The organism is Sphingobacterium mizutaii (assembly GCF_900187125.1).
Lineage (GTDB): Bacteria > Bacteroidota > Bacteroidia > Sphingobacteriales > Sphingobacteriaceae > Sphingobacterium > Sphingobacterium mizutaii.
Genome location: NZ_LT906468.1, coordinates 2,768,231 through 2,825,901, shown reverse-complemented (window position 1 = coordinate 2,825,901; position 57,671 = coordinate 2,768,231). Strand labels below are relative to the sequence as shown.

Here is a 57,671-nt window from a genome sequence, read left to right as displayed (position 1 = left end):
CAGAAAGAATTAACTAATTATATGAAAACCTCTTATTTCCTATTTATAGCGTCGCTATTTATCCAAGTATTTCTAAGTTTCCATTTAGGCTTTAGTCAAGTTGAAAAGCCTTCTCCGGAAATAGGTCTGTCTTGGGCAGCAATTTCAACCCGCAATATTGGTCCATTTGAAAATCTACAAGGAGCAGGGAGTTTTTCGAGTAAAAAGTATTTTGGAATGGATGTTTCTTTCCTATATCCTATTAACAATCGTTTTTCATTTGAAACAGGATTAGGTTTTTCAAAACAGGAGGTTGCTTATCAAGGCGCAATAGTTGATCCCATGATAGAACGTTTTAAAGATACTTTAAGCCTAAAAATCTTTGAAATCCCTATTCTTGCCAACATGAACATGGGGAAGTATTTTTATGCAAATTTGGGACCTATATTGCATTTTGATGTATCTGGACAGTACCAAAATTTAGATAGGCAGAATGGGGTTGGAGCACAATTAGGAATTGGTGCTAAATATAATTTTTCAAGAGTCTGGACTCTTTATTTAGAACCTGCTTTCAAATCTTATAATTTAATACCTTTCGAATCAGATAACCATGTTGATCGTATTAGCCAGTTTGCGGTTAAGGTAGGAGTGAGATATGGGATAAGGTAATTAGATTTGGTTAATTTTTATGTATCTTGAATCTTAATATTCTGAATGTTCAGATTGTAGAGCTACTATGAATAAACCTAAATTTTCCTTTTCCAAAATGTCAAAAAGAAATCACCTTACCACCACTTCGATTTTAATCGTTTTATTATTAATTTCTAACCCTTTTTTCCACTCTTTAGCTCAAAGTTCCTTAAAAAAGCACGAGACCCAAAATCCTTTTTTGGACTTGCCTAATGAAAACCTAAAAAGGTCAATGGCCTTAGTTGATAAAACCATTTTAGCTTATTTCAACCCAAATACTTTTGAAATGAGCCGATATTACAATCCTTTTACTCAAGTGAAGTCTGAAGAAACAGCTAGTGTATGGATGTATACAGCGGGAATAGAAGCAGTAAATGCTATACTTTCTGCATTAAAGTCAAATAAAGAAAATGCTGACCAGAACCTTTATAAATTGAATTATCCTAAATATGAAAAGCTATTGGCTAAATTATATGAAAACCTTGATTATTATTTAGGAACTTTTGAATTGGTTTCATTTACTCAAACGAAAACTTGGTCAGTATATGCGGTTGACCGGGTAAAAGAAAAAGGAAAAGCCAATGTAACTGGGGTTTTGAATGTTTATGATGACCAAATGTGGTTGTTGAGGGAGCTTATACACTCTTATAAACTTACAGGGAACAAGGAATATCTGAAAAAGGCAGAATATCTTACAGCTTATGTTTTGGATGGATGGGATCCAAGTATAGATGAAAATGGAAAAGAAATTGGCGGAATTCCTTGGGGACCTGGTTATACAACCAAGCATGCCTGTAGTAATTCTCCATTGATTAGTTCATTGGTTTGGCTCCATGATATTTATAAAAACAACAATGAGCAGATTGAACATCGCTATATAGATCCAAAAGACGGGAAAACCAGGATGTCAAAAATGGAACCTAAGCAGGAATATTATTTAAGTTTTGCAAAAGCTATTTACAAATGGCAAAAGGATAAGTTATTAACCCATAATGGAGTTTATGCTGATATGATGGGGGGATGCGATCCTGATTGTAGGATTAGATACGAAGAAATTGATGGGAAAAACTATCGCGCAAATACCAAATTGACTAAGGCAGTCGGAGAGGCTTACTCCTATAATTCAGGTACGATGCTGTCTGCTGCGGTTGATTTATACCTTGCTACGGAGGATCTCCAGTTTGATAATGATGCCAAGGAATTGGCAAAGAATAGTTTTTCTCACTTTGCTGTAAAAGGAAAGGAGATTCCCGAATATTATTCCTTTGGCACAGAAGGTTTCAAGAATTGGTTCAATGGAATATTGCTTAGGGGATTTAAGGATTTGGCTATGATTAATAGCAATTATGGACAATATATTCATCCGTTTCAAAAGAACCTTGATTATGGATATAAGCACGCCAACAAAGATGGATTCTTGGCAACCAATCTTCTAAAAGGTTGGGAGGGAAGTAAGGAGCCTAAAGGTTTAGAAGGAATGTTCATGTTTACTTATGCGGCAGAATATGCTTTATTGGCTGAATATTATTATGGATTATAAGAGTTTTACATTCTATTTATTTATCAACTAAATCTCACATTTAATCCCTCAAACACATTATTTCTTCAAAATCCTTAACTTTATATACAAATCTTAAAGCCATGAAAAAATTAGCAGTTATTGCTTCCACAGTCCTAGTCACTGTAATCATCATGACCATGGGCTTTTCGGAGGGAAATCAAAAAGAAGAAAAATCAGAAACAAATAGCACAATGAGTTTAACAGGAAAAGAAAAAGAGATATATTTTGCCGGTGGATGTTTTTGGGGAACCGAACATTTTTTCAAGTTGGTGAGAGGTGTGGTAGGAACTGAAGTTGGTTATGCCAATGGAAATAAAACAAATCCTACTTATGAGGAAGTTTGCACAGGCAGTACAGGAGCAACGGAAACTGTAAAAGTCATATACGATCCTGAAGTTATCGATCTTGGACTATTGATAGACCTTTATCTAGAAAGTGTCGACCCGACCACTTTAAACAGACAAGGAAACGACAGAGGGACCCAGTATCGTACCGGGATCTATTATACCGATAAGAACGATGAGCCTTTGATCAAAGATAAATTGCATGCTTTATCTTTATCCATTCAAAGCCCAGTTGTGGTAGAAAACGAACCATTGAGAAATTTCTATGATGCTGAAACCTATCACCAAGATTATTTAGATAAGAATCCAGGAGGATATTGCCATATCGGTCCTGAACTTTTTGAAATCGCTAAAAAAGCAAATCCTAAAAAGTAATAGGTAACACATTAGAATAAAGGGAAGTAAGATTTATTTTTTACTTCCCTTTTTAATTGATTAAACCAAAATATAGCTGTTTTCAGTGGTTATTTCATCAATATTTTTCGCTAATTTGAAGTTTTAGAATTGTAATGAGGGTTAACATATTTATTAAGGAACTTTCCAAGTATTTATTTTTCCTTTCCATTACTTTTTGAATAATAAAACATCGTTAATAAGAGTTAATAAATTAATTGAATTTCAATAGCTGAAGCCTGATTATTAATGAACGAACTGCTGGAAAACACATTTAATTTCGTGCTCTCGAAATGGTACTACACAAGTGCTTTTTTCTTTGTGTTTTTTAGTATCCTCTACTTTCTTGGGACCTTTATTACAGAAACTATAGTACAGTACAAGACCAAAAACGCAAGTTTAAGGCAGATTGTATTTGCTCAAAAACCTGGACAGCGAGCAAAGGAAATTAAAAATTCATTAGTATCCATTTTTGTTTTTTCCCTTCAAGCTATCTTTTTTCAATACCTGTTTTCCATTGGCGTCTTTAAGGTCCGTTTTGACAATAACTGGAACTGCCTATGGGAAATCCCGCTGTTGTTCCTTTGGAATGAGATACATTTTTATGCAGTACATTGGCTTTTGCATAGACCTTGGTTCTTTAGAAATGTCCACAAAGTCCATCATTGGTCGAAGGAACCAACGGCATACTCCATATTTAGTTTTCATTGGATCGAATCATTTCTGCTAGGCACCGTGATTTTCTTTCCATTATTCTTCCATGATTTTCAGGTCTATTCCATTTTGAGTTTACCAGTGATGAGTTTGGTAATCAATTTGCTTGGACATTGTAACCATGAGATCCCAAGTGATAAGCCAAGTACATCCTTTTCAAAATATACGTTTAGACATAGCATGCATCATAAGTGGGGCAGAGGCAATTTTGGCTTTATGCTCGGCATTTTTGATAAGATATTTAATACCCAAGTTTCAGATAATAAACACTAATGAAAAAAGAAAATAGACCAGTTTATATAAATGCCATTGGGATGCATCTTCCCAATTCTCCAGTTTCTAATGAGGAAATGGAAGAATATTTAGGATTGATAGGAGGTAAACCTTCAAGAGCTAAGGAAAGGATGCTGAAGCAAAATGGCATTAAAACAAGATTTTATGCACTTGATAAAAGCCAGCAATCCACCGATTCAGTGGCGGGCATGGCGAACAAGGCCATTAAAAGTTGTTTAGATAAGGCAAATGTCAATAAAGATGAAATTGAGTTGCTGACTGCTGGTACTACACAAGGTGATGTGCCTATTCCTGGCTTTGCTAGTATGGTCCACGCAGAAGCAAAGCTACCTGTATGTAATATTGTTTCGCATCAGAGTGTTTGCTCATCAGGAATTATGGCCTTAAAAAGCGCTTACCTGCATATATTGACTGGTGAAAATGATAATGCTATATCTTGTGCTGCGGATATGCCTAGCCGCATGTTTAAGGCTTCACGATTTGAAAAACAGCCTGAAATCCAAGAGAAAGGCTTGCCATTGGATACCGATTTTTTAAGATGGATGTTGTCTGATGGAGCAGGAGCCATGTTTCTTTCCGATAAACCTAATCCTAAAGGATTGAGCCTTGAAATTGAATGGATAGATGTAAAATCCTATGCCAATAGTTTTGAAGTCTGCATGTATACTGGTGCAAATAAAAAGAAAGATGGAACTATTGATCAATATTGGTTAGATTATCCAAGTTTTTCTGATGCCGATGCTGATGCAGCTATTAATCTGAAGCAAGATATCAAACTGGTAAACAATACAGTAAGCTTAGGGGTCCAACATCTTTTTCAATTGATTGAAGAAGGCAAGGTAGATCCAAAAAGAATAGATTGGTTGGTCTGCCATTACTCCTCAGAATATTTCAAACAACCCATTGTAGACCTTTTGAAAAAAGGAGGATTGACCATTGAGGAAGACAAATGGTTCACCAATTTACACGATAAGGGAAATACTGGAGCAGCTTCAATTTACATAATGTTGGAGGAGTTGCTTTATAGCGGGAAATTAAAACCCAATCAGGAAATCCTTTGCATGGTTCCGGAGAGCGGACGTTTCATCACTACTTTTATGAAACTTAAAGTAGTAGGTAATGTGCAGACTGAAAAGAAACCATTGATTTCTAAAGAAGATGAAATCTTAGCTCCAGAGATACACATAGATAATAAGCCTATCCAAGAAAAGCTAGTTCGTGATCTGACGCAGATTTGGGTGGATTTTGAATTATCCTTGCGGAATACAGCAATTATTGAGCGTATTTACAATGGGACGATCAGTTTAGAGGATTATAAACTCCTTTTGTTGAACTTAAGGCAACAGGTCATTGATGGTTCACAATGGATTGCTCGAGCAGCATCCAACGTAAGCATGGATTATTTTGATATCCGATCATCCTTTATTTCCCATTCTCGCGATGAACATAAGGATTACCAGATCCTGGAGAAAAACTTTATTAATTGTAGCGGAAGTAAAGAGGCACTTTACCAAGGTGAAAAAAATATTGGTTCGGAGGCTTTAAGTGCCTACATGTTCCATAAAGCAAGCCAACCGAATCCATTCGATTTATTAGGTGGAATGTTTATTATTGAAGGCTTAGGTAATCGATTGGCGGGCAAATGGGGTCGTGCTATCCAGCATCAATTGGATCTCAAGGATGATCAGGTTTCATTTTTTATCTATCATGAAACTTCTGACTCCAACGATAACCATTTTGAACGCTTCGAAAAGGCTCTAAATTCAGAATTGTTAACTGAAGAAATGGCAAAAAGAGTAGCCAAGACCGCAAAGGTGGTGGCTAAATTATATCAAATGCAATTGGCAGAAATCGGAAATTATTAATCAGCTCCTATGTTACATACCAGCGAATATTTCGAACATAAAAAGAACAACCCAAGAGACCCAAGTCATTGGCATGCCTTGTTCTTAGACAATAGTGTTCCTTTTAATAAGGATGCAAAGGCCGCTTTTTTATTTGATTCCAATAGAAAGAGCAAACAGTTTATGCTGCCTTTTTTGAGGGTATTTGGAAGATTGACCATTATCATCTTGCAGATTTTTAAGGCAATTGCTCCAAATCTCATCAATGCACCAAAGACCTTACACCGTTTTCTTTATTGGGGAATGAAATATTGGGTTTCTCCGGAAGCCAACTTTTTGATTTTAAGGCATTTTTACCTAGGATCTGAGGTCTTAAGATTTATCAAGGATAATGTAAAAGGAGCAGAGGATATTCCGATGAATCCATTAAAGCCCTTGTCTTTGGAGGTGGTCAAGGATAACCTGTTCTTGGAGCATGATCTTAACCTCTACAATTTCATTATCAACTTAAATACGGCGATCCAGGAGAAGGGACTGAAAATTGAACCTGTTTCCAATCCAGATTTCACTGCTGTTTCTGCAGGTCCAATCCCCTTTGAGGAATTTCCAAATCGTTGGACCAATATGATGGATCTATCTTCTGCGATTGAAGTATTTACTCCAGTTTATCAATTCTTTTTAACGGATAATGACTTTTGGAGGGCATCAAACTCGTTACAGCTGGATGAGGTAATTGGCGTATATGCAGCGACAATAATGAGTTGTCCGGAAAAATTGATCGCATTAAATAACAAACACCCTATGATTCCTTTGCCAACCTATGGAGCTGGATTTAGGTTGACACTTCATGGTTTATCCACGGAAGTATTACATCATTTGATCTCACAACAGAAATTACATTCCGAAGAAACTCCAGTAGTGGTTTAATATGAGGAATCTATTAAAAAACAAAGGGTTAGCATATTGTATGTTAACCCTTTGTTTTTATGTCGATTAGTTCTATTTCTCTATTTCTTTCAAACTATTCATTTTCTTGTATTCCAAGAATCCTTTAATGTCTTCAAAATGCTCACGAACGCGTTTATTTCCGAATTCGAAAACCTTAGTAGCCAATCCATCAAGGAAATCACGATCGTGGGATACCAAAATCAGTGTGCCATCAAAATCTTGAAGGGCATCTTTGATAATATCCTTGGTTTTCATGTCCAAGTGGTTGGTAGGCTCATCCAGGATCAATACATTCACTGGTTCCAGCAGTAACTTAATCATGGCTAGCCTTGTTTTTTCACCACCTGAAAGAACCTTTACCTTTTTGGTTGTATCATCACCACTGAACATAAATGCTCCCAAAAGATCTTTGATCTTTACACGGACATCCCCAACAGCAATCTGGTCTATTGTTTCAAAAACCGTAAGTTCTTCATCTAATAAAGCAGCTTGGTTTTGCGCAAAATATCCGATTTTCGCATTGTGCCCAACTTTTAGCGTTCCTTCAATATCAATTTCCCCCATGATAGCTTTGATCATGGTCGATTTGCCCTCACCGTTTTTACCTACAAAGGCTACTTTCTGTCCACGTTCAATGACCATATTCGCATTTTGGAATACCAAATGGTCACCATAAGACTTGGTTAAATCTTCTACAATGACAGGATAAGTTCCGGATCTTGGTGAAGGTGGGAATTTCAGACGCAATGCTGAATTGTCGACTTCATCGATTTCAATGATCTCCAATTTCTCAAGCATCTTAACCCTTGACTGAACTTGCAAAGTTTTTGAATAGGTGCCTTTGAAACGGTCGATGAATTCTTGGTTATCTGCAATAAAACGCTGTTGTTCTTCATAAGCCTTTAATTGGTGCAATCTGCGTTCCTTACGAAGTTCCAAGTAATGGCTGTATTTAGCTTTGTAATCATAGATCTTACCCATGGTCACCTCAATAGTCCTGTTGGTAATATTATCTACGAAAGCACGGTCATGGGAGATCACGATTACGGCCTTGGCTTGATTGATCAAGAAGTCCTCTAACCATTCGATACTTTCGATATCCATATGGTTGGTAGGCTCATCCAATAAAATCAAGTCAGGTTTCTTTAAAAGGATTTTTGCTAATTCGATTCGCATACGCCATCCTCCAGAAAATTCAGAGGTTTGACGGTTAAAATCTGAACGCTCGAATCCCAATCCTTTCAATACCTTCTCCACTTCAGCATCGTAATTAGTCTCTTCGATGGAATAGAATTTTTCACTCAGCTCTGAAACACGTTCGATTAACTTCATGTAATCATCCGTTTCATAATCGGTGCGAATGTTCAATTGTTCATTCAGTTCCTCAAGTTCATCGCGCATCTGATAGACTTCTTCAAATGCTTTTGAAGTTTCTTCAAACACGGTCATATTATCCTTTGTCAACAAATGCTGCGGTAAATAGGCAATTACTGCATCCTTAGGTCCAGATACATTGCCAGTTGTAGGTTTTCCAACCCCAGCAATAATCTTTAATAAAGTGGATTTACCTGCACCATTCTTACCCATTAAGGCGATTTTGTCATTCTCGTTGATAGAGAAAGTCACATCGGAAAAAAGAGTTGTTCCTCCAAAGGAAACAGAGATGTTATTTACATTGATCACGATTCGCTCGATTTTATTTTGAGCTGCAAAGATAGAGGAAAAATTTGTTCTTTCGACTGACTTGTTAATTTTAGGATTTCTAATTGGTAAGGGTTTTGTTTAAAATGCTTATCTTACTCTAACCTAATCCATTCACCATGAAAAAACTAACTTTACTGATCTTTTCGACCTTGCTGAGCTTTGGGCTATTTGCCTCTGAAATCACTTTAAAAATCAATAAGAAATACCTCAATTTTCCAATTTCCAACAAGCAAGATCGGAAGAAGATGGAATTTATGCCCAATGGTCAAGAGGCTTGGTCTGTTGTCGTTAGGTTAGCCCCAGATAATGCAGATTATTGGGTGTTTTATGATGTTTCACATCTAAAGGGAAAAAACCTAAAGATTACCTATGAAGGAGATGAGAAAGCACTGAAGCAAATTTATCAGGCTGATGAGATAAAAGGGCAGGAAAGTTTGTACCAAGAACAAAATCGCCCCCAATTTCATTTTTCTACGAAAAGGGGATGGATCAATGACCCTAATGGTTTAGTCTATTATGATGGTGAATATCATTTGTTCTACCAACATAATCCTATGGAGAGAGAATGGGAAAATATGCATTGGGGACATGCTGTGAGCCAGGACCTGATTCATTGGAAGGAATTGCCAACGGCATTGTATCCTGATAAATTAGGGACCATGTTTTCCGGCTCCGCGATCATTGATTATCAGAATACAGCTGGCTACAATAAAGGGAATGAACCTGCAATGATTGCATTTTATACGGCTGCTAGTGCCGACAGGCAGGTACAGTGCATGGCCTATAGTCTGGACAAAGGTAGGACCTGGACAAAATACGACAAGAATCCCTTAATTGACTCCAAGGAAAAGTGGAATAGTCAGGACACCCGTGACCCCAAGGTTTTTTGGTTTGAGCCAGCAAAACATTGGGTAATGGTGCTGAACGAAAGAGATGGCCATTCCATCTATAATTCAAATAACTTAAAAGATTGGACCTACAAAAGTCATGTCTCAGGCTTCTGGGAATGTCCCGAATTATTTGAACTTCCTATTGATGGCGATGCCAACAATAAAAAATGGGTTATGTACGGTGCTACAGGAACCTATATGATCGGCTCATTTGATGGCAAGAAATTTACTCCCGAGGCTGGAAAATACTTTTATAGTGCAGGGCACCTCTATGCTGCACAAACCTACAGCAATATTCCTGAAGCTGACGGAAGAAGGATCCAGATCGGCTGGGGGAGAATCCCGCAGGGGGATATGCCTTTCAATGGCATGATGATGCTTCCAACGGAGTTGACTTTACGAGCAACCAAAGACGGACCAAGGTTATTTAGTGTTCCGATTAAAGAAACAGAGAAATTATTTACAAAAGTAGATTCATGGAAGAACTTAACTGCAGCGAAAGCGAATGAGTTATTGCATCAGTACAGTGATAAAGACAAATTACGCATAAAAACAAAAATCAAACTTTCCCATGCTACAGAAGCAGGATTCAATCTTTATGCGCAAAGAATGATCAGTTACGATATGAATTCAAATATGTTGAATGGCATGTTCTATTCCCCAGAAGACCCTACGAGCATGGAACTGTCTGCCGACATCTTTATCGACAGAACCTCCATCGAAGTGTTCTTTGATAATGGAATCTATACCAGTTACCTAGATCGAAAACCGGACAAAAACAATACAGAAGGTTATCATTTCTGGGGAAATAATATCGAGGTATTAGAACTTGAAGTCTATGTTGTAAAAGGGATTTGGTAAAGGATAAAAACTGGCTCTTGAATTTTCAAATATAGAACCCTCGGCAATGTCAATAAGTTAAGGAATTTTTTTGTGTCATGCTGAGAAGGAAAAATTTGAATAATATTTATTGGAAGGTGATGACAGAAATGTGCAAGGCAAAAAAAAGTTTTTTTAATTTTAGAGATATAACCCCTTTTTGGGTTCCATTATTTTAGCAGACATGGCATGTTAGCCTGGAAGTCGCGCAAAAACGATGTTCGATTAATCGAACATCGTTTTTGCATTAGCCCTATATTGTTAGATACCATTGCTAAAATAATTCTGCCCTTCCAGGGCAGTATGTCGCAAAAAAATATCCTTTTCCAGTGTCATCCTGACGCAGGAAGGATCTCGGAACCTTACAAAGTGGGGTATTGTGGTACAGGTTATCCATCGAAGATGGATGATGACAAGAACGTTCGGGACATTTACGTACAGATTCTTCACTAATCGTTCAGAATTGGAAATGCCCCAGAGAGGGATTCAGAGCATAGTGAAGAATCTGTACGGTTCTTCTCCCTAAGATCTTGTCATCCTTAACCGAAGGTTAAGGAGCTGTAAGCCAGAGTAAACCATGATGTTTTTTATTTTGAAGTTTCGCATGATGAGATAATCGGATGAAGTTCAGTACTACACAAAAAAGCTTAACTTAATGACATTGCCCGTTAGGGGTTTAGCAACGCAAAGATTCCAACTCCATTAGATAAATACTTAATTACAGGGATGTTCAGAAAAACGATACATCTCTAAATTTGATTAATAATTATTCACACGGATTAACAACCCTAAGAGGATTCTTATTCCCCGTATCTTGCTTTGGATCTATAATTGGGGAGTAGTAGGCCCTGCACTATGGTGGTTTGCAGAAAAAAATGAAGTCAAAGATGAGACTCCCGCGGATCAAACTTCCCAGCCCTAAGGAAGTAAAAAAGCAAGAGTCAGCATAAAGGATTTTGGAAGAATTTCGACCTCCTTTTTTACTCGTTGCCTAGATAAGAAAATCCTAGAGATTTAACCTACATTTTCAGGTTGTCCTTATTCGAGACACATTCCGAATTTTCGCAACATGTCCCGAACATGCCTCGAATAAGTCTCGAATAAAACCCTCCTTTTTTTCTCGAATTTTTATCAATTGTCAAGCTAAATTTATCTGAAAAAATCATCCTTATTTGGATCTCCTCTTCACCAATTGAAAAGTTCTATAACGAACAATTTTATGATCTTGACCAATGCCAATCCAAAATATTCGTTTAGAGGAATAAGCCAAAGCGATATCATTTCTAATGGCGGAGAGATGGATAGAATGCCGATGACTTGTGCGATAAGATTGCTAAAATAATAATGCCCTTCCAGGTCAGTATAGCTCAAAAAAAATATCCTTCCCTGGGGTCAACCTGAGAAGTAAAAATTTGGACTAAATTTATCGGAAGGTGATGACAGCATGTTGGCAATGAAAATCTATTAGCTCTTTTGTTTTTTTAATATAGAACCCCATTTGGGGTTCCATTATTTTAGCAGACATGGCACGTTAGCCTGGAAGTCGCGCAAAAACGATGTTCGATTTATCGAACATCGTTTTTGCATTAGCCCTATATTGTTTACCATCCATGCTAAAATAATTCATCCCCGCTGGGGATGTATGGCAGATAAAAAATATTCTTCTGGAGAGGAAATATTGGTCTAAATACCTAGAAACACAGATTTAACAAACGTGTCATTGGTACGCAGGAAGGATTTCAGAACCTTACAAAGTGGGGTATTGGCGAACAGGTCATCCATCGAAGATGGATGATGACAGGAAATTTTAGGACATTTACGTACAGATTCTTCACTAATTGTTCAGAATTGGAAATGCCCCAGAGAGGGATTCAGAACACAGTGAAGAATCTATTTTTGTTTTTTAGGAAAATGGGGTCATTCCGTAATCGTAAGATGAGGAAACTATTTTCTTTGTTCATGAAGATTTTGTTGAAAAATATTCCACCTCCGCTGGGGGGTGACTACCTCATTCTTTTCTCCTTCAAAAACTCAATATTTTCGTGACAATTAACACCTAATATTCCTATATTTAAATACACTAATTAATGAAAAATGAACAAAAAAACCATTTTATTAGGTATACTGCCGGCATTCCTGACCGTGATGTCCTGTAATAATTCGGCAAATAAAGATGCTGAAACCGATCAAGATAGTATTTCTGCTACAAGTGCTGACACAACGGTTAGTACTTCGGCAGTTCCAGCCTCAACTAATTTCAATCCCGAAACTTTACCAGAAGCAACTGCAGATATGGGCCAGTTCCCATATTATTCTATTCCAGAATGGGTGGATGCAAAGAGCAGCTATGGATATGATCGGGAATCCGATTTTGGAAAGATTGAGTTTTATACAGGCAATTCATTTTATCCTTTAGAGGGTAGGGTCAAAGTCAAAGGCTATGGCATGAATGGAAGTTGGGACGAATTCAAGTTTGTTCAATCTTTTGCAAAACATTTTGAAAGTTTTGGTGCCAAGAAATTGTTTGAGGGACAGATTCCTCAAGACCAAATTGATGCCTTAAATAAATCAAAAAATAAGGACAGCTATTTTTTCGATTTTGCAACCTCAAATATGGAAAATATAGTGACCTATGGTCTTAAAAAGGAAGGAAAATTAGTCCTGTTTGCTATTGCAAGCAATTCTGCTTACGGTGCCATTTATACCGGTGAGAGTGAAGCCTTCAAACAGACTATTGGGATTATCAAGGCAGAGAAAATAGAAAAGGACTTGAATGAAAAAGGAAAATCTGTTTTGCACATTAATTTTGATACCGATAAAGCCACATTAAAAACAGATGGTAAAGAAGTAGTGGCGGAAATAAGCAAGGTGTTAAAGTCAAATGAAAGCTTGAAATTGGATATCAATGGATATACAGACAATGTTGGCAATGCTGACCATAACCTGAAATTATCTAAAGATCGTGCTAATACCGTTTTAACTACCCTAGTACAAGCTGGAATCGATAAATCTAGGTTAAGCGCAAATGGATTTGGTGCCAATGATTTTATTGCTGATAATAATACCGATGCGGGTAAGGAGCAAAATAGAAGGGTAGAGCTCGTGAAAAAGTAAATCTTATTTACTCATTTTATCGAATACTGAAACGATCAACATAATCAATCCTCCAACGAGATAAATGCACATTGGAACCACGAAGAACCATTTGAAAGCCCAATATTGATATTTGGACATTTTATTGAACATTTTTGGACGTTTCATATTAAAAGAACAATTCTAAAACAAAAAGGGTCTGCATAATTTTATGCAGACCCTTTTTGCTTCTAAATGTTAAAATTATTTCAATACGAACTTAAATCCTAAAGAGAATCTAGAGGCTTCAAAATGGGAGCCATGAGATAGATTCCACCAAGGTTTCCAGTCTACGTGCATCGCTAAAGGAGTTGAAGGAATTCTAAACTCCATACCTAAAGCTGGACGGATTGCAAAGTCTGTATGGGTGTCACCATCCCAGTGTTTGTCATCATCATACCAATCATCATCCCATTTTCCATGGTCGATAAATGATAATTGAGGACCTACACCTACATACCAAGTTAAACCTCTAGTTCCAGAGATACGTTGGTTGTAAGAGTAATCAACACCAATTACTGTAATGTGGTCTCCAAATAAAACCTGTGCATTTCCTGCATCACGGCCACTGAAACTGTGTTTAATTTGTGGTCCAAATAATGATTCTCCATCACCCACATCTACGCCTAAACCGATTGCAGTACGGTAAGGGGTTTGCGCATTTGCCTGCTCATTCGCGGCAAACATTAAAATAAAAAGGGTTAGAATAGGTAAAAATACTTTCTTCATGATAATAAATAATTGTTTCAAATTTCAAACTTTCGATATGATAGTTTCCGCTGTTATAACAAATAGTTTGCCAAAAGGCTATCCAATCTGCTTTTAAACGCTTAGATGACAGATTTTGAACAAAATAAAAACCTCAGGTGAATCTTCCTGAGGTTCCCAATTGTTCCTGATTTATTGATTTAGAATAACCGAGTTGAAAAATCACCTGGATTATCGTCCTCATCATCACCTTCATCATCGTTGAATAGATCATCAGCATCCTCTTCTTCCTCTTCCTCTTCCTCTTCTTCCTCTGGCTCGATGTTCTCTTTTAAAGGGTAATCTTCTCCAATGGGTTCATTATCATCTTTCAATGGATCCTCTTTCGGGTCATATTCCTGTGAGCCCTGATCTGAATCTGGATCATAAAAAGGATTTTGATAATCCGGCTCATTATTTTTATTGTTTTTGTTTTCTTCAGGATCCTGCATTATACTAATCGCAATAATAAGTCCTTGCTTATTTATTGCTTGGTTGTTTGTTGAGTTCATTATGTTTTTTTATTAAGTGAACAGGTTGATAATGATTTAGTTGAAAAAAAATATACTTGATGTCAAGTATAAATACCCTTTGTCAATTTTTGTTCAACAATTAAGAAGCTGATGTTTTCAATATATAATAGCAAGGAATTAATTAAGAATATCAACATAACAAATCATGGAAGATCAAATGAAAAACCCAGATTTAAGAGAAAAGGAAATGACCAATAGATTTGAAGAGTGTAAGACTCGATTATCTTCAAAACATTTTATATGTGCTGCTCTTACCGTCATGGGGCTATCCATTTTTTTCAAATGCAAAGGCCATAAACATATCGCTTTATTTTTGGGACAATGGGTATCACCCATTTTAATAATGGGACTTTACAATAAATTAGTAAAGATCCATGGAAATGATTAAAATCTTTTGATCATAGAATTGTTTAATTATCCATTTTGCAAAGAACCAAGTTATCTCGAAAATTTGAAAGGTAACTTGGTTTATTTTTTTATTCTTTAAAATGGTCAGTCTTTATTCTTATGCCAACTAATTCATCTGCAATATGTTCTTTATAAAAAATAGTTATGGCTACGAAAAATGAAAGTGCAACTGAAGGTTTAAATAACAAAGGCAGACCTGATAAAAAAAAGGATCTGACGGCCTTTATGAAACGTAAAGAAAAGAAGCAAGACGATGCTGGAGAAGCAGGAGTTGATCCTCAAATGGAGCAGCTTAATATCATGCCCAATCCGAATGAGTTTCCGAAAGAGCCAACAAAAAAGAAAACTAAATAACAATATGATGAAAAAGCTGATTCCTTTGTTTCCATTGATATTAACATTAATGGTTATTTCATGTACAAACCCAAATAATACTGACAATAATAATCAGATGGATCAACCCATCGATACCGCAGAAAGGCTTGATAGTTTAGATAGTGTAAGAATAGACAGTACCTTGACTGAACAGCCTATCAATCCTGTGGAATAAGAATGGGTGCGATTTTATTTATAGAAAATTGAATTTAGGATCTTACTTATCTTAAGGTTAAAGTATTCCGATAAAAAATCATATTTTTAAGAAAACTTTAAACCTATTGCTATGCATAAAATCTTCTTAACAACAATTTTGCTATCCCTAATCTTAGGCTCTTGTACAAATACCGCTAAAGACCAATCTAATAAGGAGGTCCAAGCTGATTCTAGCAGTACTTCAAAAGATTATCCTAGATTAGGAAGGGTCGAAGTTCTGGATCCAGCGATGCTTAATATTGTTGACAGTACTACGCAAGTAGAAAAATTAGCTGATGGAATGACTTGGGCTGAAGGTCCGGTCTGGGTGAAAGAGGGCAATTACCTCTTGTATTCCGACACTAGACAAAATATTATCTATCAATGGTCGGAGGCTGCTGGGCTTCAGGAATTTATTAAACCTGCCGGTTTTGAAGGACCAGGGACCTATTCTGAAGAAGAGGGAACCAATGGTTTATTGATAAACCAACAGGGTCAATTAGTGGCATGCGACCATGGAAATCGCCGAATTGCTCAAATTGACTTGAAAACCAAGAAAAAAGAAACGTTGGTTGGGAATTGGGAAGGCAAGAAGTTCAACTCTCCAAACGATATCTGTCAGCATCCAAATGGCGATTATTATTTTACTGATCCTCCTTATGGATTGCCTGGCCGTGAAAGTGATACCGAAACCAAGGAGATCAAAGAAAATGGCGTTTATAAAGTCAACCAAAAAGGAGAGGCTGTACAAGTTGTTTCCAATTTGGCAAGACCCAACGGAATAACCCTATCCGCAGATGCAAAACAAGTGTTTGTAGCCTTAAGTGATGGTAATAACCCCTATATCATGGCTTATGATATTAAACCTGATGGACTTTTATCGGAAGGCCGTATATTCTTTGATTTCAAAAAGAATTTTCCTGAAGAATCCCTTGCAGCAGACGGTATCAAAGTAGATGCTAATGGAAATATGTATGCAGCTGCCGGTGATGGGGTAGTGGTCATCAATTCCACAGGAAAACCTATTGGTAGAATCCGTTCAACGGTACATACGGCAAATTGTGCATTTGCTGCCGATGGCTATCTTTATCTGACATCAACAGATCAATTATTGAGAATAAAACTTAAAATCTAAAACTATTCTTAGTTTGAAACTGTTTTTTAGATAATCAACATTTTAACACTATGGAAGATCAAATTCTGGATTTAGAAAGGGAATACTGGCAAGGAATGGCCAGTCTAGATTATGGCACCGTCCGGGACCTTACTTATTTCCCTTGTACCGTAGTGAGTAAAGATGGTGTCAAATACATTGATGAACCCACTTACAAAAAATACTTTGACATGGGTGAAGGCATGAAAATGGAAATCCTAGGCATTACTGAAGCAGTAGTACAGATGTTTAGTAAGAGTTTTGCAACCATTGGTTATTTGGTCGAAATTGAAGTCGAAAATCAAGGGCAGGTTCGTAAGTCCAAATGCGCTTGTAGTTCCACTTGGATCCAAGAAAATGGTAAATGGAAATGTTCAATGCATACTGAGGTTGATTATTCCCCAAGTCAAGCCCTATAAATAGATAAAAAATATTCAATTAAATAGGAAAAGGACAGAATGAGGTCCTTTTCCTATTTTTTTTAATATATACCTATCTTTTTTTCTTTGTTTAAACACTTAATAAATAAGAGGTTATATTTAACTTGTTGAAATCTTTTTAATTAATAGAGGATAATAATAAAAATATTACGGTATACCGTAATATTTAACCACTTTTTAAAGATATCTTTGTCTTAACCAAATCGTCAAATTATTAACAGTTAATTAGTAGTATGCTTAACAAATGCTTCTATTGTGGATTTAGGGCTTTAAGTAAAAAGCACCTTAAAGATCGCACATGTCCCAAAAAACCTTTTTTCTTAGCCTTATTTTTTAAACATTGTACCACAGGATTGTTTTAATCGCCATTTAATGCAAATGGCTCGGCATTTTGTGGAGAATACTGGAGTTTTGAAAATCAATAATATTTTTGCTTTTTACGGTAAACCGTAAAATATATTTTGATTAAAACAATAAATTCATAAACCCACAATTACCGGATATCATTAATTAAGTATTGATTATTATGAAATGTTTTTGCGTCCCTTGTGGTATTGCTCTTTTAAAGATGCACATATAAAAATGTGTGAATTTCCGAAAAAACCATTTTACTCAACTTAATTTATAAACATTGTTCAACTAGTTTTATTTAATTCATGAATTGGAAGAAAATATTAGTGGGGGAAATTCTGGTCTTAGTTCTTCTGAAATTAGGGATACTCCTGAATAACCTTGCTGGAAATACCTGGTCTTTTTTTATTGGAATAGGTTTTCTATTGATCTGTTTAGTTTTGTTCTCCTATGCAAGGTACAAGAAACTAGAGCAACCTGATCTCGTAACAGCGTTGTTATTGACTTTGCTATATGTCCCTATGACTATTATCAACTCTTGGAGGTATATCTTTTAAACAATTATATCTTTATATTTTAAACCAAAGGTTGTCATTTATGGCAACCTTTTTTATTCCAGATAAGATAGTGGATGTTGATTGCCAATTATTTCTTTTGCAGATTTCAATTGGTAAATATACCATTGTCTGATCACGGTATGGCTCCGTTCCTGATTTAAGACCTTCCTTAATTTTATTTCCGTAAAGAGATTGGAATATAAATTCTCTACAGAAATGAAATTATTTGATGGTACAATGAAATAAGCATTTTCACCCTTTTTAATCGGGTTTACAGTAAGGTTAATCCAAGCATATTTATGGATGTCTGTAAGTTTACCTTCAGCTATCATTCTCATTTCCATTGGTCTTGCCAAGTAAAAATAGAGGTGTCCTGCTGGATACCATTTATCAACAAGTAAAGCATCCTCCATGGACATTTCACCCTTGCCAATATCTTCTGCCCTCAATGCTTCAAATTGGTTCTTTAAATCTTTCCAGCCAATCATATCCAAAGTGACATCACCTTTTCCCAATTGCTCCTTAATGGAAACAGAAAATAGATTTCCAGGATAATATCTTATGAGAAGGACGACTAGGATTATAATAATCAAGGTAAAACTAAGTTGGAAATTCAGTAATTTCCTTATCCTCGGTATCTTGTCGAGTTTCAACTGTTGATCAATCCACAAGCTGCTTATGATCATGATTCCAAAGAACCCCGGCCCGCTCCAATGTGGCAAAGTCGGTCTGAAAAAAGAAATTCCTGTAGTAGCAAGAATAATAGGGATAGAAGTGAATAATAAGAGATATACGATGTTTTTGGATACGCCTTTTATCTTAAACTTTTGCTTGATCAGTGAGAAAAGAACAAAAACATACATATAAACTAAAAGCGGATTGTTATAAAATATTTGACCGAAAAAAGCCTGTGCAAAATAATCCCAACGAATTCCAGATTCCAATATGCTAACCCGTTGACTATGGAACTTCCAAGTGATAAAATCATTCTCTTCATTCCAGAGCCAGATAGGAAGCACACAGACCATAAAGATCAGTATGCTAAGATAAAGTGCTCTATTTTTAAGTAATTGTCTTTGAAAAAGGAGGATATAGGAGATAAACCCAAAGCCTAAAAATATGGAATGTACCTTACTCAAACAGGCCAGACCTATCCATAATCCTAATAACAGGAGCTGATTGCTTTGTCTATGGACATCTGTACTGCTTACAATCGCGGTCATACTATACAGGGCGGCTATCCAAAATGTATTGGCTATGGAGTCTGGCAGAATAAATAATCCAGAAATAATACTGGCATAAATCGAGGCTGTATACAGCACGGCGGCAATCAATCCCGCTCTTTCACTCATTAATTGTCTTGCAATTCCGGCAATTAACCAAGTATTGAAGCCAGCCATCATTATTGCTCCAAATCGCATGGAGAAATCATTGACCCAATGCAGGTTAAGCGTAAAGAATCGAATCAATAAGCCAACCATTGGAGGATGGTCAAAATGGTTCCAATCTAGATGTTGCGCATAGCTGAAGTAATAGACTTCATCATTTCCTAATTCAATGAAGATCGCAAATAAGCAACGCATTAAGGTGCTAACAACGATTAACCACCTCAGTTTGATCCTGTAATCATTTTCCATTGTTGAAAGTAAAGAGGAGGTTAGCGGAGAAATTCCATAAAAAAACGATAACTATGGCTAGGAGCTTGCTGAAATAGAAATTCAATTTGAATTTGTTATGGAAAAGATACAGGAAACTACTATTGAGGGCTAGTCCTATGCTACTGATACCTAGAAAATAAAGGAATTGTTCAAATATCTGTGGGTTTTTGCTCGAAAAGGTCCAGATACGATTCAAGATGTAATTATTGATGACCGCCATGGAAAAACCAATCGCATTAGCTATAAATTTGTTGATCTTAAGTTTTTCTTTGCAGAGCCAAGTAAAAAAGAAATCAATGGCCATACCCAAAAGGCCTACCGCTCCGAATTTAACAGCGCTCAAAAGAAGCTTTAGCATAGATTATATTTTAAAATTGCTGGGCAGGTTTGATAAGGTAAAACGGTTTTCAGAATAATAGGAAACCAGTAAAGCGTAAAGACAGGAGAAACCGATACCAAGCATGGAACCAAACCAAACATCATCAAGATAATGCTGTCCTAAGTATACCCTTGAATAACCTGTCAGGCAGGCTAAAAGGAATGCTAGGATAGATAGACTCCTATTCCTTGAATAAAGGGCAATGCAGGTTGCTAAGGCAAAGGCAGAAGTGGTATGACCCGAAGGAAAAGCATTATGATAAGACATAGGCATCCAGGACAAAGAGTGAAAGTTTGGGTCATCATGTAAACTGAAACCTGGTCTATGTGTATGAAAGGTTCTTTTCAATAGTGAACAGATCAATCCAGATCCTATATAAGTAGCCGCGATTGCAACAGCTAACCTTCGGGACCATAAAAAGAAACAGAACAATGCTAAAGCGATCACAAATATGCCATCGCCAAACTGTGTGATGACCGTGAAAAAATAATCGAAAAATAAAGAATGTTTGGAATTGATAAATAAGAAAGACTCTTGTTTCGGAATTGAAAATACAATGCAACTCAAAAAAAAGTACCAGGTTAAAAAACAATTATAAAAATACCTGTTTTGATGGTAGAGTTTTAGGATACGTTTCATGAGGTTAATTTGCTTTGATCTTTAAAACATAAAATTATGGTTGAAATATTAAGAAAATGTTATCACAAATACTTAACTTCATTAAGTTTCTATTAATAAATAACCGCTGTTTAATGACAGTTCAGTTTAGGTGCTGAACCATTTCGAATTCTTGGGAAATATCTTTACTTTCAACTACTCTTAATCAATTATTATGAACTGCAAATATTTTGGAGGCATTCCAAACATGTTCCCTAGCAAGTCCTTTCTGCTTTTCTTTCTGTTTTGCTTGTTTTTCCAACCGATCAATGCCCAAGAGAATCGACTGATCGGGCGTTGGGTCCTTGACTTTGTCACCGATGCCAATAAGATGATTTCCGATATACATTCGCCCTTGTTTTCCAATGAAACCATTTATGAAATATCAAAAGATGAATTAAAAATCAACGATCAACCATTTAAGGCCAGATATGATGATCTCAAAAATATTGATATGGTCCACCGATCCCTTTTTTATTCTTTTGACTCAGATTACCTTGTGATACAAGAGCGTGGCGACCCTGATCATATCTTTTATTTTTTGAAAGACTCCATATTCATAAAAACATATCCTGAATTTCAGGCAAAATATGCACAAAGAAACGGTGAGAAATTATTGATTGAAGATACCTTTAACAAGGTGAGGTTTACCAGCAATATGGATTTCGCAAGCAGTATGGAATTTTATTCCAATGAACTAAAAAAGAGATCTAAATCAGAATTCTTTTGTGAGATTGAATTTGTACTGGATACGAATAATGTAATCAGGGATGTCGTTTTTCTAAACCCAATTGATCTAAAACTGGAAACTGAGTTAAGGAAAGCTTTGAATAAGATTAAAGAATTTTACTTTAACGATCTCAAGGAGAATGTTTTGGTCGTTCAAAGAATTCAATATTCAACATTCGGTAAAAAGGATGTAAGTCAAGAGGTCAAAGATGCAATGTCATCGTTTCAAAAAGGTGATGAACTTTACCATAATGGTAAATATGAGGAGGCATTACCCTATTTGGAAAAAGCGATCCAGCTTCCCGTTAATCGAAGACAATATTTTTATTTTGATGATTGCCTACGAACCTTAGGGATTTGTTATCTCATGTTAAATAGGAAGGAGGATGCCTGTAAAATTTTTAATGAATGGGGAACCACTTCCAATTTCAAAGTCCGTAATTATTTAAGGTTCTTTTGTAATAATAAGGTAATTCTCGAACCTCCTGATAAAGAAAGATTGATCGAAAATATCAATTAGATGATTTTTCGGTATCAAATAATTTCATATCTTCCAATATGTCGACACGTAAAACTATTGCCATCGATATGGATGGTGTCTTGGCCAATAACATGGCGCATTATTTAGCTTATCATTTCCAGGAAACAGGAATCCGGATCACTGAAGCCGAGATCCAAGGAAAACCAGAAGCCGAATGCTTTGAGGACCCTGCTGCAGTCTACCGATATTTGGAGAAACCTGATTTCTTTAGGACCCTTCCCCTGAATCCTGATGCCCAAGAAGTGGTCAAGCGTCTGAACGATAATTTTGATGTGTATATCGTTTCGGCAGCAATGGAATTCCCTTGGAGCTTGGTCGAAAAATTTGATTGGTTACAAGAGCATTTCCCATTTATTACTTGGCATCAAGTGGTATTTTGTGGCAATAAGGGCATCATCAAAGCAGACTATATGATCGATGACCATATCTATAATCTACGTTCTTTCTCGGGTACTGGCCTGATATTTAATTGCTATCACAATATCCATGAAACTGGTTTTGAAAGATTGAATGGATGGAAAGATGTGGAGCGATACTTCTTTGGATAATAAGCAAAAGGTCAAAATGTGCATACTTCCAAATAGACATAAAATTCAGAAGAGCAACCTTTAAGGTTGCTCTTCTGTGATTATTTTCTTAATCAGATCTTAAGAGACCTGGACCTCTTGCGCAGCTTTTATTTTTGAAGGATCCTTCTGAAGGATCACCGTAAGGATGCCATCCTCAAAACTTGCATGTACATTATCAAGCAATATCTCATCCTGCAATTGAAAAGCCCGTTCAAATTCGCCCAAGTGCTGTTCTTGGTAAATATATTTCAAACCAGATTCCAATTCTGCTGCTTTACAAGAGATGGTCAGGACCTGATCGGTAATATTCACCTGGAATTGTTCTTTCTTTCTCCCTGCCGCAAATACTTGAACTTGGTATAGTTCATCATTCTCTGCAATATTGACTGGAATATTTGATTTCTGGCCTCTGTTAAAAGGATTGCCATCATTGAAAAACTGACTTTGGAACCGGTCAAATTTTCTCTTAAAATTGCTTCTGCAAAAATTTCGTTGTGCTTCTGCGTCTTGGTTATATGTTTCTCTTCTGAACATTTTTTTATCTTTTTTTATGAATTAGTAAATAGGGACAATAGTGGGTTTATTTGCTTTGTTCGCATATTGAATAGGAACGATAGCCTGTGGGTTTGCCATAATATATTTACGTTCTGGAACCCTCTCAAAAGCTGGCATATAATCGTTGTATTCGGAATGATGTCGACGTCTGCTGATTTTGGAATATATTAGAGTTCCGATGGAAAACAAGATGGTAGTTACCAACAGTACTTTAAAGATTGTTCCGATCAACAGGGTCGCAATGCCAACTAGCACAGTTGCTACTAGTAATCTTGGGATTATGGATTGAAATTTATTTTTCATGTTTTTTTTATTTTGTTCTATTTAAAGGCCTTTGATGTAGTAGACGCAGGAACCCATCCTTTTACCTTAAATTATTTTGAAAAATATTCAATTTCCATGTAGACTACCTTAAAATCCACATTTTGAATCAAATCGGCGCTTCCATTCCTCACGCAACCTTTCCTTTTCCTCCTCACTAAGGTCCGATCGATCCAATTCTCTTTGCCTCATTTTGCGCCCGAAACCACCGCCCGGTCTTCCAAAACCTCGGCCAAATAGGAGTTTAGAAAGAACGAACAGTCCGAGTGCCTGCCAATAATCGATGGTTTTCAGACCGAATATTTCTGGCATAAGCTTGTTCCATAAAAATTGGAGTAATCCAATGACCAAGAAGAATAAGATCAGCATTGCTATCCCAATAAAGATCTTTTTCCCTTTTCTATTTGTATTGAATGAGCTATTCATCGCTAATATTTTTTAAGATTTTAATTCATTGTATAAACCTCGCAACCTTAATCTAAGGTGCTTGACTGCATAGCTTTTGCGGCTGATAATGGTCTTTAGGTTTTCATTCTCAAGGTTTGCTATTTCCTGTAGGGTCATTTCTTCGATTTCGTTCAGGATATAGACTTTTCTTTGTTTTTCTGGCAATTCCTCCAATGCCTTCATCAATTCGTCCCAAAAGATATCCTTGAACATCTTGAGTTCTGGATTGTCCGTTTCATCTGCCACTAAGAGATGGGCAATAGGGAAGGAGTCCTCATCGGCAGCTTCAGTAAGCTCGTCGAGCGACTCATCTTTCTTTTTTCGATAACTATCTGTGATTTTATTGCGGGTAACAGAATATAGCCAAGCCCCAGCATTACCCAAGTCTTCAATATTTGTAACCCTAGAAAATTGATACCAAACCTCCTGCAAGATGTCCTCGGCATCGGCAGTCTTTTTCACCCGCGCCTTAACAAAGCGCAGCAACTGTCCGCCATATTCCTTGACGACCTCCGAGAAAGATTTGGCGTTTTTTTCCGACATACGTTCTAGCTGTGCCTCGTCCATACAGACAAAGACGAATCAAAAGAGTTTTTACTTTAAAAAATTTTATCTTTTTTAATAAAACCTTATTTCAATTCTAGCAATTCCGTTGATTTAATTCTTGAAAAGTTGTAAAAGAAAATTAATTCAACAGGATATTTGCCTTTTCGCTGTAACGCTGGAGCCATGAATTTTATTTCATTTGCATTGTAGGATACTACTTTACATTGGTTTTCAGCGATGAAAACTTCAAAACCCATCGAGGTTAAGCCCCTACCTTTAATCGTAATGATATCTCCAGCGTAGGCAGAAAGTGGAGATACACTTTCAATTACTGCACCTAATATATTAATGTTTATTGGCTCTTCTTGGAAGCTGAGGCCTGAGTTTGGAACATCTAAACCAATATGGATTTTTTGATTGCCAAACAACCCAGAGGGTAATTTCAGATATCCTTTTCCGTTTTTTACGGACTCGATTTCCATCTCATATTGATCCATTTTTGCAAAGTACCTGATACCGTCAACAAAATTCCCTGTGAGTTCTACATTTTCGTCAAAGTAATAAGGAGCCATGCTGCTGATTTTGGCTGAAATTGGCTTTACGGTCAGCTTATTGTTTAATTTGACTGTCGGGAACATACTTGATACTATTTCTACATCATAAGTTCCTGCTTTGAGATTGGGAATGGTAAAGGAAGTACTGATTGAGTTTTGATATAAATAGCTTTGATATATTTGACCAGCAAGCTTGATCTTTAATTCTTTATTGCCATATAACCTATTTAGCAAGCTGGAGGTAATAGAAAAATTATTGCCTGGGTGGAAATGCTCTTGTTCCAAGTATAGAGCTGATGGAGTTGGTTTGATCAATTCGAGTTTTTGGCTTGAAAAAATAGTGTCATAACCATTGAAATAACCAAGTCTCAGTTTTTCACCTGTATATTGAATGTCCTCCAGGTTAGCTGTTTCATTAAAATATGAGGTGCTGGTATTTCCAATAATTATTGGGAAATCTCCATAATAAGAGGTTAAACCAAATGTTTTCAATTTTAATCCATCTCCAAAATAAATGGGTTTATCCGCCAAAAAATCTATCCTTCCTAAGATATTAACAATGATGAGACGTAGTTCATCGCCATAGGCTTGGCTTGTTTGGTCGTTGCTGATGTAAAGCTGAACGGGATAGCCATTCAGTCCTAAATTATCAGGGATTTTTAGGCTCAGTTTTTTTTCTTCAATCTTGAGGATAGGGACATTGATCAATCCCAGATTGGGTTGGTTTAAGTGCGCATATACCTTGTTCTTATCCGTGATTTGTTTGAAATTTCCAGTCAATACTAGAGTATCACCTAAGGTCACCCTAATCCCGTCTTCTTGATCTATCCAAAAATCCCTTACTCTAATTAGCGATGGTTTGGTCAAATATTCTTGCTTCTCCGTGATGAGATAAAATTTAAAATATAAGGGCTCATTTAATGGGAAAGCTTTTGTTGGTTGATAATCATGTTTTATCAATCCCGTTTTAACTTTTGCACCCAAGGATATTTTGATCGGGTTGCTGGAGTTTTTATCCAAAATGATAAAACCATGGTCCAATACTTTCTCATCGTTCAGATATAAAAGCTCGGCATTTAAGGTCACCTTAGTAGCTGACACATTACCAGCTTGAAAAATATCTATTTTTATCGGTTTATTATCAGGTATAACCCCTTCATTTTTACTGCAAGAAAGCAATAGATTCAATAAAATCAATCCAAAAATCGGAGCAAATAGGCTGCTGAAATATGATTTTTTCATTTTACAATATTTCTATTACTTGGTTACTTAGAATACTTTCTGAGGAGTTATTACCATTGAGATAAATCTTATATTTCCCTGGCAAAAGCATTAAAGGCATTTTCACTTTTAATTCCTCATTAGAGGTCCTTTCAGTAACTACAGCGTAGTTTTCAAAGAATATATAATCGACTTTTTCTAAACCTCTGCCTTTAAGGATCAAAACATCTCCAGGATTGACCTGCTTTGCACTTAAGCTCGTAATGATGGGGTTGAGCAACTTTAATCGAAATGATTTCTGGGTCTGATCATTAATTGCTTTGCCATTATACATTAATTTTACCTCATAGTTATTCCCACTCAGGAAGGGAACCTTATAAATGATTTCTGAATTGGACTCCGCAATGGCTGAAGTTTGGAAGAAGTCATTAAAGGTTACTGAATATTCCATTCCCTTTATGAAATTTCCTTTAATCTGCAGCTCTTCATTTGGATAGATTTCACTTGGTGAAATAGAGGAAATATTAAAAGGAAGTAGCTCTAATTGCTGATTTAAAGTCACATTAAATAATGATGATTGTAAACTTACAGTATGTTTTCCATAAGGAAGGTCATGGATGGCGATGCTAAGATAGGATGGATAACTCATATAGTATCCAAATTCCTTAGATCCTATCTTAACTTTTTGGAGGGTATTTCCGAAATATTGATTAAAGTCTATTCCAAAAATATCTACCATTTGGTCAGGATGAATTTGAACTGGACCCATAGATAAATCTTCAGGTTTTGGAGCTATGATGTGAAGAGGTTCTGGAAAATCAGTTACTTTAACACCATCATCTATGGACCATTTTAGACTAGATTGATTAATTGGACCAAATTCTCCTATGGTTATTCCATAGTAATAGGGCAATTTTTTGCCATTGATGATGATATTTAAACTACTTTTCTGATATGGAAGCGCATCTCCAGTAATGGGAAGGGCTTGGTTATAGAAAATCTCATAACTTTTCGGTGGATGGATACGAGCTATGATCTTCATTTTTCCTATTGTCCTTGAAAAATAGTTGTTCCCATTTGGATCTTTTCTATTTAAAATAATGTCTATAGCATCATCATGATTAACCATTTGGGTTGGCGCCAATATCTTAATGGATTTTTTATCTTTTGCGACTTCAAAGGGCAATTTTCCCAATTCCTTGCCAGCTAAGGTAATATAGCTGTCTTTATCCATTTGGCTAAAATCTCCTTCCAAACTCATATAGGTTCCTGCGACAGCCTTGGTCTCTTTTCCGGGATCTGTTTTGATCTGATCCACCATAAACTCAACTTGATTTCCTTTATAAAATGCTTTGTTGGTTCGCACATAAAAGCAATACGCATATTTTTTGCCGATTACAAATGGATTGCTGGCGGTGTAAGTATATTCTTTTTTACCTTCTTTAGTAGAAGGCTTATCCATTTTGATTTCTTTCGGGTTCGTAGGATCGAGGTCCAGATCATAGAGCACAAAACCTATTTCTTGGATAGGCTCCGAATTGAGCTTTTTGATTTCACCAACCATTTTGATCTGATTGCTAGCCAGGATAGTGACCACATCCGTACTCAAACTAATTGCCGATTCTGTATTTGGATCTATTACAGAAGTTTTGGAACATGCTGTCATTAGACTCAAGAATAATCCCAAGATAATGACAGGCTTTTTGGAGTATAACCTAATAATATTCAAAATAATCTGTGCTTTGATAGAGATCGGTTCCTATAGAAAAGCCAACTTTCATTTTTCCTTTTCCCGGAAGTCTAGGAATTGAAAAGCTAACCTTATTGTTGTTGATTTTTATGGCATTGATCATTTGATCTCCTAGAAATACGGTGCCTACTAAGCCTATGCCTTTACCTTCTACCGTTAAAATATCGCCCGTAGTGCCTTTGCTAGGATAAAATCTGTCAAATGTATATCCAAGGGATTTATAGTTAATAACCTGTTCGGTTTTATAAAACACAGCGGTAGGTGTGTAATAACCAATTTGAAAAGTATCTTCAGGCTTAAAATATAAGTTTAGCACAAAGTTTAAAACCCCTTCTTGGGCATTGGCCATCCCTACTTGAAAATCGTTCTTATCAACCATGAAGTACTGCATACCATCAATAAAATTGCCTTTCAGCGTCAATGTATCACCTGCATAACCAGTCACTGAGGTTCGGGAGCTAATCTTTAACTTTTCTACCTTAACTTTCTTTGGTGATAGATAACTATGGAATCGATTAAAGACCTTCAGCTCATAATCGCCATCGGCTAAATCGCCTGGGGAAACGGTCAGCAATCCCGTGCGATAATCATAGCCCACATTTGCTTCTTGGCCCCCCACTGTGCCACTCACTTCAGACCAAAAGAATCGTGATAGTTCAATTGCATCATACTGGATGTAGGAAAAAGGATGGACCCTAGGGAAATTCGATTTCAGAACTAGATCTTTTGCCGGTTGGACTAAGGAAAAAGGCTCTGGAAAATAAACAGAATCTTTTCCGTTCATATAGCCTATTTTGAAAGTTCCTTCGGGAAAATCTGGCAAATCATGGAACCTTAATCCTTTCTGATAAGGGAATTTTTTTCCATTGATCAAAATGTACAAATTCGGTATGGTATAGTAACTATCTGCAAGGTTGGCAACCGAAAAGTCCAGGAAGTCGGAATAGTCATAATCCTTTTTGGTGAATTTTAGCCGTGATAAATAACTGATCTTTGCTAGGTTAAGCTCAAATCTTCTGGGATTCTCATTCTTTCTAACTAAACTCACTTGAACCTGGTCCGAATTATAAACATCACTGCTAGCCCTAAGGATAAAACTGATAGATTTTTTATCAGGACTCACCGTAAAGGGAAGACTGAAGATCTCCATAGCTCCACGGACAGCCAACCTATAATGGTCCGCGAGTCCTTCAAAATTTCCATTTATTTTTATAGTATCAGATCCATAAGAGTATTTCTCTTCTGCAACGGCATTTAGATTCCCTAACATGAACTCATAGGCGTCGCTTTTATAAAAATTCTTCTCTGTTCGCACAAAAAAGAGGTAAGAGTAAGAAACCCCTTGCTCAAAGATCTTTTTTGGTTTGAAAAGCGCGGTAATTTCTCCAGTTTTTGTGGTCTTTCCAAGACTAATGGTCTCCTCCGGCATTTTTTCCCCATCCTGATTACTGAATTGTACGATGAAGCCATGATCCAATATGGGTTCATCACTAGGAGTTTCGATCTTTCCTGTAAGTTTAACCTCATTTAAGCTGAGGTTTGAAAATCCAGTAGTATAAATGATATATTCTTTATTTCCCTTTTCTACCTCTGGGTTACCAGAAGATTTCGAGCAGCCCGCGCAGAAGGACAGACCCATAGAAATCAAGCTTAAGTAAAGAAATGTCCTTAAATCCTTTTGTGTCATATTCATTGCCATGGCTTATTTATACTCAAATGTTTGGTCCACGGTCAACCATTTGTTTTTATGGAAAACCGCAATTTTGTACTTTCCGGGAAGGGTAACCATGTAAGGATAGAAACTGACCTTGTTTAAACCAACTTCATCAGCAGGCATCCATTTACCATCAAAGAATATCATCCCTCGGCTTATCCCTTCACCATATAAGGTGATCTTGGTATTATAATTTCCCGTTGAGGGACTAAAATGGGAATAGGTAATGGGACCATATTGCACTGAAAATGAAACATCTACCAGCGTTTCCTTTTTAAGGATATCGTCATAATAGCCCACCTTTTTGATCTCAAATTTGTCCGCTAAACTCTCGTCCAAGTAAACATCGATACTTCCATTGGCAGCAGGAGAACTCGGAGACATACCTATATTGCTGTAAATCCGATAGGTCTTGCCATCTATAAAGTTTCCGGTAATGGTGACATAGTTTGTCGATACTAATTCTTTAGGAGTAAATGATACCACGTTTAGTTTTCTGATCGTGATTTTGTCGGTAGGAGCATAGGTAAAATAGTCACTGACGAATTTTAATCCATAATTGCCTTCCGGGATGTCGCTGACCGTCAACCAATCCTCTCCATTCCAATTTGCTGTTGCAATTGCGGGATAGTTGCCAAGGGTTATTTTGGACTTTTCTAATGGCATTTTCTGGTTCAGACCATATACACTAAGACGTAGCGAGGAATTTGGATGGGTCACTTTTTCTCTAAAGAATACATCATTAACATTTGGGGGATCTAACTTTAATGGGGTTGGAAAATAGACCGTATCGATTCCGTCATAATAACCAAATTTGAAACTGTTGCCCTTTAGGTTCTTGACTAGGTCTGAGACATACGACTGTGTACCTGTTTTTAAACTAAAGGAATTAGAGCCTACTATAATCTCGAATGGTTTTTTACTATCATATTTGAAACCTAAAGCACCAAAGGTTATCATTTCCCTATAATTTACCATAAAGTTATCCAGTGGCAATAATTTAGCTAAGACATTGACACGCCCTAGATAAATAGGCATCGTGTTGTTTTTTACTAAAGTGAAAATTGGTTCATCACCGTGGTTGAAGCGTCCGTCAATGGTAAATCTCAGGGTTTTCTTATCTGTACTTATCTCATATGCTATAGGGTCAAGGGTCAAACCTAATATATAATAAGAATCATCAATCTTAGAAAAATCACCATTGATACTGATAACATCACCTTGATGGACACTTCGTTCAGCAAAAGGTTCTAGTTTTACAGGGACATAACGGAAAGTTACCCCCCCAGATAGATATTCCTGTTTATCCGTTTTGATATAGTATTTGACCGTGTAGTTAACACCTGTCTTAGGGATATTGGCATACAAAAGCTCATTGGTGCCAATTTGGATCTTTTTATCAATTTTTAAGCGAATGGGAAGGCCCGGATTAAAGGGATCTTGCTCTTGTAATAAAAAACCATGTTCAATGATTTTTTCCTCATTGAGGTGCAAAACCCTACCCATGAACTTCATCCCGGAAACACCTTGGCTTTCAGGGACTATGGCTTCTAGTTTAATTGGTTTTACTTGCTGGCTTATCGAATTTTGAGACGTAGGATCTGAGTCCTTTTTGCACGCCATCAGTAAGCCCAGCAAAATAGCTAGATAAAAGATTTTTTTCATATTTCGGTTAACTCCAACAAAAGTAATTAAATTGAATAACTTATTTGTTAACCGTAAACAATAGTTGATAGATTTATTTTTAAGTCTAATTTAAAGTTTAGGTAGCTATTTGAATTTTACCTGTCGGGGGGGGGTATTAGGTGGAATAAAAGGGGGATTTTTGAGTAAGGGAGAGGGGGGTATTGATTGTTTATCGGTCTATTGCCAATCCAACCCCTAAAGGGGTAATACAGCTTACTAAATCTTTGCTAAAATAATTTCACCCCTTCAGGGTGATAAGGGTAATATTTTTTTAACACCTTGGAAAACCCCATTAAGGGTTTAATTATTTTAGAAAATGATAGAATTGAAGGATTACCCCTTTAGGGGTTCAATCTGGATTCCGATAGTTTATTGACCTAATACCAATTCAACCCCTAAAGGGGTAATACAGCTGAAAAATCTTTGCTAAAATAATTTCACCCTTACAGGGTGATATGTGCACTATAAGTTTTAATGTTGGAAATCAGATATTATCAATTATAGTTCATTCCCAAATCTTGGTCAATCCTCTGATCCTTTCCATCCTGGTTCTAATCCAAATCTTGGTCAGTCCTCCAATCCTTTCCATCCTGGTTCAAATGCCGTTGGGCAATCCCGTACCCTGAGCGGAATCTCGGCCTGGCTCGATAACCGTCGAACCCAAATCTATTTAAAGAAGAATGAACTATTTCCTTTCTCGCCTGTTCACCCTATGAATACTACCGATAAATAAGCTCGCAAAGGCATTTTGAAGAAATAGTATGGACAGCTTACCTTAAGGCAGAAATAGGTAAAATGTCTAAATAATAGACAGCTCCGAAATTTTTTTGGAGCTGTTTTTTCAATAAAAAAATGCAGACGTTAAACCTGCATTTCTAAGAAAAACTAATTAAAATTTCTTTTTGTTAAACAAATACCCCAAAACTTTTTTGGACCAATTGTGCCAATTTATCCACTGAAATACTAGGTCCTGGGTCTTCGGTACTTGTCCATTCACGTGTGGCGGGGTTATAGGACAGGATATAATTGATATTATCGTCCTCCACCACATTGAATGAGTGGGTTTTAGGATCATAAGTCACGCTGAACTGAATCTCGTGGCCTTGATGATGATATTCAAATGTTCTGTTTAAATCCATGTAATAAAAACAATCAATTCAACATTTGGTTTTTGCAATTTTAATACTGATTTGATAAAAAATCAAACCATTTACGTTTAGCATTGTTCCTTTAATACACACATATTTATTAATTCACTTAAAATTAAAAGCAAATGGATTCATTAGATTTAAAAGGAAGATGGAATATTTTAAAAGGAAAAGTAAAGCAACAATATGCAGATCTAACGGATGACGATTTATTGTATGTTGAAGGAAAAGAAGACGAATTATATGGTAAACTTCAGAAGAAAACGGGAAAAACTCGTGAAGAAGTTCAAACCTGGTTAAGAGATTTGGATAAATAAAATCCAAAACTCCTATAAAATAAAATGCCCAGCCGTACGGTTGGGCATTTTTCATTCTATCCTAATTGTATGTATTTATGCAAAGGAGTTAATGTGATGTTGTTATTAACAAAATTAAAGGAATAATAAATTCCTTGAAATACCAGTTTTTAGGTAATTATCATAGCTGTATAATAGACTGTCAAAGAGAAATACAAAACTAAGCTATAGGTTCTTAATTGTTCAAGAGCTCAATAATCTTTTCAATAGGTCTACCAATTGCGGCCTTACCATCCTTTACCACAATGGGTCTCTCGATTAGGACAGGATTTTCAAGCATAATTTCAATCCATTCTTCATCCGTTAGGTTTTTATCTTTATAGTTTTCCTTGAATAAAGTTTCATTCTTACGGATCAGTTCCAAAGGTTTCATCTGAAGCATTTTTAGGATTTCTTTTAATTCACTCTTAGTGGGTGCTTCTTTCAGGTATTCCTGGATTTCAATTTCTTCATTATTATCCTTCAAGAGGTTTAAGGCAGCTCTACTTTTGCTGCACATATTATTGTGGTATATCTTGATCATCGTTTTTTAATAATTCTTTGATGTATTTATCAGAAACAAAGTTAATTCATAAGGTTGGTAAACCATAAATAGAATAGATTCTTCGTTACTTTTGGAGCCCAAAAGCAACCAAAACCGACGAAGGAGCTCACGGATACCAAAAACAACTCGAATCCATAACGCTTCGGCCCATTTAAGGATTACCGATCTCTTTGTTACTTTTGGAGCCCAAAAGTACCAAACCGACGAAGGAGCTCACGGATACCCAAAAAACAACTCGAATCCGTAACGCTTCGGCCCATTTAAGGTGGCTTTTCACACGATCATCCGCACATGGATAGAATGCCTTGTTGTCGGGAATATCTTTCAGAAGATCATCCCTTTTGATGGGATGATCCTCTGAAAGCATTCCAAGGCCAATCCCATCGCACAGGTCGACGGCATTCTATCCATTTTTCCGCCAAGGAAATGAGCCGGGTGCTAAAGGGCTTCCTTCGGAAGGATGGTGTTTGTTTAAATTGGGAAACCCCTGGAAGGGGTGAAATATTTATAGAAAATAAGGGTAATTGTATGAAGAACCCACAGCGTGGGTGAAATATTTTTCTATACCCTTATCGTGTCACACTGAAAGCTTGCCCGAAGAGTCTCGGAACGATCCATTCTTCATTTGAAATGGTTCTCTCATCTTACGATTCGAGATGACAACAATTCCTAAAAAAATAAAAAAATAGATTCTTCGCTTCGCTCTGAATCCCTCTCTGAGACACTTCTAATTCTGAACGATTAGTGAAGAATCTGTACGTAAATGTCCCACACGTTCTTGCCATCGTCCATCGAAGATGGATGACCTGTTCGCTTATTTAAATTTTTAATATTCAAATATTTGTCTTGTATAGTTCCGAGATCCTTCCGATGTCAGGATGACAGCAAGGGGGAAAGAAGATTAAGGAAAGTTCGCCAATGCAATCTTTAATATTTTAATTGATTAGGTATGTGAAATCCCGAGATCATTCCTTTTATAGGAGAACAATTCATTTCCAAACAAATCAAAAAAAATCGCGATAAACCAATTTATCGCGATCTTAAAATTTACAAATTATAAAAGCTTGGGTCAAATGCTTCTTTTAAATTTTTGGGTTCTATTTTTTTCTTATGATTGAGAGCATGTCGACTCGTCGATGAAGTGACATAAGCCTGTTGTCTGGTCCTTTGCAAATTTCCGATTGGACTATTTGCCTCAATCGTTCTGAAAGGGGTGAAGGATAAGTTTTCCATGATCTCAAAGTTTCCATCTTTAGGGACTTCCTGTTGAAATATCGTAATTTTGGCTACTGTTTGAAATGGAGAAAGCTCCTGGTCCCATTCCACCGTTAAATCATTGATTGGCAGTTTGTCTAGATCATTGCACAGTTGTACCTGCAGTTCAAATGTCAGGTCGTTTTTAGCAATCTCCTTAATAATGGAAGCGCGATATGGCCAATCTTCTAATTCAATATTGACTTCTTTCTCTTGGATCTTTTGTTTGGTTTCCGATGTAGGTATCACCCGAATCTTCGCCATATAATCGCCATGCCTGACTGCACCCATGCTATAGAATTCATAGAGAAAACTATTGATGGCAGGAATCTTTTCAAAGGTTTTTAGGGCATTCAATTCCTTGAGTGCTTCCCAATTAGGAAATGCTTTTTTGTTTTCTGTTGCCCATAAAGCTGCAAATTCCAGTTTCCCTAATGCACCTTTTTCAAAGAAATCCGTAAGCTTTAAAAAGAGCTTGGAAATAAAGACATAATGTTCTGCCGTATTGCAAAAGAATACCGGATTATTAATCAGGTTAAAATCCATATTGGGGGAGTCCGCTTCATTGGGTGCCATCTTTGTCCCAGGGATATCAAATACCTTGATGGCCATTCCTTGGGCATTTCCGCTTAATTTATCCGGCAATACTCGGGAAGATCCATTGGAAAAACGGATAACCGCTTCATGTTTTCCGGCTTGCGCATAGACTCCTTGGGCCAATTCGGGAGCTAAATTTCCCAAGATCTCAAATTCGGCCCGCAAGGCAGCATAACCATTGGCATGTGCATCACGGGTATAATGGTTGATATTACTCAGTTTCTTGGTTTCCTGGATGTAGTTTTGGATATCCTTGTTGATCGTTGACATATATTCTTCGAAATTCTCGGGGATCTCCTCCAGATCAGGGTTATATTTTATATACTCCTTGTTCATGTTCTATAGTTTAGCGTTTATTAAATTTTGTGTGATGTTTTATGCCAATTCGCTGATCCATTTCAAAGCAGAAAGACTTGGGATAAAACAATACTCGCCGCCTTTTACAATATTGTAAGTTTGGAGATTATGGTATCGTTTGACCATGGGGTCAGCAGGAACGGTAAATAAGCCATCTTTTTGAACAGAGATCAGAGGATCCGTTTCGGTTCCCAAGTTTTGGGAATTCCCGTCATTGACCCATTGGCCTTGTAAGAATTCCATGGTCCCCATTGCATCGGCACTGATGGCAAGAAAATATTGGCCACGTTCCTTGCCATCATTCTTGGTGACTTCCGGTGGAACTATATCCCCAAAAGTGACACTCTTACGGATGATACGGTGCAAGCGAACATCTTCCATAACGAAGTTTTTAGAATCCCTTGGATTCATCCTGCGGATATGGGAGGAGAAAGGACATTTCTTTCCATATTCATCATGTTTGAATGAAAAGTCATTGTTCTTGTGCATGTTCGCACCCAATTCTTTATCATCCTCATCAGGACTCAATACCAAAGGAGCACCACTGCGCCAACGGCCAACCGTTTTTGCTGCCAATAATTCGCCTTCCTCAGGACTATTGCTGTTTTCTTTGATAAACTTATTGAACTCTGCAACTTGGCTTTGGTATTTTCGTACAGCCAAGAAAGAACCGTTCTTTCCCAAAACTTCGGGTTGAGGGAAAGGGGCTACTACACCGGCTTCGCCAGGGTATCCTAAAATAAATTCACCTGCTTTGATTGGTCGATCATAGCTTGCAGGTAACTCAATCCCGCTGCCTTCAATCTCAGGATTGCTGATGCCATCTCTAAACCCGAAAACATTTTTGACTTCTTCTGTCGCTCCAAAATCATGTTGAAACAAGATCTCAATACCAGATTTGCCCTCCAGCTCCTTTCTAAACTCTTGCAATAATGCTTGCCAAGCCTCCTTCGAATCTGCGATTACAGCTGCCGCGACATGGATCTCCTGCTTAAACGCCTTTTCCCAATGCTTGGGATCATTGACATCAATGTCCTTTAAAAACTTGGCTCGAGCAGCCATACCTTCCTTAAAGGATTCAGGGAAAGAGTCCAAAGATTCCTTAGGCAAACCCAAAGCTTCCAACCCTTTGTAGGTAAAGGTTAAAAATACAGTCGCACCTTCGTTTTTATCCCAATCTTGGGCAGAATGGACCAAAGGTAAAACGGCTTTGACCAATTCTTTACCAGCCTCTGCAGACTTGATTCGGATGGCCGCCATGGTGCCATAGTAGGGGATAGGACGACTCCTCAGAATCATGGATTGGATATCGTCCAATTCTATTTCAACCTTATTCGGGTTGAAAATCCTTTTTAATATCTCAAATGCCATATCTTAACTCTTATTTGCCTCATCAATCACCTTATTCAATCCAGATACGATCTTATCTTGTCTACGAATGTCATTGACCGTTAAATGTGGGACACCAACATACCAGCCGGTTGCCGTTATCTGATGGTCAATGATAAATTGTTTAACACTTGGATCCTTGATGCCTGGCCAGCCTTCTACATTGCCAAAGATGATATCCATCAATTCAGGGATTTTGGTCGCAAAATCATCGATATATGCATCCCAATCGCCATCATAGGCTGTGCAGAACAGTATTTTACTGTCATTATCCAATAGGACGATCCGTAGGTCATGTAAGGTACCTACGCGTGTTGCTCCTCCAAGATTACCATCGGCAATCTCCATGATTTTCTTTAATCGCTCTCCACCTCCAGGTTTTAAATCTGCAATAGCTGTCAGTTCAGACACACGGCCAGAACGAAGACCTTTTTTTCCCGCTGACTCAATCGAATGGTCATAACCATCGTTAGCTGCTTCCTTGAAATTGGCAATAATCAGGTCTTTCTTTAGTTTCAAATCTTCTAACATACTCATCGTTTAATCATTTAAATTTTAAAACTCTGTTTCTTATACTCTTAAAAAACAGGCTGCTTTATTAAATGTTTTAAGAAAGATAGATGAGTTGAGCTAATCAATTTGTTGTTTAAACTCATAAATTTAACCAGGAAAAGAACCACAAATTGCTGACTTATTAACAGAATTAAGATCGGGAATCCATTGAAATCAAATCCCTAAGTTTAGCAATATCTTCATCCCTTCGATTTCCAAAAATTGGAATCTTTGAGATTTCATCATCCAATAATTTAAATTCTTCATCAGTGAAGGATATTTCAGATCCATCAAAATTTTCTTTGATCATGTTCAATTTCTTAGCACCAGGAATGGCTACCATATTCTGGTTTTTTTGCAACATCGAAGCTAGAGAAATCTGTGCAGGGGTCGCTGCCTTTTTTCTGGCAAAGCTGTTTAATAAATCTAGAAGTGGTTCATTTGCAAGCATGTTTTTCTCTTCATATCGATTGATTACCCTTCTGGCATCAAAACCTTCAAAAGTACTTTTGGAAGTGATTTTTCCAGATAAAAAACCTCCTGCGAGTGGTGAAAAAGCAACAAATCCAATTTTTAATTCATTGCAAAGCGGGATGATTTCTTTTTCAAACTGCCTTGCCATCATCGAATATTCGCTTTGGATACAGGTTAATGGAGTAATCTTGTGGGCATTGATAATTTCATGAGCTTGGGGCTGTGATTGTCCCCAACCCATGATTTTTCCTTCATCAATAAACTTACCCATGATTTCTGGACCATTCCTTCCCAATTTGGAATAACTTGATTTATTTCTTTCCAATCTTCCAGTTTAAAAACCAGCATCTTGCAATCTGTTATTGCCTGAATATATTCAGAAGATGGAACATTTTCCATTCCCAACAAGAGATGGACCGGCTCTAAGAATATCTTTGTGATTTCATTTCCTTTGTTATCGAAATAACAAATCCTCATTATCCCTTCGAGGATAATTCCGACAGATTTAAAAACCCGCCCAGCCTCAATAAAATATTCGTCTTTTTTCAGATCTAAATAAGAGGCCTTTTGCTGTACAAAATCAATTTGTTCTGTGGAGAACTCTTCAAATTGGTTTATGTATTCAATGAAATTATTCATGATTGTTCATCTTATATCTCATGCCATTAGGAGGGACTGGCCATTTATCTTCAATTTTAAAATCATGTTGTAAAGCTCTATTGATCATTGCACGCATTTTTTGTCCGCTGAGTTTCTCCACTAAATATAGTGCTGCATCAATGCCTGATGTTACTCCAGAAGAACTGATAATATTACCATCTTCTACAAAACGAACATCTGTAATTAAATTTACCTTTGGAAATCGTTCCTTAAAGTCTTGTGCAACAAAAAAGTGAGTGGTTGTTTTTTTATTGTTCAGCATATCTGATTTTGCCAATAAATAAGCAGCTGTACATACGGAAATGATATTTTGATTTTTTCCCGACATCGCTTTTTTAAATTTCTCCATTAAACTTGAGTTAGCCAAGATTTCTTCTATTTTTTTCATATTGGCTCCAGGAATTATTAAATAATCAATCTTAGGGGCGTTCGCAAGGATGTATTCTGTTTCCACCACTAACATTTCATTGTCAAGTTTTATGATCTTATTTTCTAAACCAATACTAAAAGTTTTGTATTTGCCATGACTTAAGGATTTTGCTTTTGAAAAAACTTCCATAGGTCCGGCAAAATCTTGTAAAACAGCACCATCAAATAAAAGGAAACCTATATTGATGGTATCATGCTTAATTTGACTGGCTAAATTATCCATAAGCTTTTCATGGTTTTCAGGATGGTTTTGAGCATTTGCATGTTGAAATAAATTAAATAGAATTAGGAATAATATTTTTTTCATGTGTGTAATATTTATTGTGAAAGCAAAAAACTCCTAGTCTACTAATAGACTAGGAGCAACATTATTTACTATTTATTATTGGGAATTCATTAATCAAGCCTTGGAAATTGTGAAATCCTTAATTGTGTACAACCATAGGGGACTAAGGTGATTTCTTCGGTGTTTTTTGCGGCTTGCATTCTATAAGTTCCACTATAGGGGAGTGGACCAGCCATCCCATTATAGAGTTGCCAAGAAGGAATACGTTTTGCCTTTGTTTTGATTCGGATTGGAGCATTTTCTAAATTCCAAGGGTAATTCACTCCAGGGTCATTGAATTCAACAATAAAATTATCTTCAAATTTTCGATGTTCTTGGACTAACCCATAGTTCCAAGGAGTGGTAGGGTGGATTTCATAAAATTCTTTGCCACCATACGATCCTGGGGGATTATCATTTTGGACTAATTCCATTTTTTCTCCCATTTTTAGAGCAAAGGTAAGTGGGCCTCTTTGGATACTAATTGAGTTTTCATCCCATTTTTCTTGATAAAGGTTCATGGGCAAGTGTAATTGCACAACATCATTACTATTCCATTTCCTTTTTAAAATAGCAATACCATCTTTTTGACTAAAACTTACGGGTAAACCATTTATCCTAATTTCAGCAGATTGGCACCATGAAGGAATCCTTAAATGGAATGGGAATTCACTATTTTTTACACCTTTTTCAAAATGGAAGGTAAAATTGATGTCCTCTTGGAAAGGATAGTTAGTTTCTTCCACTATTTTAACCGCAATGTTGCCGGCAACTGTCGTGTTCACCTCATTCGGCGAATAGAGGAGGGCTGCAATACCATGATCAGCGGTTGAATACCATAGATTTTGGGCAAATTTGGGCCAGCCTTGATGCATATTGGCCGTGCAACATGGGAATCCGGTCAATAAGCCATAACAATTATCTGTTCCATCATGGTTGGTTTGGAAATTCCTGATCTGGTTACTCACCATTACTTGGTTTGCCTGTTGGAAATATTGTCTATTCATGAAATCATCCGTCGCTTGCGCCGGTAGAGCATTGAATGCTATTTTTTCGATTTGGTCGGCATATTTGTTTTCTCCTGTAATCTGTAGGACAGTTTCCATAGAAAACATCATTTCAACTGCTGAACAGAATTCTGAACCTTGCGTTGGATTGTTTCCATGTAGTGCTTCATCACCTCCAAACATGCCATGTGCCATCCCATGGAATTTGCGAATATCAGCTAGGGCAGTTTCAACAGATTTTCTGTACTTTTCTTCAGGATGTCTTTGATAATAAACCAGTGGGGCTTTAATACCTTGAGCGAGATTGACACAATGTATACTTCCTTCTGTTGTCAGCATTTCCCTTTCGTTAAAAGCTGTGGTATAATCAAAGGTTTGTTTATGGATGATTTCCCCTAAGTCCAATAAAAATTCGTCTTTTGTGATATTATAGAGCCAATAAACCACCATTAGGTTTTCCGCTCCACGGTATCTAGCCCAAAAGGTCCAATTATCCAATCGTGTGCTCGGTAAATGTTCCAATTGATATTTAAAGTAATTGGTCAATAATTTGATTACCCTTTTGTCTTTAGTTGCTGAATAATATTGTTTTAAAACCTTCAACATGACCATTTTCGGCCACCAGTCCCGGCTATTGTTTCTTTGCAGGCCAGTCTCTTCATCATAATCCTGTGATGGCCCAAAATAGCCATCTGCTTTTTGGCTTTTGATTGCCCATTCCACCCAGGGTTTTGTTTTTTCGATCAACTCTTTATCTTCCAAAATATAGGCTAAAGGTAATAGGCCATCTATCCAGTATGGTCCTCTTTCCCATTGATCACCATCACCACCTAACCAGCCATTTCTTTCGCCCATCACTTCAGGATAGAGTACATCCAATTGACCAGTTAATCCAGACTTTTGGCGCTTTAACATTTCCAATAACCATCCCTTCGGTTTTATTTCACCTAATGAAAGTTCTATATAAGGATTTTGTCTTAAACCTTTCGTTGTATCACTGATTAGCCTATTACCTGGTCTATCTCTTGCAATTGCTGTGGTTTGTACCAATCCTAGAGTTATTAGGATCATAATTTTGAAAATAGATTTCATGGTCTGTTTTTATTTCTAATTATTATTTAAGATTTGGATTTGCGTCTACAGCTGCTTGTGGAATCATAAATGTTATCCGATCATTACCTTGGGGTTTATGTGATAACCAACTTTTCTTTGTAAACACACCATATCTAATGATATCTCTTCTCCTTTGAGCTTCCCAAGCAAACTCCCAACCTAGTTCATCAAGTAGACCACCGTATTTAATAACTTCTGTATTACCTTTGTCAACTAATTTATAGTCTTTGATAAGCCCATATTGGTATTTTGAATTTCCAAGAAGATTTTCTTCAGTTACCTTTGCTTTAGCTTCATCACTGAAATTCCTAGCCCGAACTTGATTAACTAATTTGACTGCTTCGGCGGATTGTCCTAACCTTAGTAGGCACTCGGCTTTTATTAGCAAGACCTGTGCATATCTGAAAAATGGAAAATCATTGCTTAAATCAAAGCGAGCACCTACCTTTACTTCGAATTTATTTTGTCTATAGCCTTCTGATTCTCCTGTAAATAGACCGTCAGGCAAGTCTTTAGTAAAAATTAAGGGTTGGCCTGCTTTATCATATGACCCTTTTAAAACTGTGGTTCCGTTTAGAGCATACTGCTGTCCCATCAGCCAGGAATCTTCTAATCTTTTATCAGAAGGGTCATAAGTGTCAATAAATTGTGAAACTCCCATTGCGGATCCACTTCCCCAAGGGGTACTTTGGGTAGCCCTTTTATCCCTTAATGCTGCATGCCATGAAAATTGTTGAACAAAGAAGCCCCCGGCTTTATTTTCATCAAACGGAATGGCAAAAACTATTTCTTTGGAATTTTCATTATTCGTAATGAAATTATTCTTATAGCTGCTTTCCAAACTGAATTTATTGGAGGCAATAATTTCATTCACCTCCTTTAAGCAATCACTCCATCTGTTTTCGCCGGAATAGACCTCGGCGTTTAAATACAGGTTAGCAAGTAAAGTTTTTGCAGCCCATTTGTTAAAACGACCATAAGTTTTGCTGCTTTTTTCTTCCGATAACTGGGGGATGGATTCCTTGAGTTCCTTTTCTATAAATTTAAAAATATCCTTTCTAGCGGTCTTTTGGGGCAAATCAGTAGAAGGGTTTGTCACCAAGGGTGCGTCTCCAAAATTGTCGCAAATTAACCAATAGAAAAACGCACGAGCAGCTCTCATCTCTGAAATATATTGTGATTTATTTTGATCACTTTTTAATTGTATCTGGTCATTTTCAAGTTGAGAAATTAATCGGTTTGAATTGATTACCCCTCTGTAAAAAACATTCCACATGTTTATTAATTGAGGATTTTCTGAATTCCAAGTATGTAAATGTAGGGTTTTGAAAATTCCACCATCATCCCATCCAGAAGGATTAGCAGGCATAACTATTTCATCGGAGGTAGTTTCCTGAACCATATAAAAGTTGGTGTGGCCAAACAGACTTCGCATATTAGCATATACAATTCCTATGGCTGCATTCGCATCAGTATAGGAATAGGAGTCTTCAGTAATATCTGAATAGACCACCTCATTCAGGTCAGTGTCGCAAGATCCAAGACTAAGGAACAGCGAACTCATTAATATATATTTTAAGATTTTCATTTTTTTAATGCTTAAAAGGTTAAAGATGCTCCAAGGGTGAAAGTGCGACTTGACGGATAACGATCCCTTTCATCCACCCCAGGTGTCAGGCCAACAATGGGTGTTTCTGGGTCAATACCACTATAGTTTGTGATGGTCACCAAGTTTGATCCTGAAAGATATAAACGCATTGACTTAATTTTACTTTGGTTAAAGTTTAGGCGATAACCTAAGGTCACATTGTCTATTTTCCAATAATCACCCTTTTCAATATAATAGCTTAGATAGTTCAGGGATTGATCGTCAGCTAAAGGTCTTTTGCCATATATTTTATCATACGAATTGGCTAGAATATTTCCTCTTGTCAACATAACTGGTGCTGAGTAAAACATTTGTGGTAAGTTTAAAATATCAAATCCAAAAGCACCACGCATGCTGATTCCTAGGTCAAAATTTCCATATTTGAAATTGTTGTTGAAATTTAAATAATGCTTTGGAAGACCATTTCCGATAATTTGTTTGTCTTCAGCTTTTTGATCGGCAATTGGTTTTGGTTTGCCATCTTTACCTTCAATAATCCAATATCCGTTCTCATCAATGTCCACTGATTTGTATCCATAGAAATTTCCTATCGGTTGACCGATCTGGATCCTGGTCAATGATTGTTGTATTGGTTCTTCAGTTGTTCCTGCATCAAAATATCCTGCAGCCAATTGGAAACTTTTATCTGACAAAGACAAGAGCTTGTTTCGGTTTGTAGAATAATTGATCGAACTATTCCATTGGAATTTTTCATGCATAATGGGCGAATAGTTCAATTGGACTTCTACTCCCTTATTTTCCATCGAAGCTGCATTCGCCCTGATTCTATTATACAAGTATGGTGGAGTAGGAACAGAATAATCAAATAATAAATCGTTGGTCTTTCTTTGGTACAAGTCAATGCTTCCTGTTAATCTATTGTTCCAGAAACCAAAATCCAAGCCTAGGTTGGTTTCTTGTTTCCTTTCCCATCTCAAATTAGGATTGGCATTAGATGACACATTCACCACCTGTGACCAAACCCCATTTAAAAGAGCGTTGCTGTCAAAATTCAAACGATTGAGAGAGAGATATGGGGTTTCAGGTTCAGTACCTGTTATTCCAAAACTAGCTCTTAATTTAAGGGTACTCAGGACTTGGTTGTCCATTAAAAATCCTTCATTCTTGATATTCCAACCTGCAGAAATGGCCGGAAAATTTCCATATTTATTGTTTCTTCCAAATTTTGAAGATCCTTCTCTCCTGATACTGGCCATTAATAGGTATCGGTTTTTGTAGGCATAATTAAGTCTAAAAAAATATCCAATTAACCTATTGCTACTTTGGTAGGAATTCTGTGGTGCTTCACCCCGAGATAAAGCAAGACCAGCCCCAATATTGTTGTATGAAAAATCATCAGATGGAAAATCCCAGTTTTGCATCCAATAGTCTTCATGATTTGTTTCTCTCCAACTGTATCCCAGTAAACCTTTCAAGTCGTGATTGCCAAAATTCCTTTGATAATTTGCCGTCAATTCCATCAATGATTCTTCCCGTCTAGTTGTCCCTCTTGATGCAAAACCATTTTTACTGTCCCTTCTCGTCGAATAATGATTTTTTGTCTCATAATACCCTCTTACACTATTAAAGATTTCCCTAGATCCCATGGCCATGATATCTAATCCTTGAATAGGTCTATAATTTATAGAACCTAGTGATCTGAGTGTCGTATTTTGGTTTTTCCCTTTGGTCTCCATTAATAATGCAAGTGGGTTTGCATAGTTTGTTTTATCTGTATGTTCAGTCCAATTGCCATCTTCGTCCTTTAATGGGTCGGTTGGATTGTAGGTGATAGCATTTCGGTAAACATCACCCCGATAGCTACTTCCGTCTGCACCAGCAAAATATTTTTGTTGTGACCCAGTTAGGTTGGCAGTTAATTTCAACTTTCCATCAAACATTTGATGACTGACTTCAACTCGAGGTATTATCCTTTGGTTATCTGATTTTAGGATGATACCCTGATCATCTCTTAGGTTCAGGTTAGCCAGATAGCTAGTGTTTTTACTTCCGCCACTGATACTAAGGTTATGGACTTGGGATATAGCGTTACGACTGATTTCATCTAACCAATTGGTGGAATGTCCATAATCATAAGCCCCAGCTTTTTTCTGAGCCACCAGCTCTCTATAACCTTCCGGACTCATGAAATCCAATCTTCGATTAATTTGTTGAGAAGAAATATAACTATTGATCATAATGGAGGGTTCCAGATTACCATCTGGTTTTCGCGTAGTGATCAAAATTACCCCATTTGTACCTCTGGTTCCATAAATAGCAGCTGCTCCACCGTCCTTAAGAACGTCAATGGACTCAATATCCTGTGGAGCAACTGACTGTAAACTGCCAGGAACCCCATCTATAATAACCAGGGGCGAGGTCCCTGCAGTTAGGGTCGTAATTCCTCTTAAGTTGATTTGGGAATTTCCGACCGGGTTTGCGTCGGGGGTGACAATATTTAATCCAGCTACTTTTCCTCGGATTAATTGAGCTGGATCTTGGACAGCTCCTTTAATAAAATCTTCTGCTTTAACTGAAGCGACTGACGTAGTGATTTGATCTCTTTTTTGAGTTCCATAACCGACAACAACTACAGCATCTAACGAGGTGGAAGTCGTTTTTAAAGTAATATTTATTTCGGTTCGATCAGAAACTTGAATTTCAGCAGTCTGGTAGCCCAACATGTGGACACTGATCCAATCTCCATTTTTGGCTACTTCAATTTCAAAGCTTCCATCTGCTGTGGAAGAGACTGCATTCTTGGTCAATTTAGTTCTAATGGTAGCCCCGCTCAATGGTTTCCCCATTTCATCCCTTACGGTTCCTTGAATTCTTTTTTGCTGCTGGAAACTGGCTGGCATGGAAATTAGATGCGACTTGTTCCCTGCAAATACTCCAGAACTGGAGTTAGGTAAGGTCAAGAAAATCAAACAGAGGCATTTTAAGGAAACTCCGTAAATTTTCGAATTTGTTTTTTTCATAACATTTATTGTTGAATAGGTTATTCGATGGGTTAGTAATCATAAATGGTTCATCGAATTGTATTTTGATTTTTCCCTTCAACAAAGTAAAAGCGAAAAAAAATGGGAAGATTAGCAATCTGTTTCAATAATCTAGCAATTTGTTCCATTGACCTATGTGCGCAGGAATTCAAGTCTGATCTCCTTATATTTGATTAATTAATCTATCGTTATGAGGCTTGTGCTAATACTGTTGTTGCTGTTCTCACAACAGTTAAAAGGAATTTCTGATCCGGTTTATTTCCGCCATTTGCAAGTAGAAGATGGGCTGGCCAATAATACCGTGTTTGTAAGCTTTCAAGATTCTTGGGGATTTATGTGGTTTGGAACCAAAGAAGGACTATCAAGATATGATGGGACGAATTTTCGGTCCTTTAAGATAATCCCAAATGCCGAAAATGAGGGGAATGAATTTGTCTATTCCATTGCACAAACAGACGATAATATGCTGATACTTGGAACCCGTAGTGGCCTATATGAATTTAATCCCATCACTGAAAAATCCAGTAGCCTTTACAAAACTAATGCAGATGAAATTTTAAAGGTTTGCAAAGCAAAAAATGGTAAAATATTTTTTTTGGTTTCGGGCAAGCTATATGAATATCAAGCCCATGGCAAAAAAATAAGGAATATCAATGAAATGGATATTTTCAAAGATCAAAGACTCTTAGGGATGACTTTGGACTTTGAAAACAATCTATGGTTGATTTCTCAGAATGGAGAGCTATTCAAATATGATGTAGATTTAGAAAGGTTTCATTTACAGGATAAACTTTCTGAGCTTAAAAGCACCATTATCTCTGTACTGCATGTTCCTAACCCAAATGAAATATTGGTCGGGACAACTATGGGACTTCTCAGGTATAATCGGCAGACTAAAAACGTAAAATGGATTTTGGGATCTAAATTAGGAAAGGAAATTTTCGTGCGAGATATTATCTCCAATAATAGCAAGGAATATTGGGTAGCATCTGAACAAGGTTTGTTTATTGTTGATGGAAAAACTGCTTCATTCAAAAGTTTGAAAAAAGATGATACAGATCCCTATTCAATTTCAGATAATGCCGTTTATAGTTTGTTCATGGATAAGGATTCAGGTATTTGGTGTGGAACATATTTTGGCGGGATAAATTATCATCATCCACGATTTAATAATTTCAGAAAATATTTCCGGCAAAAAGGTATTCCAAGTATTAGTGGTTGGGCAGTTAGAGAGATGTATCCAGATCGATCAGGAAAGCAGCTATGGATTGGCACAGAAGACGCTGGACTTAATCGAATGGATTTAAAAACCGGTAAAATTCATCCGATAGAAAAATTTAATGCCATTAAACCTTTCAATGTTCATGCTATCGCTGAAACCGATAAAGGTTTATGGGTCGGTACTTTTCAGGATGGACTATTTCTCCTAAATACTCAGTCAGGTAAAATCGTAAAGCACTATGAGAAAAATAGTAATCTTGATGGACTGAAATCAAATTTTATTATCTCCGCCCTTAGGACTTCAACTAGTATTTTATTATTGGGAAGTAGCAATGGAGTTTATGAATATTTTCCGGCTAAAGATCAATTTCTATTATCGTCAAATTTCCCTAGGAACCTTTATGTTTTTACCATGTTGGAAGATAAAGCTGGCAGGATTTGGGCAGGAACAATTGGAGAGGGAGCCTTTTGCTATAATCCTAGAACAGGTACAACCGAAAATTTTTCGCATCAATCCCGAAGACAAAATAATTTGAGCCATAATTCAGTCTGTGGAATATTTGAGGATAGGGCAGGTAATATTTGGTTTTCTACGGAAGGCGGAGGTATCAGTAAGTACCATGTGAGAAGTAAAAGCTTCAGCTATTTTACCGAACGAAATGGTCTGCCTAGCAATATGGTATATGTGGTCCTTGAGGATCAAAAAGGGAGATTTTGGGCGAGTACTTCCAAAGGTCTTGCCTGTTTGCTCCCTGGAGAAAGCAAATGGGTCAGTTTTACAAAAGATGATGGTTTATTAACTGACCAGTTTAACTATTCTTCGGGATATATTAGCAAAGAGGGGGAACTGTTTTTTGGCAGTGTAAAAGGTTTGGTAAGTTTCTTTCCTGACGATCTATTCAAGGTAAACAGCAAAGCACCGATCTTCATAACCAGTTTTCAGGTCAATGGAAGTGAGCTGAGCCCAGCAAATCAACAGAATTGGCGTTCAATTCTCTTTCGGGATTCAATCTATTTAAGGCATGACGAATCCTCTTTTTCAATAGGTTTTTCTTCGTTAGACTTTGCAGCTTCTTCCACATTGAATTATCAATATTGGCTTGAAGGGGCTGAAGATAAGAGAACAGATATTTCCAGAAACCGAAACGTCAACTTTACCAAATTGCCTGCCGGAGAATATAGATTTCATGTAAGGGTCTTAAACAGACAAAATGGAAATGAAAATGAAAAAATACTCCATATTTTTATTGCTCCTGCATGGTGGGCATCTACTATAGCTTATATCATTTATAGCATTCTGTTGATTATGATCTTGCTAGTTTCCTTTTTATTGTACCATAAAAGGCAAAGACAGATTCGTGAAAATGCCGTTAAAGAACTTGATTTAAAAAAACAATCGGAATATTATTCTGCTAAAATGAATTTTGTTACGAATATAGTACATGAAATCAGAACTCCACTAACCTTGATCAAAGGCCCTTTGGAATTAATTTCAGAGAAGATGAATAATAATCCAAAACAGCAGCAATTTCTCAGCCTTATTAATAGAAATACAGAAAGATTATCTTCCTTAACCGACCAATTATTAGATTTTCAAGCTTTGGAAAGTAATCTTGAAGGAAATAATCCTCAAAAGATACACATCGCTTCAGTATTAGAAGAATTGATTTCGGAATTTGAAATCCTTGCAGAGTCTAAAAATTTAAAAATTCAAAGTTATTGCAATACAGGAAATGTTAGTATCTACATTGATGAGGAAATTTTTCATAGAATTATCAGCAATCTATTATCAAATGCAATAAAATATGCAGATAGTGAAATCATTATTGAATGTGAGGTTGAAAATAGTCAGTCTCAAACTCTTATCTTTTCAATTGCGAATGATGGCTCTTTAGTTCCAGCGGATCAAAAAGAAAAAATATTTGAAGCTTTTCATCGGGTTCAAAATAAAAAAGGATTAGGAACTGGCATAGGATTGACCTTGGCGAGGATATTAACTGAAAGAAATGCTGGAACACTGACCTATGAATATCTAAATAATACTATGAATCGATTTATTTTGAAGCTCCCAATTATTGGATAAAACTTAGTATATGAAACAAACGGTCTTAATTGTGGATGATAATCAGGATATCTTGGAGTTTATTTCGGTATTTCTCTCCGAGCATTATGAGGTTTATTTGGCGGAAAATGTTGCGGGTGCCTTGGAAATTTTAAAAGAACAGACTGTTCACTTAATTGTAACAGATATTATGATGCCTAGCGTAGATGGTTTTACGTTTTGTGATATAGTAAAATCTTCTGAGGAATTTTGTCATATACCTGTTATCATGTTGACAGCTCGCAAAGAGCTTTCCTATAAATATAGAGGTTTAGAATTTGGCGCTGACGCTTATTTAGGCAAACCTTTTTCTCCTAAACATCTTTTATTACAGATTTCCAATCTTTTGAAAAACAGAAAAATTATCAAATCCTATTTTGCGCATTCGCCTGTTGTTATGTTAAGTGCAGAAGAGCATGGCGCTGAAAATAGGTTGTTTTTAGAACGATTGAACCAGATTATTATGGAGAATTTGGACAATGTATTGATGGATGGTGAATTTTTGTCTAGAGCGATGAATATGAGCCGAACTACGTTGTATCGAAGACTTAGTGAGCTGAGTGTATTAAAAGTTCATGAACTTATCATAAATAGTAGGCTGAAAAAAGCTGCAGAATTACTTGCCACAGGTAATTATAAAGTTTATGAAGTTTCAGATATAACAGGTTTTAGTTCTCCCAATCATTTCCATAGAAGTTTTCTGAAAATGTATAAACTATCACCCTCCCAATTCATCAAAGATAATGGCAGTTAACCATAACCCCCTTAGCGATCCAACCACCTTTTAAATTCAGCAACCTTGTTTTTGCTAATCAGGATAGGAGTTTCACTTTTGGCAGTAGTTTCTATACGAAGTTGATTTCTTCCATAGACCCAAATATTGGAAATGGCTCTAATATTAATGATAAACTGTCGGTTTGCTCGATAGAAGACTTCTTGGTCCAACTCATTGACCAGCTCATCCAGGCTACCATTGACCGTATAACTGTTTTCATCAAAAGTCCGGGCGACAATAGCATTGTTGTTCAGCTCAAAATAGGCGATGTCTTCCGTGTCCAAGGCAATAACCTCATCCCTGATATATGAGATAATACGTTTTCGATTCGGTTTCTTTTCTGGAGATTCATGTGCGATATTGTTCTTTACCGTCTCGAGTTGCTGGTTCATGGCCTGTAGGGTATTCACTTGAATATTGAGGTCAGCAATTTCAGCATCTTTTTGCTTTTCATAGGATCGGTAGATCAATCGGATCAATAGGAAAGAAGAGAAGCTAATGAATAAAGTAAATATGATTCCGCCAACGATAAATTTTAGGAATAGATCCTCTAATTGACTTTGAATTGCAGCAATATTGGCATGGCTGGCCAGCATCCAATCTGTTCCCTTAACAGGGTAAACGCTGACAATTTCTGAACTTCTTTGGCTATTAAGGGGGAATTCTCGGGTTCCGGACTGTTCCTTTCCTTCCTGCAAAATCTGGCGAAAGGAATTCTGATGACCGGCAATTTTGATGGAAGAATTTGATGCATCGATCTTTTGTCCGATCAATGCTGGATCGGGATGGCAAAGCTCAATTCCTTGGGTATTATACATGCACACAAATTCACTATGGACATCGGTGTTCAAGATGCTTTTCTGCAGGTTCTCAATCACTGTTTCTTCTGCAATCCCTGCAAGGATTTGCTGTTCCAACAAAATACCCAATTCCCTGATTTCCCTTTTACCTGCACTTTCCTTCTGTTGGAGCAGGGAAGTCTTGGCTTCTTGGTAATAATAAGTCAAGGAGGCAGTAGTAGCTAGGAGTGCCAGAAAAGTAAGGCCTATAAATGTCCATAAATAATGTTTGGAGCTTTTCATTTTAAGTGTTGAGACATCCAAATGTATAGCTTTTGTTAGGGAATCAAAAATTCTTGCAGCTGTACTTGATTTTAATTCCCTTTTTAACAGATCCATGCCCCCCTTCAGGGGCAAATATTCACTTTTAGGTTTCAATTTCTCCCTTTCGAGGTCATTGAAGCTGCTTTCCGTAAGGTTACAAGGTAACTTTGGATTAATGAACCAAAAATCAGTTAAGATGAATAAATCATTTTTTGTGCCCTTAATTCTATTTGTCGGCATCGTTATTTTGCAATTTTTACCCTTTGTAAAAGCCGATCCCATTGAGTCGGTCCCGGCAAAGCCATTGGCAGGAGTTCCCGAGGAGATCAATGCCATTATAGAAAAATCATGTTTCGATTGCCATTCCTCCCAAAGCAATCTCAGTTGGTATGATAAAATAGTACCGCTAGATTATTTTGTCAATGGCCATATTGAGAAGGGTAGGGAAGCTTTGGATTTCTCAAAATGGGATTCCTTAGGAAATCCCGCCAGAAACAATCTGCTATATTACAGTTTGAATAAAATATTGGAAGGGGAAATGCCATTGAAATCATATAGCTATATACATGGAGATAACAAGCCTTCCGAAAATGATATCGCTCTCCTAAAAAGTTATTTGAAAGAGCGGACTCCAAGGAAGGCATTTGATCCAAGCCAAGGGGTAGATAGCAATAAAACCCTGATTTCACTTAAAAAGGAAGAAAAGATTGTGGTTGCTCCGAATGCCAATGGCATCGAGTATATCCCCGATTATAAAGATTGGAAACTGATCAGTTTTTCAGATCGCTTTGATAATGGTACCATGCGGCTTATCTATGCAAATGATATCGCCGTAAAAGCAATCCAGGACAATAAAGTTAAACCTTGGCCAGATGGGGCCATATTTGCGAAGGCAGCATGGAAATCTAAGACCAATTCAGACGGAAGTCTTTCTAGCGGAGAATTCTTTCAGGTGGAATTTATGATCAAGGATGCGCAAAAATTTAAGAACAGCTTGGGATGGGGCTGGGCAAGATGGCGAGGAAAAGACTTGAAACCTTATGGTGGAGAAGCAATTTTAACGACGGAATGTACAAACTGCCATAAGCCACTAAAAGAAAGTGATTATGTATTTACTAGGCCATTCTTGCTAACGAACCTTAAATAAGAATTAACATGAAAAATATCCTATATATTTTTATTGCCTGTATGTTTGCACTAAATATAAGTTGTAAAGACCATACAGGGACATTGCTTAATGTTGAAGCCTCAAGATTAAGTTTCAAAGATTTACCTGAAAACCCATTGCTATTGCATCCCGTAACGCTGTGGAATAAACCAAAGGATGGCAATATGTCGGTAATTTATGCGAATGACTTAGCATGGCAAGAAATAAAAAGTTCCAATCGGCATGGTTTTCCTGAAAAGGCTAGCCTATATCAAGTAACTTGGACGGTAGAAAATGACAAGGAATGGTTCGGAGCCCTTACTCCTAAAAGAATAGTTCGGATTGAACAAATTCAATTCCTTAAAGATTTTAATTATCAGTACCGACAATACCTAAATGAAAATTTAGGCGAAAACTCTGGAGCGGAAAAGGAAAATAGCGCCGAATTAATCCTAGAAAAACTGAAAAACACAGCAGAATAATCCTTCGAAACAAAAAATAAATTTCTATCAGAATTTCCTGATCTCTTCCTGCTCTCATTCGAGACATATTCGGAATTTTCCGAATATGTCTCGAATGAGAGTAAAACAAGGTCAATATAAAATGGCTCATCAAAAACCAATTTTTTCCGAAAAATCAATTTCTACGAGTGTAAAATTTTCTTGCTCATAGCTAGATTCCCGCTTTGAATTGCTCATAAATCCATCGAGAATAATTTTTGGAAAAAATAATCGATTAAAACATGTTTTTAGGAGACTCTAATATTATAGCAGCTTAATTCCTTGATGTTTACTTTAAAAAATTAGAAAATATATAAATGATAATTAAAGAATTATGTAAACTAGACAATAAAAGTAATTGACCAATTTGGCTTCAGAGGAAATAAGTGAAAAGAGCCTGTCAAAATGAATTTAAAAATTGATGAAGATAGTTTTCGGGACATATTTAATAAGTACTATGACCGAATATATTCTGGTTTCTATAAGAAAACAAATTCCCATGAAAATGCACAAGATCTAAGCCAACAGACTTTTATAAAATTTTGGCGATATAGACAGAATTTCACAAGTATTTTGCCGGTAGATGTACAATTATTTAGAAAGGGGAAAGGATATTTATGCTGGTTATTACCCTCTGGGCTGGCTATATACAGATCCAAGAGATCTATATCCCTAATGGACAGTTTCCATTAGCTGGCCTTGCCGCTATCGCTATGTTCCTGATTACTATTGTATTTGTAGGAACCTTTTTACGCTAGGCTAAACTGATAAAAATAAAAAGTTTAGAAAAGGACCTGAATGCTGAAGAAGTCAAAGAATTGGTCGAAAGGTAGCTGGAAAGGGGATGTGCTTAATACTTTTATGTCAATTTCTTAACGTTAAAGCTACTCATAGTGTTTAATTAAAAATTAAATTTGATCATTAGGGTAGAGTTGCAATTGGATAAGTACATGATAGTAATCAAATCATAATATATGAACGAAAATCCATCCAGACCAAGATTCAATGAATTGCTGAGGGTGAGAAGGTTGTTGGAAAAAATGTATGAAACGTTAGTCGATCATACCGAGATTTCCCGAACAAACAGTGAATTCTTTAAAAGTGCCCAACTTTTTAACGAACAGACTAAACACACTAAACCAATTCCTGATAATACTCTTATTGATGCTGATGATCTAATTAAACTGCTTAAAATAAGTAAATCAACCTATTACAGGATGAAAAATGACCATATTATTAAACCCATTAAAATAGGTGGACGTGATTATTTTACACTAGAAGAAATCAATAGATTGCTGGGAAGGAAGAGGTAGTGAGTTAACCATAGGTGAAATAAAAATGGCAATAGGATAATTGCCATTTTTATTTGGTTAGGAGTTTGAAAAATCTATGTTTTAAATAGTTAATTGTGATCAAAAAATTAACTATTCTCGTATTTAACCAGGAAAGGCTGGAGTCAATTATTTACTTGCGAAAAACAAAACAAATATTTATGCTGTTAGCTTCATAGTTATCAGTATATTAGTTTAAGCTAACCTAAAAATCATCGCTATGAAACTCAACAATATCAGGTTATTGGTAAGGGATTTTGATACCTGCTTTAACTTTTACAAGGAAACTTTAGGACTGGAATGTGTGCATGGGGATTTGGGAGAGGTTTATGCCAGTTTTAATATTGGCATACCTGGGGGCTTGGCGCTCTTTAAATCGGAGTTGATGAATATGGCCTTGGGTATTTCGGCCATGGAAAACAGGCGTGGTTCGAATGATCAATTTGCCTTGATTTTGGAGGTCGAGAATGTGGATGAGTCCTATGCTGGGCTAAAGAAAAAGGGGATCGATTTTATTACCGTTCCTATGGATATGGATGATTGGGGGATTCGGGTTGCCCATTTCCGCGATCCTGAAAGCAACCTAATTGAGATCTATACCGACCTAAAAAGATAAAATCTTCGGCTGGTTGTTTGGTTAATGCGTAGTTTGGGTAATTGGTTTTTAGCAATAAATTGACTACTGCTAGCTATTGCTATTTCTGCATTTCCTGCGGAAATTTAAGGGATATGTCCTAACGATTCCGATATGAAAGCTGCTGAAGCAAAGTCAGTGGCAAGTCCTGCCAAATCGAGCAGCTCTTTTTTCTCTAAAGGGGCTGATTCATCATTTTTTTGTGATAGTGCTTCGCATGCTGATTTCTTTCAGCGGAAGTCGGAGAGCCATGCTTTTTTTGTCCAGACGAAGTTGAATGTTTCGGAGCCGAATGATCGCTATGAGAAGGAGGCTGATGCTACTGCCGATCGGGTGGTACAAAGGATGGAGGAGAAGGAAGCCGGAGGGAAGGAAAGGGATGAAAGTAGGCATTCGATTACGCCATTGGTTCAGAAGAAATGTGAAAAATGTGAACATGAGGACAAGCTGCAACGCAAAGAGGCGGGAAATGAAGAGCTACAATTGAAGGAGGAGGAAAAGCAAAAAGTCCAACGGAAGGAAAAGGCTCAGGAGGAGGAGGTTTTGCAAAAGCAGGCGCTTGCCAATGAAAGCCAGATGAGCGTGGTACTGGAAGATGGCAAGAGGCAGCGAATGAATCTGCGCTTACAGAACCGGCGAACCTTAAGGAACCAGACTAGGCGTAGGCTGCAGAATGAGCCTGAGCTGATGCGGAATGTGAGCCCTGAGCGTAATGCGAATCAAAAGGAGCGGGATGATGCGGTACAGCGGAAGGTAAGTAACCAGAATCAATTTACGAATCAGCAAACTAATGCTGTTGAGAATAATTTATCGGCTTCGAAGGGGGCAGGTAGACCCTTGCCAGAGATTATCCTAAGGCAGATGGAAAATTCCTTTGGCGTTGATTTCTCGCAGGTCCGGGTGCATGATAATAGCATGGCGGTTCAAATGAGTAAGGACCTGCATGCGCAGGCATTTACCCATGGAAATGATATTTATTTTAATACGGGCAAGTTTGATGTCAATAGTCCAGCTGGAAAGCATCTATTGGCCCATGAGCTGACCCATACCATACAGCAAGCTGGGGCTAGACCGAAGCAGGTGCAGCAGAAGTCGGCCCATGCTGCTGGTACCAATCCATCGCATACCGCAGTCAATCCGAGTTTGAGCCAAACCGAAAAGAGGGTTGCCAAGCAGGATGAGGAGGATGGCTTTTTATTGGAACAGGCCAAAGAGGCATTGTGGTCCTTGCTGAGGGAGGCATCGCCTGAGGTCTATGAGATATTTAGGGTCAAAGGTTTCACGAATTGGGCTAAGGAGAAGCTGGCCAACTTTGTGAACAGCACGGTGAATACCTTTAGTGAACCTATTCGATTAGGGGCTTCCATTATCAGTATGATCAAGACCAATTTCCATCTTTTCAAGGCTTGGATGGTTACTGCCATTGAGCGCTTGAAACAGGGGGATTGTTCGCCTTTTGTGGAAGCCACAGATTTCATTAATAATATATTAGAAGGGATTGCCGATCCTGTCTTGGATAGGATCAAGACCTTTTTGGCTCCAATCAAACGCTTTATTGACCATGTTTGGAATGATATCGGCAAGCCGATCTGGGATTTTGTCTCGAGGATATTCGGTAGGATCTGGGACGGCATCAAATGGGTTGCGGAAAGGATATGGAACCATATACAGACCGTCATTTCGGTTTATGCGGATATCTGGCATTGGTTTGCTAGGGCGATAGGCTTTGAAGGGGATGATCAGGATAGTCTATGGGAACAGATCAAACGGAAAGTATTGAGCCTCTGGGAAGAGGTAAAACAAACTCTTGAACCTTATAAAACCCAGTTGATGATATTAGGCGGCATTATTTTGCTGTTGTCACCTGCGGGGCCATTTATTGTTGCCGGTGCGATGATAACCGGAATCATGTATGCTGCCTCCAGGATTAGGCATTATATCATGCATCGGGATGCCATCATTCGGGAAAGAGGCTTTATCAATGGGGTCTTGATACCGGGCTTGTTTCAATCGATCCAAAGCTTGAGTAATTTCTTGCGTGCTAAGATCGCAATGATCAGTGGTACCTTGCGTACAGCGGTGGTTTCCTTGCAAAGTATCCCTCAGGATGTTTCTGTCTTGATGCTGACGGCTATCAATTCGGCCGTGAATTGGTTGACGGAAAAGTTTGTGGAGTTGGAAGCTTGGGCAAATGTACAGGCAACCCAGTTGATTGTCAATCTGCAGCTTGCATTTGCCAGAATCAGAACATTCTTGCAACCGATAACTAGGATCTTGGCGAAGATAGGTCGAGCGATGACCAATTATATTCAATTAGGATTCTTGATTTTGGATGATCTATTCCATAGGATTCCGAAATGTATCAGAGATAAAATAATTGCCTTTTTTGTAAAATATATATTCAAGCATATCCCATTGCTTCGGGAGGTTCAGGATGTTGAAGGCGCTTGGACGGCCATGCGGACCAGATGCATGCTGATATTGAACATGATGTTTGTGCATGGTGATGTAAAAGGTGCACTATGGGAAGTGTTTAACCTATTGCT

General features: G+C 37.1%; 53 protein-coding genes and 1 pseudogene (1 of these 54 cut by a window edge). 26 read left to right on the top strand and 28 right to left on the bottom strand.

Annotation, left to right across the window (positions count from 1 at the left end):
• Nucleotides 1–21: 21 nt before the first annotated feature.
• From CKW03_RS12165 to CKW03_RS12140, 6 genes are all read left to right on the top strand, one after another.
• Nucleotides 22–648 carry an outer membrane beta-barrel protein gene (locus CKW03_RS12165; protein WP_093097312.1) on the top strand — a complete coding sequence of 209 codons (627 nt, stop codon included), beginning with the start codon at nt 22–24 and terminating at the stop codon, nt 646–648.
• A gap of 253 nt (nt 649–901) precedes the next feature.
• Nucleotides 902–2,209: a glycoside hydrolase family 76 protein gene (locus tag CKW03_RS12160; RefSeq protein ID WP_197700937.1), complete on the top strand. Its 1,308-nt coding sequence runs from the start codon at nt 902–904 to the stop codon at nt 2,207–2,209.
• 101 nt (nt 2,210–2,310) lie between these two features.
• Nucleotides 2,311–2,949 (top strand): peptide-methionine (S)-S-oxide reductase MsrA, encoded by a 639-nt coding sequence (gene msrA, locus CKW03_RS12155; protein WP_093097309.1) that lies wholly within the window; start codon nt 2,311–2,313, stop codon nt 2,947–2,949.
• Nucleotides 2,950–3,216: 267 nt separating this feature from the next.
• Entirely contained in the window at nt 3,217–3,954 is a 738-nt protein-coding gene (locus CKW03_RS12150) for a sterol desaturase family protein (protein ID WP_093097308.1), read from the top strand.
• Nucleotides 3,954–5,840 carry a beta-ketoacyl-ACP synthase III gene (locus CKW03_RS12145; protein WP_093097306.1) on the top strand — a complete coding sequence of 629 codons (1,887 nt, stop codon included), beginning with the start codon at nt 3,954–3,956 and terminating at the stop codon, nt 5,838–5,840. The genes CKW03_RS12150 and CKW03_RS12145 overlap by 1 nt, the downstream gene beginning before the upstream one ends.
• 9 nt (nt 5,841–5,849) lie before the next feature.
• The gene (locus tag CKW03_RS12140) at nt 5,850–6,746 is read left to right on the top strand and encodes a DUF6999 family protein (RefSeq protein ID WP_093097305.1); all 897 of its coding nucleotides are present in this window, start codon (nt 5,850–5,852) and stop codon (nt 6,744–6,746) included.
• Between the two features lie 72 nt (nt 6,747–6,818).
• Here the strand turns inward: CKW03_RS12140 and CKW03_RS12135 are convergent, their stop codons facing one another.
• Complete coding sequence (locus tag CKW03_RS12135; protein ID WP_093097303.1) at nt 6,819–8,450, bottom strand: ABC-F family ATP-binding cassette domain-containing protein; 1,632 nt, start codon at nt 8,448–8,450, stop codon at nt 6,819–6,821.
• 137 nt (nt 8,451–8,587) lie between these two features.
• Here CKW03_RS12135 and CKW03_RS12130 point away from each other — a divergent pair, with 137 nt between their 5' ends.
• Both CKW03_RS12130 and CKW03_RS12120 read left to right on the top strand, forming a co-directional pair.
• Entirely contained in the window at nt 8,588–10,222 is a 1,635-nt protein-coding gene (locus tag CKW03_RS12130; RefSeq protein WP_093097301.1) for a glycoside hydrolase family 32 protein, read from the top strand.
• Between the two features lie 2,112 nt (nt 10,223–12,334).
• Complete coding sequence (locus tag CKW03_RS12120; protein WP_093097298.1) at nt 12,335–13,354, top strand: OmpA family protein; 1,020 nt, start codon at nt 12,335–12,337, stop codon at nt 13,352–13,354.
• 3 nt (nt 13,355–13,357) lie between these two features.
• Here CKW03_RS12120 and CKW03_RS20435 read toward each other — a convergent pair whose 3' ends face one another.
• The 3 genes from CKW03_RS20435 to CKW03_RS20660 form a co-directional block, all read right to left on the bottom strand.
• A complete protein-coding gene (locus CKW03_RS20435) occupies nt 13,358–13,501 on the bottom strand; it encodes a hypothetical protein (RefSeq protein WP_157739506.1) in 144 nt (47 codons plus the stop codon).
• Nucleotides 13,502–13,576: 75 nt separating this feature from the next.
• Complete coding sequence (locus tag CKW03_RS12115) at nt 13,577–14,101, bottom strand: hypothetical protein (protein WP_093097297.1); 525 nt, start codon at nt 14,099–14,101, stop codon at nt 13,577–13,579.
• Between the two features lie 179 nt (nt 14,102–14,280).
• Nucleotides 14,281–14,631: a hypothetical protein gene (locus CKW03_RS20660; protein ID WP_157739505.1), complete on the bottom strand. Its 351-nt coding sequence runs from the start codon at nt 14,629–14,631 to the stop codon at nt 14,281–14,283.
• Nucleotides 14,632–14,797: 166 nt separating this feature from the next.
• Here CKW03_RS20660 and CKW03_RS12105 point away from each other — a divergent pair, with 166 nt between their 5' ends.
• The 6 genes from CKW03_RS12105 (at nt 14,798) to CKW03_RS12085 (ending at nt 18,131) form a co-directional block, all read left to right on the top strand.
• Complete coding sequence (locus tag CKW03_RS12105; protein WP_197700936.1) at nt 14,798–15,040, top strand: hypothetical protein; 243 nt, start codon at nt 14,798–14,800, stop codon at nt 15,038–15,040.
• Between the two features lie 164 nt (nt 15,041–15,204).
• Nucleotides 15,205–15,414 carry a hypothetical protein gene (locus CKW03_RS12100; RefSeq protein WP_093097295.1) on the top strand — a complete coding sequence of 70 codons (210 nt, stop codon included), beginning with the start codon at nt 15,205–15,207 and terminating at the stop codon, nt 15,412–15,414.
• Between the two features lie 4 nt (nt 15,415–15,418).
• On the top strand, nt 15,419–15,610 hold the full coding sequence (locus CKW03_RS20425; RefSeq protein ID WP_139185456.1) for a hypothetical protein: 192 nt from the start codon (nt 15,419–15,421) through the stop codon (nt 15,608–15,610).
• 111 nt (nt 15,611–15,721) lie between these two features.
• Nucleotides 15,722–16,765 carry an SMP-30/gluconolactonase/LRE family protein gene (locus tag CKW03_RS12095; protein WP_093097294.1) on the top strand — a complete coding sequence of 348 codons (1,044 nt, stop codon included), beginning with the start codon at nt 15,722–15,724 and terminating at the stop codon, nt 16,763–16,765.
• A gap of 50 nt (nt 16,766–16,815) precedes the next feature.
• Nucleotides 16,816–17,202 carry a nuclear transport factor 2 family protein gene (locus CKW03_RS12090; RefSeq protein ID WP_093097292.1) on the top strand — a complete coding sequence of 129 codons (387 nt, stop codon included), beginning with the start codon at nt 16,816–16,818 and terminating at the stop codon, nt 17,200–17,202.
• Between the two features lie 677 nt (nt 17,203–17,879).
• Nucleotides 17,880–18,131, top strand: a complete 252-nt coding sequence (locus CKW03_RS12085; protein WP_093097290.1) for a hypothetical protein — start codon at nt 17,880–17,882, stop codon at nt 18,129–18,131.
• Nucleotides 18,132–18,184: 53 nt separating this feature from the next.
• Here the strand turns inward: CKW03_RS12085 and CKW03_RS12080 are convergent, their stop codons facing one another.
• The 3 genes from CKW03_RS12080 to CKW03_RS12070 are packed head-to-tail and all read right to left on the bottom strand — an operon-like array spanning nt 18,185 to nt 20,735.
• Nucleotides 18,185–19,768 carry a glycosyltransferase family 39 protein gene (locus CKW03_RS12080; RefSeq protein ID WP_093097287.1) on the bottom strand — a complete coding sequence of 528 codons (1,584 nt, stop codon included), beginning with the start codon at nt 19,766–19,768 and terminating at the stop codon, nt 18,185–18,187.
• Entirely contained in the window at nt 19,758–20,147 is a 390-nt protein-coding gene (locus CKW03_RS12075; RefSeq protein WP_093097285.1) for a GtrA family protein, read from the bottom strand. Before CKW03_RS12075 ends, CKW03_RS12080 begins: the two co-directional genes overlap by 11 nt.
• 3 nt (nt 20,148–20,150) lie before the next feature.
• Nucleotides 20,151–20,735, bottom strand: coding sequence for a phosphatase PAP2 family protein (locus CKW03_RS12070; RefSeq protein WP_169919003.1), 585 nt, complete (start codon nt 20,733–20,735; stop codon nt 20,151–20,153).
• A 265-nt stretch (nt 20,736–21,000) separates the two neighbouring features.
• Between CKW03_RS12070 and CKW03_RS12060 the strand changes: the two genes are divergently transcribed.
• Both CKW03_RS12060 and CKW03_RS12055 read left to right on the top strand, forming a co-directional pair.
• Nucleotides 21,001–22,074, top strand: a complete 1,074-nt coding sequence (locus CKW03_RS12060; protein ID WP_139185455.1) for a tetratricopeptide repeat protein — start codon at nt 21,001–21,003, stop codon at nt 22,072–22,074.
• 38 nt (nt 22,075–22,112) lie between these two features.
• Nucleotides 22,113–22,643 carry a 5' nucleotidase, NT5C type gene (locus tag CKW03_RS12055; protein WP_093097274.1) on the top strand — a complete coding sequence of 177 codons (531 nt, stop codon included), beginning with the start codon at nt 22,113–22,115 and terminating at the stop codon, nt 22,641–22,643.
• 99 nt (nt 22,644–22,742) lie between these two features.
• Here the strand turns inward: CKW03_RS12055 and CKW03_RS12050 are convergent, their stop codons facing one another.
• The 9 genes from CKW03_RS12050 to CKW03_RS12010 all read right to left on the bottom strand — a co-directional run bounded on the left by CKW03_RS12050 (nt 22,743) and on the right by CKW03_RS12010 (nt 32,597).
• Nucleotides 22,743–23,198: an Hsp20/alpha crystallin family protein gene (locus CKW03_RS12050; protein ID WP_093097271.1), complete on the bottom strand. Its 456-nt coding sequence runs from the start codon at nt 23,196–23,198 to the stop codon at nt 22,743–22,745.
• 21 nt (nt 23,199–23,219) lie between these two features.
• Nucleotides 23,220–23,522 (bottom strand): hypothetical protein, encoded by a 303-nt coding sequence (locus CKW03_RS12045; RefSeq protein WP_093097269.1) that lies wholly within the window; start codon nt 23,520–23,522, stop codon nt 23,220–23,222.
• A 108-nt stretch (nt 23,523–23,630) separates the two neighbouring features.
• Complete coding sequence (locus CKW03_RS12040; RefSeq protein ID WP_093097266.1) at nt 23,631–23,966, bottom strand: hypothetical protein; 336 nt, start codon at nt 23,964–23,966, stop codon at nt 23,631–23,633.
• A 12-nt stretch (nt 23,967–23,978) separates the two neighbouring features.
• Nucleotides 23,979–24,530 (bottom strand): RNA polymerase sigma factor, encoded by a 552-nt coding sequence (locus CKW03_RS12035; RefSeq protein ID WP_093097809.1) that lies wholly within the window; start codon nt 24,528–24,530, stop codon nt 23,979–23,981.
• Nucleotides 24,531–24,616: 86 nt separating this feature from the next.
• Nucleotides 24,617–26,329, bottom strand: a complete 1,713-nt coding sequence (locus CKW03_RS12030) for an IPT/TIG domain-containing protein (RefSeq protein WP_093097263.1) — start codon at nt 26,327–26,329, stop codon at nt 24,617–24,619.
• Between the two features lies 1 nt (nt 26,330).
• On the bottom strand, nt 26,331–27,974 hold the full coding sequence (locus CKW03_RS12025) for a hypothetical protein (RefSeq protein WP_093097260.1): 1,644 nt from the start codon (nt 27,972–27,974) through the stop codon (nt 26,331–26,333).
• Between the two features lie 49 nt (nt 27,975–28,023).
• On the bottom strand, nt 28,024–29,751 hold the full coding sequence (locus tag CKW03_RS12020) for an IPT/TIG domain-containing protein (protein ID WP_139185454.1): 1,728 nt from the start codon (nt 29,749–29,751) through the stop codon (nt 28,024–28,026).
• 9 nt (nt 29,752–29,760) lie between these two features.
• Nucleotides 29,761–31,437, bottom strand: coding sequence for a hypothetical protein (locus CKW03_RS12015; RefSeq protein WP_093097254.1), 1,677 nt, complete (start codon nt 31,435–31,437; stop codon nt 29,761–29,763).
• Between the two features lie 926 nt (nt 31,438–32,363).
• Complete coding sequence (locus CKW03_RS12010) at nt 32,364–32,597, bottom strand: hypothetical protein (protein WP_093097251.1); 234 nt, start codon at nt 32,595–32,597, stop codon at nt 32,364–32,366.
• A 134-nt stretch (nt 32,598–32,731) separates the two neighbouring features.
• On the opposite strand from CKW03_RS12010, the gene CKW03_RS12005 reads away from it, so the two are divergent.
• Nucleotides 32,732–32,923 carry a CsbD family protein gene (locus tag CKW03_RS12005; protein ID WP_093097249.1) on the top strand — a complete coding sequence of 64 codons (192 nt, stop codon included), beginning with the start codon at nt 32,732–32,734 and terminating at the stop codon, nt 32,921–32,923.
• 214 nt (nt 32,924–33,137) lie between these two features.
• On the opposite strand, the gene arsC is transcribed toward CKW03_RS12005, so the two are convergent.
• From arsC to CKW03_RS11955, 11 genes are all read right to left on the bottom strand, one after another.
• On the bottom strand, nt 33,138–33,485 hold the full coding sequence (arsC, locus tag CKW03_RS12000) for an arsenate reductase (glutaredoxin) (protein WP_093097246.1): 348 nt from the start codon (nt 33,483–33,485) through the stop codon (nt 33,138–33,140).
• A 172-nt stretch (nt 33,486–33,657) separates the two neighbouring features.
• Nucleotides 33,658–33,873 carry a hypothetical protein gene (locus CKW03_RS11995; protein WP_093097244.1) on the bottom strand — a complete coding sequence of 72 codons (216 nt, stop codon included), beginning with the start codon at nt 33,871–33,873 and terminating at the stop codon, nt 33,658–33,660.
• A 680-nt stretch (nt 33,874–34,553) separates the two neighbouring features.
• On the bottom strand, nt 34,554–35,693 hold the full coding sequence (locus CKW03_RS11990) for a catalase family protein (protein WP_093097242.1): 1,140 nt from the start codon (nt 35,691–35,693) through the stop codon (nt 34,554–34,556).
• A 39-nt stretch (nt 35,694–35,732) separates the two neighbouring features.
• Nucleotides 35,733–37,085 carry a Dyp-type peroxidase gene (locus tag CKW03_RS11985; RefSeq protein WP_093097239.1) on the bottom strand — a complete coding sequence of 451 codons (1,353 nt, stop codon included), beginning with the start codon at nt 37,083–37,085 and terminating at the stop codon, nt 35,733–35,735.
• Nucleotides 37,086–37,088: 3 nt separating this feature from the next.
• Nucleotides 37,089–37,640, bottom strand: coding sequence for a hypothetical protein (locus CKW03_RS11980; RefSeq protein WP_093097237.1), 552 nt, complete (start codon nt 37,638–37,640; stop codon nt 37,089–37,091).
• Between the two features lie 166 nt (nt 37,641–37,806).
• Nucleotides 37,807–38,400 carry an aldo/keto reductase gene (locus CKW03_RS11975; RefSeq protein ID WP_147120824.1) on the bottom strand — a complete coding sequence of 198 codons (594 nt, stop codon included), beginning with the start codon at nt 38,398–38,400 and terminating at the stop codon, nt 37,807–37,809.
• Nucleotides 38,304–38,768, bottom strand: coding sequence for a Crp/Fnr family transcriptional regulator (locus CKW03_RS20765; protein WP_147120823.1), 465 nt, complete (start codon nt 38,766–38,768; stop codon nt 38,304–38,306). Before CKW03_RS20765 ends, CKW03_RS11975 begins: the two co-directional genes overlap by 97 nt.
• Nucleotides 38,761–39,525 carry a DJ-1/PfpI family protein gene (locus CKW03_RS11970; protein ID WP_093097232.1) on the bottom strand — a complete coding sequence of 255 codons (765 nt, stop codon included), beginning with the start codon at nt 39,523–39,525 and terminating at the stop codon, nt 38,761–38,763. The genes CKW03_RS20765 and CKW03_RS11970 overlap by 8 nt, the downstream gene beginning before the upstream one ends.
• An 89-nt stretch (nt 39,526–39,614) precedes the next feature.
• Entirely contained in the window at nt 39,615–41,621 is a 2,007-nt protein-coding gene (locus CKW03_RS11965; protein ID WP_093097807.1) for a beta-L-arabinofuranosidase domain-containing protein, read from the bottom strand.
• 43 nt (nt 41,622–41,664) lie between these two features.
• The gene (locus CKW03_RS11960) at nt 41,665–43,227 is read right to left on the bottom strand and encodes a RagB/SusD family nutrient uptake outer membrane protein (protein WP_236736470.1); all 1,563 of its coding nucleotides are present in this window, start codon (nt 43,225–43,227) and stop codon (nt 41,665–41,667) included.
• 35 nt (nt 43,228–43,262) lie between these two features.
• Nucleotides 43,263–46,292 carry a SusC/RagA family TonB-linked outer membrane protein gene (locus CKW03_RS11955; protein ID WP_093097227.1) on the bottom strand — a complete coding sequence of 1,010 codons (3,030 nt, stop codon included), beginning with the start codon at nt 46,290–46,292 and terminating at the stop codon, nt 43,263–43,265.
• 679 nt (nt 46,293–46,971) lie between these two features.
• On the opposite strand from CKW03_RS11955, the gene CKW03_RS11950 reads away from it, so the two are divergent.
• The gene (locus tag CKW03_RS11950; protein WP_169919001.1) at nt 46,972–49,617 is read left to right on the top strand and encodes a ligand-binding sensor domain-containing protein; all 2,646 of its coding nucleotides are present in this window, start codon (nt 46,972–46,974) and stop codon (nt 49,615–49,617) included.
• Nucleotides 49,618–49,627: 10 nt separating this feature from the next.
• A complete protein-coding gene (locus CKW03_RS11945; protein WP_093097222.1) occupies nt 49,628–50,389 on the top strand; it encodes a response regulator transcription factor in 762 nt (253 codons plus the stop codon).
• An 11-nt stretch (nt 50,390–50,400) separates the two neighbouring features.
• Here the strand turns inward: CKW03_RS11945 and CKW03_RS11940 are convergent, their stop codons facing one another.
• Nucleotides 50,401–51,492 carry a LytTR family transcriptional regulator gene (locus CKW03_RS11940; RefSeq protein WP_093097806.1) on the bottom strand — a complete coding sequence of 364 codons (1,092 nt, stop codon included), beginning with the start codon at nt 51,490–51,492 and terminating at the stop codon, nt 50,401–50,403.
• Nucleotides 51,493–51,709: 217 nt separating this feature from the next.
• On the opposite strand from CKW03_RS11940, the gene CKW03_RS11935 reads away from it, so the two are divergent.
• From CKW03_RS11935 to CKW03_RS11910, 7 genes and pseudogenes are all read left to right on the top strand, one after another.
• Nucleotides 51,710–52,660 (top strand): cytochrome P460 family protein, encoded by a 951-nt coding sequence (locus CKW03_RS11935; protein ID WP_169919000.1) that lies wholly within the window; start codon nt 51,710–51,712, stop codon nt 52,658–52,660.
• 8 nt (nt 52,661–52,668) lie between these two features.
• On the top strand, nt 52,669–53,142 hold the full coding sequence (locus CKW03_RS11930) for a hypothetical protein (protein ID WP_093097217.1): 474 nt from the start codon (nt 52,669–52,671) through the stop codon (nt 53,140–53,142).
• A 423-nt stretch (nt 53,143–53,565) separates the two neighbouring features.
• Nucleotides 53,566–53,715 (top strand): annotated as a pseudogene (locus CKW03_RS20915) (RNA polymerase sigma factor); the annotation flags it as partial.
• 62 nt (nt 53,716–53,777) lie between these two features.
• Nucleotides 53,778–53,918: a hypothetical protein gene (locus CKW03_RS20760; protein WP_236736469.1), complete on the top strand. Its 141-nt coding sequence runs from the start codon at nt 53,778–53,780 to the stop codon at nt 53,916–53,918.
• 216 nt (nt 53,919–54,134) lie between these two features.
• On the top strand, nt 54,135–54,473 hold the full coding sequence (locus CKW03_RS11920; protein WP_093097211.1) for a helix-turn-helix domain-containing protein: 339 nt from the start codon (nt 54,135–54,137) through the stop codon (nt 54,471–54,473).
• A gap of 238 nt (nt 54,474–54,711) precedes the next feature.
• Complete coding sequence (locus CKW03_RS11915) at nt 54,712–55,107, top strand: VOC family protein (RefSeq protein WP_093097209.1); 396 nt, start codon at nt 54,712–54,714, stop codon at nt 55,105–55,107.
• 132 nt (nt 55,108–55,239) lie between these two features.
• Nucleotides 55,240–57,671: the 5' portion of an eCIS core domain-containing protein gene (locus tag CKW03_RS11910; RefSeq protein ID WP_197700935.1), read on the top strand. 1,849 nt of this gene lie beyond the right edge of the window; 2,432 of the gene's 4,281 nt are visible here — the first part of the coding sequence; its start codon is at nt 55,240–55,242; its stop codon lies off the right edge, out of view.

Excerpts from the sequence above, each read along its gene's own strand:
- CKW03_RS12165 (WP_093097312.1), top strand. The coding sequence starts at position 22 with ATGAAAACCTCTTATTTCCTATTTATAGCGTCGCTATTTATCCAAGTA.
- CKW03_RS12160 (WP_197700937.1), top strand. The coding sequence starts at position 902 with ATGGCCTTAGTTGATAAAACCATTTTAGCTTATTTCAACCCAAATACT.
- msrA (WP_093097309.1), top strand. The coding sequence starts at position 2,311 with ATGAAAAAATTAGCAGTTATTGCTTCCACAGTCCTAGTCACTGTAATC.
- CKW03_RS12150 (WP_093097308.1), top strand. The coding sequence starts at position 3,217 with ATGAACGAACTGCTGGAAAACACATTTAATTTCGTGCTCTCGAAATGG.
- CKW03_RS12145 (WP_093097306.1), top strand. The coding sequence starts at position 3,954 with ATGAAAAAAGAAAATAGACCAGTTTATATAAATGCCATTGGGATGCAT.
- CKW03_RS12140 (WP_093097305.1), top strand. The coding sequence starts at position 5,850 with ATGTTACATACCAGCGAATATTTCGAACATAAAAAGAACAACCCAAGA.
- CKW03_RS12130 (WP_093097301.1), top strand. The coding sequence starts at position 8,588 with ATGAAAAAACTAACTTTACTGATCTTTTCGACCTTGCTGAGCTTTGGG.
- CKW03_RS12120 (WP_093097298.1), top strand. The coding sequence starts at position 12,335 with ATGAACAAAAAAACCATTTTATTAGGTATACTGCCGGCATTCCTGACC.
- CKW03_RS20435 (WP_157739506.1), bottom strand. The coding sequence starts at position 13,501 with ATGAAACGTCCAAAAATGTTCAATAAAATGTCCAAATATCAATATTGG.
- CKW03_RS12115 (WP_093097297.1), bottom strand. The coding sequence starts at position 14,101 with ATGAAGAAAGTATTTTTACCTATTCTAACCCTTTTTATTTTAATGTTT.
- CKW03_RS20660 (WP_157739505.1), bottom strand. The coding sequence starts at position 14,631 with ATGAACTCAACAAACAACCAAGCAATAAATAAGCAAGGACTTATTATT.
- CKW03_RS12105 (WP_197700936.1), top strand. The coding sequence starts at position 14,798 with ATGGAAGATCAAATGAAAAACCCAGATTTAAGAGAAAAGGAAATGACC.
- CKW03_RS12100 (WP_093097295.1), top strand. The coding sequence starts at position 15,205 with ATGGCTACGAAAAATGAAAGTGCAACTGAAGGTTTAAATAACAAAGGC.
- CKW03_RS20425 (WP_139185456.1), top strand. The coding sequence starts at position 15,419 with ATGATGAAAAAGCTGATTCCTTTGTTTCCATTGATATTAACATTAATG.
- CKW03_RS12095 (WP_093097294.1), top strand. The coding sequence starts at position 15,722 with ATGCATAAAATCTTCTTAACAACAATTTTGCTATCCCTAATCTTAGGC.
- CKW03_RS12090 (WP_093097292.1), top strand. The coding sequence starts at position 16,816 with ATGGAAGATCAAATTCTGGATTTAGAAAGGGAATACTGGCAAGGAATG.
- CKW03_RS12085 (WP_093097290.1), top strand. The coding sequence starts at position 17,880 with ATGAATTGGAAGAAAATATTAGTGGGGGAAATTCTGGTCTTAGTTCTT.
- CKW03_RS12080 (WP_093097287.1), bottom strand. The coding sequence starts at position 19,768 with ATGGAAAATGATTACAGGATCAAACTGAGGTGGTTAATCGTTGTTAGC.
- CKW03_RS12075 (WP_093097285.1), bottom strand. The coding sequence starts at position 20,147 with ATGCTAAAGCTTCTTTTGAGCGCTGTTAAATTCGGAGCGGTAGGCCTT.
- CKW03_RS12060 (WP_139185455.1), top strand. The coding sequence starts at position 21,001 with ATGAACTGCAAATATTTTGGAGGCATTCCAAACATGTTCCCTAGCAAG.
- CKW03_RS12055 (WP_093097274.1), top strand. The coding sequence starts at position 22,113 with ATGTCGACACGTAAAACTATTGCCATCGATATGGATGGTGTCTTGGCC.
- CKW03_RS12050 (WP_093097271.1), bottom strand. The coding sequence starts at position 23,198 with ATGTTCAGAAGAGAAACATATAACCAAGACGCAGAAGCACAACGAAAT.
- CKW03_RS12045 (WP_093097269.1), bottom strand. The coding sequence starts at position 23,522 with ATGAAAAATAAATTTCAATCCATAATCCCAAGATTACTAGTAGCAACT.
- CKW03_RS12040 (WP_093097266.1), bottom strand. The coding sequence starts at position 23,966 with ATGAATAGCTCATTCAATACAAATAGAAAAGGGAAAAAGATCTTTATT.
- CKW03_RS12035 (WP_093097809.1), bottom strand. The coding sequence starts at position 24,530 with ATGTCGGAAAAAAACGCCAAATCTTTCTCGGAGGTCGTCAAGGAATAT.
- CKW03_RS12030 (WP_093097263.1), bottom strand. The coding sequence starts at position 26,329 with ATGAAAAAATCATATTTCAGCAGCCTATTTGCTCCGATTTTTGGATTG.
- CKW03_RS12025 (WP_093097260.1), bottom strand. The coding sequence starts at position 27,974 with ATGACAGCATGTTCCAAAACTTCTGTAATAGATCCAAATACAGAATCG.
- CKW03_RS12020 (WP_139185454.1), bottom strand. The coding sequence starts at position 29,751 with ATGAATATGACACAAAAGGATTTAAGGACATTTCTTTACTTAAGCTTG.
- CKW03_RS12015 (WP_093097254.1), bottom strand. The coding sequence starts at position 31,437 with ATGAAAAAAATCTTTTATCTAGCTATTTTGCTGGGCTTACTGATGGCG.
- CKW03_RS12010 (WP_093097251.1), bottom strand. The coding sequence starts at position 32,597 with ATGGATTTAAACAGAACATTTGAATATCATCATCAAGGCCACGAGATT.
- CKW03_RS12005 (WP_093097249.1), top strand. The coding sequence starts at position 32,732 with ATGGATTCATTAGATTTAAAAGGAAGATGGAATATTTTAAAAGGAAAA.
- arsC (WP_093097246.1), bottom strand. The coding sequence starts at position 33,485 with ATGATCAAGATATACCACAATAATATGTGCAGCAAAAGTAGAGCTGCC.
- CKW03_RS11995 (WP_093097244.1), bottom strand. The coding sequence starts at position 33,873 with ATGCTTTCAGAGGATCATCCCATCAAAAGGGATGATCTTCTGAAAGAT.
- CKW03_RS11990 (WP_093097242.1), bottom strand. The coding sequence starts at position 35,693 with ATGAACAAGGAGTATATAAAATATAACCCTGATCTGGAGGAGATCCCC.
- CKW03_RS11985 (WP_093097239.1), bottom strand. The coding sequence starts at position 37,085 with ATGGCATTTGAGATATTAAAAAGGATTTTCAACCCGAATAAGGTTGAA.
- CKW03_RS11980 (WP_093097237.1), bottom strand. The coding sequence starts at position 37,640 with ATGAGTATGTTAGAAGATTTGAAACTAAAGAAAGACCTGATTATTGCC.
- CKW03_RS11975 (WP_147120824.1), bottom strand. The coding sequence starts at position 38,400 with ATGGGTAAGTTTATTGATGAAGGAAAAATCATGGGTTGGGGACAATCA.
- CKW03_RS20765 (WP_147120823.1), bottom strand. The coding sequence starts at position 38,768 with ATGAATAATTTCATTGAATACATAAACCAATTTGAAGAGTTCTCCACA.
- CKW03_RS11970 (WP_093097232.1), bottom strand. The coding sequence starts at position 39,525 with ATGAAAAAAATATTATTCCTAATTCTATTTAATTTATTTCAACATGCA.
- CKW03_RS11965 (WP_093097807.1), bottom strand. The coding sequence starts at position 41,621 with ATGATCCTAATAACTCTAGGATTGGTACAAACCACAGCAATTGCAAGA.
- CKW03_RS11960 (WP_236736470.1), bottom strand. The coding sequence starts at position 43,227 with ATGAGTTCGCTGTTCCTTAGTCTTGGATCTTGCGACACTGACCTGAAT.
- CKW03_RS11955 (WP_093097227.1), bottom strand. The coding sequence starts at position 46,292 with ATGAAAAAAACAAATTCGAAAATTTACGGAGTTTCCTTAAAATGCCTC.
- CKW03_RS11950 (WP_169919001.1), top strand. The coding sequence starts at position 46,972 with ATGGATATTTTCAAAGATCAAAGACTCTTAGGGATGACTTTGGACTTT.
- CKW03_RS11945 (WP_093097222.1), top strand. The coding sequence starts at position 49,628 with ATGAAACAAACGGTCTTAATTGTGGATGATAATCAGGATATCTTGGAG.
- CKW03_RS11940 (WP_093097806.1), bottom strand. The coding sequence starts at position 51,492 with ATGAAAAGCTCCAAACATTATTTATGGACATTTATAGGCCTTACTTTT.
- CKW03_RS11935 (WP_169919000.1), top strand. The coding sequence starts at position 51,710 with ATGAATAAATCATTTTTTGTGCCCTTAATTCTATTTGTCGGCATCGTT.
- CKW03_RS11930 (WP_093097217.1), top strand. The coding sequence starts at position 52,669 with ATGAAAAATATCCTATATATTTTTATTGCCTGTATGTTTGCACTAAAT.
- CKW03_RS20760 (WP_236736469.1), top strand. The coding sequence starts at position 53,778 with ATGCTGGTTATTACCCTCTGGGCTGGCTATATACAGATCCAAGAGATC.
- CKW03_RS11920 (WP_093097211.1), top strand. The coding sequence starts at position 54,135 with ATGAACGAAAATCCATCCAGACCAAGATTCAATGAATTGCTGAGGGTG.
- CKW03_RS11915 (WP_093097209.1), top strand. The coding sequence starts at position 54,712 with ATGAAACTCAACAATATCAGGTTATTGGTAAGGGATTTTGATACCTGC.